Below are 54,021 nucleotides of genomic sequence, written 5' to 3'. Positions count from 1 at the left end.
AACCTCGACCACCATACCGCCCAAGGTATCCAGGAATTGATGCAAGAGCTGTCGACCCAGTCGCAGACGGCATTTCTGGTGGTGACCCACGACCTCAATCTGGCGCGCCAGATGGACCGCGTGCTGCGCCTTGAAGACGGGCGCCTGGTCGCAATCTGAGCTGCTTGCGCGGGGCGTGCTCGATACGCCCCTGATTCACTATTTCATTGGGTGTTCCCGTACATGTTCAGACCCTTGCCTTTGTTCATCGGCGCCCGCTACACCCGTGCCAAGCGCCGCAACCACTTCATCTCGTTCATCTCGCTGACTTCGATGATTGGCCTGGCGCTGGGCGTGATGGCGATGATCACGGTGCTGTCGGTGATGAACGGCTTCCAGCGTGAGATGAGCTCGCGGGTGCTGGGCCTGGTGCCGCATGCCGCGATCCTTGGCCAACAGCCGCTGGATGACTGGCGGCAGGTTGCCGCGCGCGCCGCAGCCAACCCGGCGGTGCTTGCCGCCGCGCCTATTACCGAGCTTGAAGGCATGTTCTCGTACAAGGGGATGATGCAGCCTATCCAGGTGTCGGGCATCGACCCGGCCGAGGAAGGCAAGGTGTCGATCGTCACCCGGCATATCGTTCAGGGCAGCCTGCAGAATCTGCTGCCGGGCGACTATGGTGTGGTAGTCGGCGAGCTGACCGCCCGGCGTTTTCGCCTTAATACGGGTGACAAGCTGACCTTCATCGTCCCCGAACTCAGCAATGAGCCCGGTGGCATTACCCCGCGCATGCACCGCCTGACGGTGGTCGGTATCTTCAAGGTGGGTGCCGAGCTTGACGGCTCGCAGGCCTACATTCACATCGCCGATGCGGCCGACATGCAGAGTTGGGCGCCGGGCCAGGTGCAAGGCGTGCGTTTGAAACTCCAGGACCTGTACGCCGCGCCGCAGGTGTCCAAGGCTATTGCCGCAGGCTTGGGGGAGGGCTACCGCGCCGATGACTGGTCGCACACCCAAGGCAGCCTGTTCAGCGCCATGAAAATGGAAAAGACCATGATTGGCCTGCTGTTGCTGATGATCATCGCCGTGGCGGCGTTCAACATCATCGCCACACTGGTGATGGTGGTGAACGACAAGGGCACCGACATCGCCATCCTGCGTACCATCGGCGCCACGCCTGCGCAGATTCTCGGCACGTTCATGGTTCAAGGCAGCCTGATCGGCATTGTCGGTACGTTGATTGGCGGCGTATTGGGTGTGGCCCTGGCGTTCAATGTGAGCACGGTGGTCGGCTGGGTGGAGCGGGTTACCGGCCAGCATGTCTTCACCTCCGACCTTTATTTCATCAGCAGCCTGCCGTCGGAGCTGCAATGGAGTGACGTCGGGCTGATCTGCACCGCCGGGCTGGTGATGAGCTTCCTGGCGACCATTTACCCTGCGTACCGCGCTTCGCAGGTGGAACCGGCGATGGCGCTGCGGTACGAGTAAAACGTAATCGCAGGAACAGCCTTCGACTGTGAGTGAGCGGCGCAAGGCCGCTCACGTCGGTTATATTCAGCCCTGCGCCGCCCTCATCGCAGGCTGGCGCCAGCTCCCACAGGGTCTGGGTCAACCCACATTATCGAGGCTGGACACATTCACTGTGGGAGCTGGCGACAGCCTGCGATGAGGCCCTCACAAACCTGCACACGACCATGGAATCTCCCACGCTGGCCAGTTGTTCGCACGACAGCAGCCCAGACATGGTGATGTTTTTCAGCCCAGTTCGATTACAAACCGCGTCCAGCCATCTGCATGTTCTGCACGGATTTTGCCGCCGTGTGCCTGCACGATCGAGCGGGTGATCGCAAGGCCCAGCCCGGCATGCTCGCTATTACCTTCCTGGCGCGCCGGGTCTGCTCGATAGAAGCGGTCGAACAGCCGCTCCAGCGCTTGGGGCGCGATGGCCGGGCCGGTGTTGGCTACACAAATGCAGGGCCCGCTCCCCACCGTTACGCGAATTTCGCCGCCGGCCGGGGAGAAGCGCAGGGCGTTGTCCAGCAGGTTGGACAACGCCCTGCGTAGCATGTGCCGGTCGCCCTCGAACTGCGCCGCGCCTTCGCGGCCCAGCCGCACCCCGGCGTCTTCGGCCAGTTGTCCGTAGTACTCAAGCAATGCATCGGCCTCCGCGGCCAGGTCCAGAGCCTGGCGGTTGGGCATCATCAGCCCGTGATCGGCCTTGGCCAGGTACAACATGTCGTTGACCAACTGGGCCATCCACTGCAGCTCCTCAAGGTTGCCATGCAGCGCCTCGCGGTAGTCTTCGAGGCTGCGCGGGCGGGTGAGGGTGACCTGGGTGTGGGTGAGCAAATTGGATAACGGCGTGCGCAACTCGTGGGCGATATCGGCGCTGAACGCCGACAAACGCTGGAACGCGTCGTCCAGGCGTTGCAGCATGGCATTCACGGTGCTGGCCAGCTCGGCCAGCTCTTCGGGCATTTTAGCTGCCGGTAGCCGGGTGGTCAGTGAACCTGCGTGGACACTCGCGGCAACCTTGCCCATCTGACGCAGCGGTTTCAGCCCGCGCCGCGCCGCCCAGGCGCCCAATAGCGCGGTTGCCAGGGCCGATAGCCCGACAGTGAGCCAGATCAGCCGCTGCATGCCTTGCAGAAAGTGCTGGTGGTGGGTGATGTCCAGAAACAGCGTCAGCTGGGCCGCGCCGCTGGGGGGGGCGGCCAGTGGCGTGCTCAGGCTCCGCCAGTTGCTCTGCTGGGCGTGCAGGGTGGCAAGGCCGGGCTGGCGCGGCTCGTCGGGCAGGCCGCTGCGGCTCTCGAACCACACGGCACCATCGCTCCCGCGCACCCGCAGCGCCAGGTCGGACTGATGGCTCAGTTCGCTGCGCATTGCCGGCACGCGAGCCTGCAACTGTTCAGGGTTTGTGACACCGTCCAGCAGGCTGCGCATCAGCGACAGCCGCCCGCCCAGTTGCTGTTGGTCCAGCTCGATGAAATGGCGGGCGCTGGCGTGGCTGAACAGCAGGCCGGCACCCAGCGACACGCTGGCGGTGCAGGCGGCGAACAGCAGCGCCAGGCGCCCGCCCAGGGATAGATGCCGCATCAGTCGCGGCGCTCTTCAAGCACATAACCCATGCCGCGCACGGTGTGGATGAGCTTGAGCGGGTGCGGGTCGTCGATTTTCAGGCGCAGGCGGCGGATCGCCACTTCGATCACGTTAGTGTCGCTGTCGAAATTCATGTCCCACACCTGCGAGGCAATCAGCGATTTTGGCAGCACCTCTCCCTGGCGGCGCAGCAGCAGTTCGAGCAAGGCGAACTCCTTGGCGGTGAGGTCGATGCGTGCGCCGGCCCGCTCGGCTCGGCGTCGCATCAGGTCCAGGCGCAGGTCGGCCAGCACCAGCAAGGTGTCATGGGTGCTGCCTACGCCGCGCCGCAACAGGGTGCGTACCCGTGCCAGCAGCTCGGAGAAGGCAAACGGCTTGACCAGGTAGTCGTCGGCGCCCAGCTCCAGGCCGTGCACGCGGTCTTCTACGGCATCGCGGGCGGTCAGAAACAGCACAGGGGTGCCGAGGCCGGCCTGACGCACAGCTTGCAGGATCTGCCAGCCGTTGCGCCCTGGCAGCATGACGTCGAGTATCAACAGGTCGTGGTCGCCGCTGAGCGCCAGGTGCTGGCCGGTGTCGCCATCGCTGGCAAGCTCGGTGGCAAAGCCCGCTTCGCTCAGGCCTTGGGCCAGGTACTGGCCAGTCTTGGCCTGGTCTTCGACGATCAGTAGCTTCATGGGCGATGCGGTTCCTGGTTTTCACGCCGTGGCGGTTACGCAAATTGTACGTGACGGCCCGGCCGCCCGGCCAAGCTGACAAAGTTGTAATCTTCCCGTCAGTCAGTTGCCAGCCGAGGGTGCCGACAATGGCGCCAACCTTGCTGCTTTATACGGAGTGCCCCATGAAACACCTGTTCTTCGCCGCCAGCCTCGCATTGCTGAGCCTGCCGACCCTGGCTGACAGTTTCACCTTCGGTGAACCGGCGCCGGCGGCCAAGGCCACCCGCACCGTCGAGGTGCTGCTCAAGGACATCGCCTTCGAGCCGAAAAGCCTCCAGGTAAAAGCCGGTGAGACCGTGCGCTTTGTGCTGATCAACCAAGGGCAGTTGCCCCACGAGTTCAACCTGGGCGACAAGGCTATGCATGCCGAGCATCAGAAAGAAATGGTGGCCATGCAGGGCAAGCTGTTCACCGGCGCCATGCAACATGAAGGCATGGACCATAGCCAGATGAACCACGCAGAAGGCCATGGCCATGCGGGTGGCAACACGGTGCTGGTGCAGCCCGGCCAGCGCGCCGAGCTGACCTGGACCTTCAGCAAGTCGGCGCCGATCGAGTTTGCCTGCAACGTGCCAGGCCACTATCAGGCGGGCATGGTCGGGCCGCTGACCATCGAGTGACAGGTGCTCCAAGGCGGCGGGCAAAACCGGTAGACTAGGCGCAATTACGAACTTTCAGGTCAGTTTCCATGCATCCCGCCGCCGAACACTCCCCGCTGGGCAAGTCCAGCGAATACATCGCCACCTACTCCCCAGAGCTGCTGTTCCCCATCCCACGCCTGGCCAAGTGGGCCGAGCTGGGTGTGAGCGGTGATGCGCTGCCGTGGCAGGGCGTGGACTTCTGGAACTGCTTCGAGCTGTCCTGGCTGCTGCCTTCGGGCAAGCCGGTGGTGGCCATTGGCGAGTTCGCGATCCCGTGCGATTCGCCGAACATCATCGAGTCGAAGTCGTTCAAGCTGTACCTCAACTCGCTGAACCAGACCGTGTTCGCAGACGTGGCGCAGCTACAGGCGTGCTTGGTTAAAGACTTGTCTGGCGCTGCCGGCAAGCCAGTTGCGGTCAAGGTCAGCACCTTGGCCCAGGTGCAAGCCGAAGGCGTAACAGCATTGCCGGGTGTGTGCATTGACGGCCTGGATGTGAGCATCAGCAACTATGAGCAGCCGCAGCCTGAGTTGCTGCGTTGCGCGGCAGAGGGCGTGGTGCAGGAAACGGTGCACAGCCATTTGCTCAAGTCCAACTGCCCGGTTACCGGGCAGCCCGATTGGGGCAGCGTGGTGGTTGACTACAAAGGCCCGGCGCTGGACCACGCCAGCCTGCTGACCTACCTGATCAGTTTCCGCCAGCATGCCGACTTCCATGAACAGTGCGTCGAGCGTATTTACCTGGACTTGAAAACCTTGCTGCAGCCCGAGCACCTGACCGTGTATGCACGCTATGTGCGCCGTGGTGGCCTGGACATCAACCCTTACCGCAGCACTGCCCCGATCAGCCCGCAGAACCTGCGCCTGGTGCGCCAGTAATACTGCACGGGTAACGCAAGCAGGGCCGCTGTGCGGCCCGTTGCGGCGGTTGGCCTCAGATGCCCATGCTGTGCAGCGCGTTGGCGATGTTGCGCAGGGTTGCGGTCAGGTCTGGGTGTTCGGCTTCAAAGCGCTCGACAGCCAGGTTGACGCCGTCGACCAGGTTGTTGTCGGGCGTTGCTTCCTCGAGCTTCAGCTGCGCCTCGATCTGCCGGGCTTCTTCGTGCAGTTCGGCCACTTCTTGCTCGGAAAGCGGAACGTTGCGGTCGAGTTGAACGCGCAGGTCGTTCAGGCGTTCTTGCAGTTCGCGGGCAGGCATAGTTGTTACTCCATCAATGACTTGGCAAGGCATGGACCTCAGCGAAGCGGCAAAGGTTCTTGTCTGCCTTCAAGCGTAATCCACCTGCCGATGCTTTGCATGACTGGCATCAATGGCTGTGTTTCAGGGTTTCTCGCCTTTTTGCCGGCGCAAGGCAATGTCGGCCAGGCAGCCGTCGAGCGCCTCCAGGTGGCCGATCACCGAATGCACGCCTAGCTCGAACAGCGCCAGTGTGGCCTTGCCACGGGCCAGTTCCTGCTCTTGTGCGCTCAGCGCCTGCCATTGGCTGGCGCCGAGCTGGCAGGACGGGCTGCACGCCGCAAGGCCAACCGTCCATAGCCCGGCATTGCGGCCCGACTGCAACAGTAAAGGTTCGTCACTAACCAGCACGCAGCCTTCGATGCGCTGGGTTTGCAGCGCCATCAGCGCGTGCCAGCAGGCGTCCGGGGCCGGCCATTTGCAACCGTTGATCGGGTGGCCGGGCAGCCAGTCGGGCAGCGCTGCGCTCAGGCGCTTGCCTTGGGCGGCGTTGATGTCGTCGAGCCAGATGCATGGCACCTGCCGTTGCTGCAAGCTGGCAAGGGCATCCAGGGCGCCAGGGGCGGGCAGGGTGGTGTTTGCGCCAGCCTGAAGCAGGCAACCGCGCAGGCCAAACAGCACGGCGGTAACAGCGGGTGCATCGTGCATGGCCATTTCCCTTAAATACAGCACAGGTTAGCCAGCAATTGTTACCACCCGGTGACTGCAACAGCTGTTCACAAAATGTTGAGTAAACGTGTGGGACGCTATCAAACAGCGAGCAAGCCATTATACTGGCGCCACTACCGCAGCGCCCCCTGGTGCTGCTGACCTGAATAGCGATGGAGAAACATCATATGCGTATGCGTAGGACCGGCGTGATCGAACGATTCACCCAGGCCTGTGTCTGCGCCAGCCTGTTGCTGGCACCTGTTGCTGCCACCCAGGCGGCTACCGAGGATGACCCGTGGGAGTCGGTCAACCGTCCGATCTTCAGGTTCAACGACATTCTGGACACCTATGCCCTCAAGCCGCTGGCCCAGGGCTACCAGGCGGTGACTCCGCAGTTCGTCGAAGATGGCATTCACAACGTCTTCCGTAACCTGGGCGATGTCACCAACCTGGCCAACGACGTGTTGCAGCTCAAGCCGCGTGCGGCGGGCGTGGACACCGCGCGGCTGATCGTCAACACCACCTTCGGTATCGGCGGGTTGTTCGATGTGGGCACGCGCATGGGCCTGCAGCGCAACGACGAAGACTTCGGCCAGACCCTCGGCTACTGGGGCGTGCCAAGCGGGCCGTACGTGGTCATCCCGCTGCTCGGCCCAAGCTCGGTGCGTGACGGCCTGGCCAAGTACCCAGACAGCTACACCAAGGCTTACCGCTACATCGACCATGTGCCTACGCGCAATTCCATCCTGGCGCTGGACGTCGTCGACACCCGTGCCAGCCTGCTGTCGGCTGAGAAGCTGATGCAGGGTGACAAGTACATCTTCATCCGCAATGCCTACCTGCAGAACCGCGAGTTCAAGGTCAAGGATGGCGAAGTCGAAGACGACTTCTGATCACATGATGCAATTGGGGCCGCAATGCGGCCCCAATTTTTTGTATCAACAGGTACTTCACTTCAGTTGCAGGATACGCAGGCCGAATTTCTGCGCACCGCCCCGTTGATCGGCAATCCACACCACCTCGGTGGTGGCTTCCAGGCCCGAGAGCGCCGAAAACGCGGAGTCGATTTTAACCTCCAGCTTGTCACCGACCTGGAACCGCTTGGGTGCTTCCACCTGCATGCCGCTGCTGGAGAGGTCGATGCAGGTAGCACTGATCACCTCGCCTGCATGCACCAGGCTCACATCGGTATCGATCCGCATGCGGATGTAATCACGCTTTTCGCTGTAGTCACGTTGAGACATGCCTGAATCCTTTCCTCAGGTTGCGCTGGTCAGCTTTCTTATAACGCTGTGTGATTTGCCCTGTAAAGTGCAGGGGAGTCTACCTTGCCGTGCTTGAAACGCCAGGCGGATGGGAGTACCGTCAGCGCCTTACAGGGCACCTCACTATCTGTCGGGCCGGTCTCCTCGTCCAACAGCTCAGATAGCGAGTGGCTAGAGAGCATTCCAGTAGCCGTCTGTCGGTTAACCGCAGCCGCTACGCCAACCAAATCTGGCGCCGTTCGCCCACATGCAGAAAACCAGTGCAACGCTGCTGATTATCGATGACGACGACGTGGTACGTGCCAGCCTCGCCGCCTATCTGGAAGACAGCGGCTTCAGCGTCCTCCAGGCCGGCAACGGCCAGCAGGGGCTCCAGGTCTTCGAAGCGCACCAGCCCGACCTCGTGATCTGCGATCTGCGCATGCCGCAGATGGGTGGTCTCGAGCTCATTCGCCGTGTCAGCGAAGTCGCCCCGCAATTACCGGTGATCGTGGTCTCCGGTGCCGGGGTCATGAGCGATGCGGTCGAGGCCTTGCGCCTGGGGGCTGCCGATTACCTGATCAAGCCGCTGGAAGACCTCGCTGTGCTCGAACACTCGGTGCGCCGCGCGCTTGATCGTTCGCGCCTGGTGCTCGAAAACCAGCGCTACCGCGACAAGCTCGAAGCCGCCAACCGCGAGCTCGAAGCCAGCCTGCACCTGCTTCAGGAAGACCAGAACGCCGGGCGCCAGGTGCAGATGAACATGCTCCCGGAGAGCCCGCGTACGCTGGGCGAGTACGCCTTCGAGCACCAGATCATCCCGTCGCTGTACCTGTCGGGTGACTTTGCCGATTACTTCCGGGTAGACGAACGGCGTATCGCGTTCTACCTGGCGGACGTGTCCGGCCACGGTGCGTCGTCGGCGTTTGTCACCGTGCTGCTGAAGTTCATGACCACCCGGCTGCTGTTCGAATTCAAGCGCAACGGCAAGATGCGCGATTTCAAGCCCTCGGAAGTGCTCAGCCACATCAACCGTGGGCTGATCAACTGCAAGCTGGGCAAGCATGTGACCATGGTCGGCGGTGTCATCGACGAAGACACCGGCCTGCTCACCTATAGCGTGGGCGGCCATCTGCCGCTGCCGGTGCTGTATACCCCAGACAGTGTGCGCTACCTCGAAGGGCGCGGCCTGCCGGTGGGGCTCTTCGATGAGGCCAGCTACCAGGACCACGTGCTGGAACTGCCCCCGCAGTTCAGCCTGACCCTGATGTCTGATGGCATTTTGGACCTTTTGCCGGGGCCCACACTCAAAGATAAGGAAGCGTCCTTGCCGGAAATCGTCAAGGCCGCGGGGGGTAGCCTGGAGGGGCTGCGCCAACGATTCGGATTAGCTACGCTTGGGGAGATGCCGGATGATATCGCCCTATTGGTGTTGAGCAGGAACCTTGAATGACTACTGGTAGAATCCAGTTCGCCGAACAGAGCGGCACCTTCGTTCTGAAATTTGTCGGTGAAGTGCGCCTGACCCTGTGTTCGGCGTTGGATGCGACGATCGAGAAAATCTTCACTGCGTTGAATTTCTCGGCCATCGTCATCGACCTGACCGAAACCGAGAGCATCGACAGCACCACGCTAGGCCTGCTGGCCAAGCTATCGATCCTTTCGCGGCAAAAGGTTGGCCTGCTGCCGACCGTGGTCACCACCAACCCGGACATCTCGCGGCTGTTGCAGTCGATGGGTTTTGATCAGGTGTTCAACATCGTCGATCGCCCGATCCCGTGCCCTGAGTGCCTGACCGACCTGCCGTCGCAGGATCAGGATGAAGCGGTGGTGCGTTCCAAGGTGCTTGAAGCGCACAAGATCCTGATGGGCCTGAACGACTCCAACCGTGAAGCCTTTCACGACCTGGTAAACGCGCTCGAAAGAACTTGAGGCTGTTGGAGCTGTGGGAGCGGGCTTGCCCCGCGATGGCGCCAGCAGGCCTGGTTCAGTTGCATGGTCTGACGCCATCGCGGGGCAAGCCCGCTCCCACGTTTCCGGCAGGCCGGCCCACCTCTCAATCCCGAACAAACTCGGTAGCCGGCGCCCCATCGGCATTGAGCTGAAACACCCGCTCCGGCCGCCCCTGCTCATCAAAAAACACCTGCCCCAGCCCCGCGCTGTTCCACAGCCGTTCACCCGCCTTGCGATGGCTGGGCACCCTTGGCACCACCTCCATCTGCCGCCGCTTGGTAAACCAGTTCAACGGCGAACGCGGCGAATACAGCCAGCGGTTCAGGCGGTCGAGCACATCCAGCAGGCGCCGTGGAAACTCGTTCTTGATGCCGCTGCTGGTCACCTGCCACAGGTGCGGGCTTTGCTGGCGGTGGCGAATCAATACCTCGTAGACGAACGAGTAATGCACATCACCCGATAGCACCACGTAATGCCCTGGCGTGCGCGAGTGCCGCAAAATGTTCAGCACCACTTGCGCGGCACCGCGGTGTGCCATCCAGTTTTCCGCATCCACCAGCAGCGGGTAACCCAGCGCACTGAACACCCGCTGCACAGCCTCGATCAGCTTGACCCCAAAGATTGGCGCCGGTGACACGATGACCGCCGACGGATGGTCAAGCAGCGCCTGCTGCAGCTCACACAACGCCTCCCAATCCATCAGTCCCGACGGCTTGCCCAGGCTGCTTTCGCTGCGCCAGCGCCGCGTGCGGGTGTCCAGCACCAGCAACGGTGGGTTGCTCGGCACGGTGTACTGCCAGCCCTGAAAGCGCAGCAGTTCGCCAAGCAGCGCGTCGTGAGCCTGCGCGCCGCGTGCAAACTGCTCCCGATACGCCGCTACCAGCCCGGCGCAGGCATCGGGGTCGTTGCCCCAGCCCTGGCACAGCAGATACCCCAGCAGCGCATTACCGATGATCCGTCGCGAAAACGGATGCCCATAGGCCGTTTGCTCCCACTGCGCCGACAGGTTCCAGTCGTCGGTGACGTCGTGGTCGTCGAAGATCATCAGGCAGGGCAGGTGGGCCATGACCCGCGCGACTTGCCCAAGCCCATCGCGAAAGCCCTCCACCAGCGGCAGCTCCTTGCGGTAGCGCGCTTGATCTTCATCATTGAGCCCGGCAGGCATGTGCATGCCCACCAGCGCCCACGGCTGCGGCGACCACACCAACAGGTACATCGCCATGATTTCGGCGAAGGTCACCAAATGGTTGTCGGCGTTACTCGACGAAAAGATCGGCTTGCGCTTGCCGCCGAAAAAGCGCTCGCGCAGCGTCTCGTTGCCTTCTTGCGCCGGCAACAGGTCGGCCCGGTGGTAATAGCTGGCCGGGTGGCCGTACAGCTCGGCGCCAGTGTTTACCAAGGCGCCGTCCAGCGCCTCGTCAAACAGCCCCAGGCGCTCGATCAGCTCATGGATGGCCCGCAGCGTGGGCCCGGCAACATCATCGGCGTAGACCTGGTCGCCGGTCATCAGCAACACCGCTGGCCGCTCGGCAGGCAACGGGCCCGCCGCCAGCAGTCGGTCGGCACACAGCAGGCCGTCGGCAGCGGCATGGTGCGGCTTGCGGCATGAGCCGTGCAGCAACTGGTCCATACGCGCCCGTAGCACAAAGCTGGGCCTGCTAGCGCCGGGGTAGAGCAGGTGCGGTGCCCAGTCGGCGATACCTTGGCCGTTTTCCAGAAGCAAGTCGTAGCTCAGTTGCACATCGCAGGGCAGTGGCTGGTCGAAGCGGATGTCCAGCAGGTGAATAAACGCATGCTGGCCTACCGCGAGGGTTTCGCAGTGCAGGGTAGGGGTGACGCCTGTGCAATCAAGCATGAATTCAAACGGCAACGCCTGCGAGCCCACTAGCCAGATCGCCAGGCGTTGTGGCTCCAGGCGGCGCAGCACAGGGCCTGCGAGCACGAGGGGGAGTGCAGTGGTGGGGGTCATCAGGGCGGGGCCTTAAGCAGGTGTGGCAGCGGCTAAGCGCGCCAGCAAACGAAAAACGGGCGGAGAATGCTCGGCATTCCCCGCCCGTCGATCAATCGCAATGTGTATCAGGCTTTTGCAGCCATCACCGCTTCGAGTTTTTCCTGGTCACGGGCGAACTGGCGGATGCCTTCCGCCAGCTTCTCGGTGGCCATGGCGTCCTCGTTCATCGCCCAGCGGAACTGAGCTTCGTTCAGTTGCTGCCTGGCCTCACCGCTATTGCCCGGCGTGAGGATGCGCGGCAGCTCGCCTTGGTCTTCAGACAACTGCTGCAACAGCTCTGGGCTGATGGTCAGGCGGTCGCAACCGGCCAATTGCTCGATTTGGCCAATGTTGCGGAAGCTCGCGCCCATGACCACCGTCTTGTAGCCATTGGTTTTGTAGTAGTCGTAGATGCGCGTAACCGACTGCACGCCCGGGTCATCGGCGCCGACATAATCAGTGCCCGTGCTCTTCTTGTACCAGTCGTAGATACGGCCCACGAACGGCGAGATCAGGAACACGCCAGCATCGGCGCACGCCTGCGCCTGGGCGAAGGAGAACAGCAGCGTGAGGTTGGTCTGGATGCCTTCCTTTTCCAGCTTCTCGGCCGCGCGAATACCTTCCCAGGTTGAAGCCAGCTTGATCAGCACGCGGTCACGGCCAACGCCGGCAGCCTCGTACAGCGCGATCAGTTGGCGGGCTTTGCTCAGCAACGCCGGCTCATCGAACGACAACCGCGCGTCTACCTCGGTGGAGATGCGCCCCGGAATCACCTTCAGAATGCCCGTGCCCACGGCTACCGAAAACTTGTCGCAGGCAAGGTCGACATTACCCTTGGCATCGCTTTTGACCTGCTTGAGCAGGTCGGCGTAACCGGTAATGGCAGCGGCCTTGAGCAGCAGCGACGGGTTAGTGGTAGCGTCCACCGGCTTGAGGCGGGTGATGGCGTCCAGATCGCCGGTATCGGCGACCACGGTGGTGAACTGCTTGAGTTGTTCCAGCTTGGAAGTCATGGCGTGCTCTGTCCTGTGCAATGGCTCGACATTACCCGAGCCCCGGCGGCCACTCAAGGCCTGCACAAAGTGATCGGGCAAGCCCCCGCGGGTGCATTCGCTCGTTTGCGCAAAGCATGAGCAGGCTCGCCCCGCGAAAGGCTGCGTTAAAGGCTAACCCTTCGAGTCAAAACCGCCCCCCAGGTTCCATCAACGCCCTTGCAGCAGCTCAGCCGCCTGGTCCAGCACCGCAAGCGGCGTGTCAGTCTTGTGAATATCCGCCGACAGCAACTGGCGGAACCGTCGCGCGCCCGGAAACCCTTGGCCCAGGCCAAGAATATGCCGAGTGACATGGTGCATGGCGCCGCCGCTTTCGATATGCGCAACGATATAAGGCCGCAGCTTGGCCAACGCCTCGGCGCGGCCGATGACGGGCGCTGTGCTACCAAACAACTGCTGGTCGACCTCGGCCAGCAGGTACGGGTTGTGGTACGCCTCACGCCCCAGCATCACCCCATCGAAGGTCTGCAGGTGGGTGCGGCATTCCTCGAGCGTCTTGATGCCGCCGTTGAGCACCAGCTCAAGGTCGGGGAAATCCGCTTTCAGTTGCGCGGCCACGTCATAGCGCAGCGGCGGAATCTCGCGGTTTTCCTTCGGCGAGAGCCCTTCCAGAATGGCGATGCGCGCATGCACGGTAAAGCTGCTGCAGCCCGCGTCGCGCACTCGGCCGACGAAATCGCACAGCTCGGCGTAGCTGTCGCGGCCATTGATGCCGATGCGGTGCTTGACCGTGACCTCGATGCCCACCGCGTCCTGCATGGCCTTGACGCAATCGGCCACCAGCGCCGGATGCCCCATCAGGCAGGCGCCGATCATGTTGTTCTGCACCCGGTCGCTGGGGCAGCCAACGTTGAGGTTGACCTCGTCGTAACCCGCTTGCTCGGCAAGCTTGGCGCAGGCTGCCAGGTCGGCTGGGACACTGCCGCCTAGTTGCAGGGCTAGCGGGTGCTCGGAGACGTCGTGGCGCAGGAAACGTTGGGCGTCGTTATGCAGCAGGGCGCCGGTGGTGACCATTTCGGTGTAGAGCAGGGCGTTTTTTGATAGTAGGCGCAGGAAGAAGCGGCAGTGGCGGTCGGTCCAGTCCATCATCGGTGCAACGCTGAAGCGGCGGGATGGCGCAGGGCGCGTGGAGCCTGGTATTAAGCTTGGTTTTGCTGTGATTTCGTTCAACGTGTTTCGCACCGATTTTCGGGGGTTTTGGGGCGTTTTTACCAAGCGCTTGGTACAATGTACCAATCGACTAACGACGTGTACCAATTTCCTATGGCAACGATCAGACCGCGCAAGAAAGCCGATGGCACCATCAGCTACACCGCTCAGATTCGCATCAACCGCGACAAGGTCACAGTCTACCAAGAGAGCCAGACGTTCGCCCGTAAACAGGCCGCCGTAGCCTGGGCGAAGCGACGAGAGACTGAGCTGGCAGAACCTGGTGCGATCGAGCGTGCCAGTCGTGTGGGGCACAAGGTCAAGGACATGATCGACCGCTACCTGGTCGAGGCCGAAAAAGCCCGGCCGCTCGGAGAAACCAAGCGACGCACCCTGGAAGCCATCAAGCGAAGCCCGCTTGGTGAACGGGTCGATTCCGATATTTCCCAGCAGGTGCTCGTGGACTATGCGCTTTGGCGTATGAGCCCCGAGGGAGGAGGGATCAAGCCCCAGACGGCTGGCAACGACATGGCGCACCTGGGCTCGGTTCTATCGTTGGCTAGGGCGGCTTGGGGTTATGAGATCAATCCCCAGGCGATGGCTGATGCACGATTGGTCTTGAAGCAGTTTGGGTACAACCTCAAGAGCCGCGAGCGGGATCGGCGCCCGACACTGGATGAGCTCGACCTGGTGCTCGAACACTTCTTCGAGATGCTGCAGCGCAGGCCGACAGTCATCCACATGCCCAAGGTTGTCGCTTTTGCCATCTACTCGACGCGGCGGATGGATGAAATCACCCGCATTCGATGGGAAGACTTGGATGAGCACCGGCAGGCGGTGAAGGTCCGCGACATGAAAAACCCCGGCCAGAAGATCGGCAATGACGTTTGGTGCCATTTGCCAGATGAGGCCTGGCAGATCGTGCACAGTATGCCGCGCGAGTGCCCGGAGATCTTCCCCTACAACACCGACTCAGTTGGTACCGCCTGGGCGAAGGCGTGCAGGTTGAAGGGTATTGAGGATCTGCACTTCCACGATCTACGCCACGAGGGCGTGAGCCGGTTGTTCGAAATGGACTGGGATATCCCGAGGGTATCAAGTGTTTCAGGTCATCGTGACTGGAATTCGTTGCGGCGATACACACATTTGAGAGGGCGTGGAGATCGATATGCGGAGTGGAGTTGGTTTGAGCGGATCATCCAAGCTCCCGTCACGCTGGGCGCTCGGGCTGGGCAACCGGCTGGGAAAGCGCAAAGTCACTTTCGACAATCGCCATGATCTGCTCTGCCCTAAACGTCTAATTGGATCTAAGCATGTTGGGCAGCAGAGGCCGCTTTCGACCCCATAGCTGCCCTACTTTCAAGGCAGCAATCGGCCAGAAGCGGACATTTGATGCGCCCAATAATGAGAGCGCGAGTTAGATAACAGTCTTTGGCGGGCCGTAGGCGGCCATTCAACTCCCGGGCTGAAGATCTGACCCATGCTCCTGCGAAGCGGGCATTTATGCCTGCTTTTACGCAAAATTTACGGAAGACCGAGGTTGAGCATAGGATACTGCACGGCTCTCATTTCGTAGGCTAACCGTATGTCTCTCGCAGCAATGCGGCTTGTCGGCTTCATCTTGGGCGTTTTCCTGATCACTCTGGCAGTAACCATGGTTATTCCCATGGTTACGTTGGTAGTGTATGAGCGAGTCGATGAGCTCGGCGCCTTTCTGTGGTCGAGCCTGATTACGTTGGTCTGTGGGCTGGCGCTTATTGGGCGCAGGCATCCAGAAACATCCCAGCTGCGCCCAAGGGATATGTATTTCTTGACAACGGCGAGCTGGGTTGTGGTTTGCGCCTTTGCAGCTCTACCGATGGTGTTCATCCACCACATCAGTTACACCGACGCGTTTTTTGAAACGATGTCAGGGATCACAACGACAGGCTCGACCGTCCTCACTGGCTTGGATACCGCATCTCCCGGCCTTCTGATATGGCGCTCCATGCTTCACTGGTTGGGAGGCATAGGCTTCATCGGCATGGCTGTCGCTATCCTTCCGATGTTGCGAGTCGGTGGCATGCGCCTGTTCCAGACAGAGTCTTCTGACTGGTCGGAGAAAGTTACGCCGCGATCCCATGTGGCAGCCAAATACATCCTTGCACTCTACCTGGGACTCACGGGTGCTGGAGCACTAGCACTCTGGTTCGCTGGAATGACACCGTTCGAAGCGATCAACCACGCAATGTCGTTGATTTCTACGGGTGGATTCTCAACGTCGGATACCTCACTCGGGCATTGGACGCAGCCTGCGATTCATTGGGTTGCAGTGGTCGTCATGATCTTGGGTAGCCTGCCCTTCACCTTATACGTCGCGACATTGCGCGGTAATCGGCGTGCGTTACTGATGGATCACCAAGTACGCGGGTTTCTCGGGTTCTTGACTGTCACTTCGCTGGCTGTGGGTACGTGGTTATGCTTTCACAGCGAATACGACTGGTGGGACGCCGTTCGGATCGTGGCGGTCAACGTGACTTCCGTCGTGACGACCACCGGAATTGCGGTCGGTGACTACACACTGTGGGGGAGTTTTGCCGTTCTGTTGTTCTTCTACCTAACCTTTGTCGGAGGGTGTTCAGGCTCGACGGCTGGCGGTCTTAAAATCTTCCGCTTCCAAGTGGCTGCCGTCCTGCTCGTCAGTAACTTGAAGCAACTGATTCATCCACGCGCGGTCATTCAGAAAAAATACAATGGACACCCCATTGACGAGGAGATCGTGCGTTCGCTTTTGACTTTCTCGTTTTTCTTCACCATCACCATTGCCCTGATTGCGCTAGGACTGGCGCTGATCGGGCTGGACTGGACGACTGCTCTGAGTGGTGCCGCCACTGCTGTGTGCAACGTTGGGCCAGGCGTGGGCACAATTATCGGACCTGCCGGCAACTTCTCATCATTACCTGATGCAGCAAAGTGGCTGCTGACCGTTGGTATGCTCCTGGGACGGCTGGAAATCCTGACGGTGCTAGTGATGGTAACCCCGGTGTTCTGGAGGTATTAGCTGCCCACTGCAAAGGGCAGCTATGGGTCGATAGCGGTCGCTTGCGAATGACCGCTATCGACCCATAGCAGACCTTCGTCATGTGCTGCATACGGTCATAGGGAGGTTTAATACAAAAATGAGTTTAAATGAGCTTACGCTGAGAGATAATCGTCGACTGACTCAACAGTGCAATAACCGAACTCAAAGGCTGCCATTAGCGCTGCATGTACGTGGGCGGCAGGTACAGCCACTCCGCGAAATGTCAGATCCAGCGTGGTGCAGGCGTCATGCAGCACAGTGACCGTATACCCCATGTCTACGGCAGCGCGAACTACGGCATCAATGCACATGTGGCTCATCGCACCTATGACCACGATTTCATCGACGTTAGCGGCTTCCAACTGCTGCTTCAGATCAGTTTCCCTGAAGGCATTAATGTGTTTTTTTACGATTACAGATTCATTACCTTGTGGAGCTACATCGGGTTGGATTTCCGCACCAGCCGACCCCTTTGCAAAGATTGGAGCGCCTTCAGCGGACTCATGCCGTACGTGAAAAACAGGAAATCCCGTATCACGGGCGTGGCTGATCACCCGGATTGCATTCTCGACAATGGTGTCAACGCCGGTCAAAGGCAGCTTGCCAGTGGGTAGGTATTCGTTTTGCAGGTCAACTACAACGAGGGCTCGCTTCATGAAGAATCTCCAGTCAAATTATCAATGAACTGATGTAGAAGGCCGAGATTTCGTGGGCAGGTAATCCAGCGTCATCTACGGCCCAATTGATTAGTACCCCATCGAAGTGCCGTCTTCCGGAATATCGACTTGGCTTTCGATACCGTGCTTCGTGATGTAGGTACGCAACTGCTCACGGGACAGGGACATATGGTTGATTGCGTCCATGTGCACGGCGACAATTTTCGCGTCTTTGGCAGTTTTTGAGGCGCGCAATACATCTTCCTCGCCCATGATGATTGAACCCTTGTACCCGGTCATCATTGCCTTGCCGGCATTAAGTACGATGATTTGTGGATGATATTTTTCGATGGTCTGATCCACCTCTTTACGCCAGACAGTATCGCCAGCGAGGTAAAGGGTCTTGTAGCCTGGCGCTTCGAAAACCACACCCATGGCCTCTCCTAGCGGCTTAGCGAGTGCGGGCACCGCATACATTTCATCTGTGCCATGTTGACCACCAGTTTTGGTAATTTTGACTCCGCCGAATTCAGCTTCATTAGTCAACACGCGCACATTTTTGAAACCTTGGGAGCGAATTAGCTGCGCGTCTTCTTCATGCTGAGCGAACAGAGGGATGTCCTTAGGTAGTGCTTTCTGCGCAGCATCATCCCAGTGGTCGAGATGCGTATGAGTGACGATGACAGCGTCGACACCAGAGATCACTTTTTCCGGCGACTCGATGAGGTCAACCAGTGGATTGCGCAGGTTGCTACGGTAGGTATTTTCAAATCCCGGATATGCGCCCTTTTTTGCAAGCATCGGGTCTATCAAAAATGTCGTCCCGCCATAGGTGATTTTTGCCGTTGCGTTACGCACTTGCTCAAAAGCCACTTTATGAGATGCGTCAGGCGCTGCGGAGGCGGCTGTAGCTGCGAAGGCCGGCGAAGTGACAGCGATGCTGATGGCAAAAGCCAGAGCTCTATATTTCATCAAATTAATCCTGTTGATTCATTAAGGACACCATTTTTGCCTAACGCTGGCGTGTCAAACAGTGGCCTGAATGACATATTCCGATATAATTGGGCCAAATGATGGGCATTATCGGTGGAAGCTGATGGTGGTCGGCGCGCCCTTTCCATCCGTGACAACGCGATCAGCGTGTGCGGTCGTCCATAACTCCTGTGTGCGATAGGCTTGAGCGATACAGGGTGAATCTGAGGCTGACAGATGCAATCCATACGTGTTGCTGTTCTAGCGTTCAATGGCGTAAGCCTGTTCCATCTATCTGTGCCGGGCGTCGTGCTAGGTGCAGCGCGAGCCGCGCCTGATGAGCCTCTTTACGAGATCAATTACTGTGCTGAGGTGCCGGGACTGGTGAGCAGTGACCAAGGCATCGCGCTGGCGGTAACCCACGGCCTGGAACTGATGGAGGGGTCTGATGTAATTGTCATTCCAGCGTGGGGCGATCAATCGGTCACTGCATCTGCACAGCTAATGAGGGCGCTGCAGGTCGCCAATTCCAAAGGCAAGCTGATAGTAGGGTTATGCTTGGGCGCATTTGTGCTCGGCGATGCCGGACTACTTGATGGGAAAGAGGCAACGACTCACTGGATGGCCCGTGACGAGTTTGCGCGACGTTTCCCTGAGGTTCATTTTCGGCCTGAGGTGCTCTATGTAGGTGATGGCAATATAATGACCTCCGCCGGAACCGTGGCGGCAATCGATTGTTGCCTACATCTCATACGCCAGCGGCTCGGTGCTGATGTGGCGAATCGCACCGCTAAGATGCTGGTGACACCGCCGCATAGGCAGGGAGGCCAAGCTCAGTACGTAGAGCATCCTGTGCCGCAGCTACCTAGCGAGACTCATTTCTCTGATGTACTAGCGTGGGCTCGCATCAATCTGGCCGATGATTTGTCGCTCGACGTCATGGCAGACATGGCGAAAACGAGTAGGCGCACCTTTACTCGTCGGTTTAAGGAGACCACCGGCACTACCGTGTCCAAATGGTTGAGCGCTGAACGCGTTGCCAGAGCGCAGGAGTTATTAGAAAAGACTGACCTACCGATTGAATGCATCGCGAGTGAAGTAGGTTTTGGAACGCCCCTATCTTTAAGAAAACAATTTGGCGCTCATCTGGGCACATCGCCATCTGATTATCGGAAGATGTTTTGTCTCGGAATGAAGCCAAAAACTGACTAAGTGGCCACCATATTCCTAAGTGAATCTCGCCCAGTTTTGTCGGCAGTTAGTGTCCTCACGCAGCTTACTGAGCCCCCTAGTGATCAATGGCGCGGGCGGCCGATTGCAGGCCAAAGCCAGAGGCCGCTATGGGTCGATAGCGGTCGCTTGCGAATGACCGCTATCGACCCATAGCTGCCTTTCGCGAAGGTCAGATATCGGCCATAAGGCCACGCGCAAGTGGCTAGGTCGTTTGTCGGCATCAGCCCAAATACTTATGCCGCTGTAGCGTAGATGCTTCAAGGGGCTGCCCGAAGCGTCTTGTTCAACTGTGCGCACTCTTTACGCGCAGCATCCCGTTGCTGATCCAAGTAAAGAGCAAGATCGGCAATGTGGATGCCTCGCGCGCTTTTCTGGCTTGATTCCAGTCGGGTGATGGGGAGGTTGATCTGGCCGGCCAGAACCTTCCGCTGAAACATATCCGGCGTTAGGTGGGTGAAGTAGTCAGTGCATACACGATCAATCGAGATGATTGCCACGCCGTTGTACTGTGCCATCAGCATAAATGCCGTGTTCATGCCAGGCCCTCCTGCCGTTGCAGCTGCGGTTCACCACTCACAAATTCTTGATGAAGGGCTGCGGTGGCCTGGTGTTGTTCCCCTAGCCACTCGTTTTGGACTCGGTTTCGGCCCAAGGCATAGGCTTGGTCCTGCAGCAAGGATGTGTCATCTGGCCCGCCAGAGTCGGTTAGTTGCAATAAGTCGCAATGCCATTTCGTGATCGCCGCCATGTCATCGGGGTGGATCTTGGAATTGAGGTCGGGCTTGTCGAGGCTGCGGCGAGGCGCTGCACCGCCGCAGGGGACGCCGGAGAGCAGGATGTTGCTGTCGGGCTTACAGCCCTCGGCGTTGACCTGGCGGTGGCGCTCGGTCTCGGTTATCAAGCCCAGCACCGTCGCGGGCGGTACTGCCATGCCGTAGTCATTCAGGGCCACGGCATCGTATTGGTTGGCGGCAGCCGCGGTGGCGAGGGCTTTCAGTTTGATGAGGTCCATGTTCATGCCGTAGTCCTCCGGCTGAAGATGAAGCCAGCTGCCTGGCGGATCTTCGAGCACTGGTCGTGGTTGCCCTTCACGCGGGCCTTGTTGCAGACATCGCAAATGGATGACATCGCAGGGCGTGTCATGGGTTGCACGCCTTGGCGCGTCCGTGTGGTCGGGGTGTAGGTCTGTGCACTAGTCACAGCGAATACCTCTCGTGGGCGCGGCGTGCATTTGGGCTCAGGGCCAGGTGCTGGTAGCCGGTGTAGTTGTTAACACTCGGTAACGTGCCTCTCGCGGCGTTAACGGGTGTTGGCAGGTGCAGCTGGATCAGGGCGGCGACGAGCGCGCAGGCCAAGATAAGGCAGACCATCTGCCAGGTGCGGGTGGGGTTATGCACGTTTGCGCTCCCTCTTGATCTGCATGGCGACCTGCTTACTCGCCAGCTCGAACAGTTCGGCGAAGGACACTGGCGCGATCGACTGCTCGCCGTTGCGCACGGCGTCCAGGCGATTGCGATACAGCCCGGCCGGGCCGAGCCAGGCGACGGCGTTGTGCTCGGCGTTCGACACAGGGCAGTCGTGAGCTTCTGGGACGGGGCCTTCGTGGTGTCGCCTGCACTTCCTGCAGTGATATTGACCGCCAGCGTCGCCCTCACTCATGTACCAATCATGGCGATGCGTGCTCATGCGTGGCATTGGCTTGGTCATGCTGCAACCCCCGTGGTTGCAGCGCTGGCCGGCGTGGTGCGCAGTTGGGCGTGGATGCGTTTGGCAAGCTCGTCAACCGCTTCAGCCTGGGCGCCTGCTCGTGCAGCTTGGAGCTCCGATTTCAGCGCGGTGAGAGTGCGCTGGGCAAGGCGTAGGGTGTCGGCAGCGCCAACCAGCTTGTCGTGGTCGGCCCTGGTCGCCGCGAGCCCGGTGTAGGACATGATCCGCGCTTCTAGCTCGGCGATGCAGGCCTTGAGGCCTGCAATTTTGGCTTGGCGGGCGTCCAGCTGCTCTGCGCAATTCCGCTGGACGTCTTCAAGCTCTGTGCGCAGCGCTTGCTGATCTCGTTTCGCTTCCTGCAGCTGCAGTTTCAGCGTGTGCTGGTGAGCGAGCTTGCCGTCTGCAAAGCCCCGTTCGTAGGCGAGATGGCGCGCTTTCGCGAAGAGGTACGGCATGACGATGAGTGTAAGCAGCCAGAGGATGCCGGCGGCGAGTGCGTACTGGTGCGGTTGCATGTGCTGTGCTCCAAAAATGCCCGACGCCGGGGTAAGTGAGAGCCGGTGGCGGGCTGGCTGCCCCTGATTGCCGGGGCGGTCTGTTTCAAGCGGTTCGCTTGGCCTGATCAACTTGTCGGTCGAGGTAGTCAGCAAGGTTGTGCAGATAAACCACGTGCTGTGCTTTCCCCGACGGGGTGATCTTGCTCAGTTGAAGATCGATGCGGCCCTTATTGATTAATGTCTTGAAGTACCGGTCAGAGCCGAGGTGAGGGAAATAGCGCTCTCTCACTTCCGTCAGGGTCAGGTGGATGCTGGGCCACTCGCGGTGGAGTTGATCTAGCGTGCTCATACGTACTCCCCGAGCCCCTCGTGGCCGGGCCAGAGCTTCGCGCGCACGGCGGCGGCGAGGTGCTCTTTGTTGGCACCGGTAACGGCGGCGCAGACTTCGCCTTCGTCATTAGTTACCACCACGCCCAGTGGGAGGGCGCGGTTCACGGTGGTGATGACGTAGGCGATCTGGCCGGTGTGCAGCACTTCGTTAACGCTGTCCTGCGCTTCCATGAGTGCCATCGCTTCTTCGGACTGAGTCCCAGAATCGGCTCGACCGTTGGCCAGGTCCTGCAGGAACTCGCGAAGGGATTGCCACTTGGTCGCCAGCGAGCGGGGCAGGGTCATCGAGCTGACCAGCTCGCCCATTCCCACCTTGATGTAGTGAGTGGTGTCGTCGTTCTCGACGGTGATCTGTGCGTCCAGAGATGCCTCGGGACGACGCAGGGTGCACTTGGTGGTGCCGCCGATTTCTACCGTGCGCTCAAGGCCCATGACGCGGCTGAGCGGTATGTTGAACTCGCTCATGCGACACCCCCAGCTGCTGGGATGGCTTGGGCGTTGCCGTTAGCAGTGGCAACGATGTACAGGCCTGTGCGGTATTGGAAGGCTGCCACGAGAGCGGGGCGGTTACAGGTCATGGGGTGCAAATAGATCTTGCACGGTGGGTTGTGCTGTGCGGTTTGCATGTCTTGGCCCTTCGGTGAGAGAGGTGAAGCCGAGACAAAATTAGTATCACTGATTTAAACTGTCAACAGTGTTGCTGATATTTGTGATGCATGGAGGTAATAAAAAACCCGCCTGTGGCGGGTTTGGTGGGTTCAGAGGTCGACTATTTTTCGACGAGCCCTGCCGCAGATTGTCCATTCTTCGTCAAGTCGGATGATGCGTTCGGGCCAATCTGGATTGGTCGCATAGAGGTAGAACTCGCTGCCTTCCATTCTCAGTTGCTTCAGCGTTACGCCCTGATCGCGAGTACGCTTCGCTACCACGAAGTCGCCCGTTTCCCATTGCATATCCGGGTCAACGACCACCTTTTCACCTGGTTTGAAGTCAGGTTCCATGCTGAGCCCTTCGACTCTGAGGATAAAGGAGCGCGGTCCGGCAGGCCCTCCAGCTTCTACCCATTCCTCTGCATCTGATGGCTGGAAGTGTTCGATAGCTTCGCAAAATGCCCCAGCTTTAACGTATCCGATCACTGGAAGAAGTCGTCCGGCAGGCCCAATCGTGGTGGTATTCGAAACAGCTCGGCTCGCGTCGTCGAGGTAATGCGCCTGGACCAGTCGCGGGCTTACTTCCTCGGGAGTGAACGACAAGGCCCGGCTCAGCGAAACCAATGCGGTGATGTTCAATGGGATTTTGCCGTTCATGTACTGGCTGACCACGCTTTGGCTGGACCATCCGCACTCATGCGCAACTCGATCCTGGTTGAGCGAGGGGTCTTTTGCCTTTCGGTCTCTATAAATCGCCTTGAGGCGAGCTGCTTCTTCAGCTTGGTACGGGGGTCTGGTAGTCATGTCTGCCAGACTATAAGCGTCCCTTATTTCGATCAAAGAGTGGTGCTTATTTTTTTCTTGTGCAGAAAAAGAAGTGATACTAATATTCACGCACTAACCCATTGAGGACATTGGGATGGAAAGCGAGTTTGGTATGCCTTTGCGAGATTTCGCGAAGGACAGGAGTCAGCCTGGTTTGGCTGAAATGCTTGGGGTCACCCAAAGCGCGGTCTCGCAAATGCTGAATTCATCGCGCGATATCCGTGTGCGCTTTGACGAAGCCGGCGAGTGCCAGGCAGTTGAAATTCGCCCCATTGGGCGGCGCCGAAAGGCAACGCAGTAAGAACGCTGAGCCGGGACTCTCACCTCCCAGCTCAGCTATGACAGTACAACGCACCATCACTCTCGTCGTCCGGCGTCCTCTCTCACAAGTAAGGCCGGACGACTATTACCACATGCCATGCCCGCACAGCACGCAAGGCACAGCACACAGGTCGTGGTCGTAGGATAGGTCTTGCCTGACCCTATGACTAGGCCGTAAACCGAGGATTTACGGTTATGAGCAGGATTGATCTTTTGCCGGGCGCAGGCCCGGTGCTCACCCTTCGTCAGGCGCTCTATCGCGCAGGTCGCGACTATCACGGTGGAATCACCAAGCTTGCCTTCGACATGGGGCTTGAAGTCGACACGCTGCAGAAGAAGCTCCATCACAACGAAGAGCGCCGCTGGCCGACACCTGACGAACTCGAAGAAATCATCCAGTTGACCGGCGATCCGCGCCTGCTGGATGCGTTGGTGCGCCCAGCAACTGCAGTGTGGTACCGACCTGACGCGGTGCCGGCCACCAACGAAGCGCTTCGGGCTGTAGCAAAGCTTCTCGAAGAGTCCGGCGAGTTCGTGGGCAGTCTCCATGAAGGCGCTGCTGACAAAGTTTGGACCGCTTCCGAGGTGTTGATCCTCGAGCAGCGCGGTATGGACGTCATCCGCCAGGTGCTGGCGATCATGGCGGGCGCGCGCGAATCGATGGAGGACGAAGCCCATGGCTGATGCAGTCGATTTTGCCAACGACCACGCCGAGTATTTCCTGCAGCTGTCGCTCCAACGGCTTGCGCGGCTACCTGATAAGCCCAGCGCGCAGTTCTGCGAAGACTGCGATGAACCGATCCCGCTGGCACGCCAGCAATCGGTCGCTGGTTGCGAAACCTGCGTCGATTGCCAGGGGCTTCGGGAGCGCCGCCGATGAGCGGGCGCCCAACCCCTACTACAGCTGATTGGGCGCGGCGTTACATTGAAACCTTCGGTCTGGCTCTGGTTCCCATTGAGCCCGGACAGAAGGGGCCGAAGGGGAACGGCTGGAACAAGCCTGGCGGTTACTTCACCGCGGCCGCCGATGCTGAGACCTTCTGGGCGAAGCGTCCGAGCCATAACCTTGGGGTTGTGCTTGGGCCTAGCCGCGTCTGCTCGCTGGATGTTGACGATCTGCAATGCACCCGTCAGATCTTCAGTGAACTGCTCGGCATGGACCTGGACGCCCTCGCAGATGCGTACCCGACGTCCGTGGGCAACCCAGCGCGTTTTCGCGTGATGTTCCGGGTACCCGATGGTGTCGATTTGACCTGGCATCCGCTGAACTGGCCGAGCCAAGCGGATCCTGACGGCTCGATCCACAAGGCGCTTATGGCGCAGGTGAAGACGGCACGGGATGCCGGCGATGCCGCCCGTGAGGCAGCGTTGAAGATGGCCGCAGAGCCATTCAAGAAGATCCCCGTTTTCGAGCTTCGCGCCGGCCTGGTGCAAGACGTGCTGCCGCCTTCGATCCATCCCGGTACCGGGCAACCGTATAGCTGGCGTACACCACCATCAGCAGACGGGCTTCCCGAGTTGCCTGCGCAGCTGCTTGCGATCTGGCAGGGCTGGGACGAGTTCAAGCCAAAGGCTGAGGCCGTTTGCCCCTGGCTGCCACGCACGGCACCTGCTCCCCGGCCTGCTCCAGCGAAGCCTCAGTTGGCAGCGGTGCGCAATGGGCGCGACTTGCCCGAAGTGATTCCGCTGTTCAACCAGGCACATGACCTGGCGGCGCTGATCGAGGCCCACGGATATGAGCGGCGGGGCGATAAGTGGCTTTGCCCGCAAAGTAGCAGCGGGCTGGCGGGCGTCAGCATCATCGACGGCAAGCTTTTCTCCCACCACAGTTCCGACCCCTTGGCCAACGGGCACAAGAACGATGCGTTCGATGTGTTCTGCATCCTGGAGCACAGCGGTAACCAGAAGGCCGCCATCAAGGCTGCCGCTCAGATCCTCGGCATTGATGCGAAGTCACGCCCACCGGCACCGCCGCCGCTAGGTGAGCTTCCCCGCGCCCCATCGGTCACCGAGCAGGCCGACCAAAGCGAGGCGGGTGTTGCTCCTGAAACACCTGCGAACGCTGAGCCCAGCTCGGCCGGCTCCTCGGCAAACGGGGGGGAGGGGGAAGAAGGTCTGGTACTGAAAAGTGCCAAGCGCCGCTTCGCCCTGGTCGAAGGCACCACGAACGTGTGGGACATGAACAAAGGGCAGTCGATGAAGCGAGCAGGCTTTGAAGCCTTGGTCGGCAAGCCGCTTGCAAAGCAGTGGATGGAGAGCACGGACAAGAAGCTGATCTCGGCCGAACAAGTCAAAGCGCTCGAGCAGGCCCGCAAGATGTCGAGCAAGAAGGGTGGGGCGTTGAACCTCGACCCACTCGACCGCTATGTGTACATCGACGGCACGAAGGAGGCCTGGGACAGGGAGAAGAAGCGGCGCCTGCCCGAGGGTAGCGTCAAGATGGCCTTGGGTGATGCATACCAGCTTTGGCTGAACAGTCCCAACCGCCGCGTGGTGGATGTCGACCACATCGTGTTTGACCCGACTATGACGAAGGACCCAGCGGTTTACATCAACACCTTCGAGGGCCTGCCGCTTGAGCCGGTGCGTGATGACGCCGCGTGCGAGAACCTGCGCTGGCTGATTTCGTTCTTGTGCAACCACGACGCGGTGGCATTGGACTGGCTGATCAAGTGGCTCGCGTACCCACTGCAGCACATGGGCGCCAAGATGGACACAGCGGTCCTGTTCCATTCGACGATGGAGGGCTCGGGTAAAAGCCTGCTGTTCGCCGACGTCATGGGCGAGCTGTACGGCCGGTATAGCGCCACGGTCGGCCAGACCCAACTCGAAGGCAGTTTCAACGCCTGGCAGAGCGGCAAGCTGTGGGCGGTTTTCGAAGAAGTAGTCAGCCGTGACCAGCGTTACAACCAGGTGGGCAAGATCAAACACATGATCACCGGCAAGACCACGCGCATGGAGTCGAAATTCATCAATGGCTGGGAAGAGGCCAACCACATGAACTCGGTGTTCCTGAGCAACGAGATCATGCCGTGGCCGATCAGCGAGAGCGACCGACGCATGTTGGTGATGTGGCCGCTGGAGACGTTGCCGCCCGAACGGCAGAAAGCGATAGCTCGGGAGCTGGCCAACGGTGGCGTCGCAGCCCTGTATGGGTGGCTGCTCGACATCGAGCTGGGCGAGTTCGATCAACGTACCCGTCCGCCTGAGACAGAGGCTCGCCAGCGCTTGGTCGAGCTGAGCCGCACAGCCTGGCAGACCTTTTTCTATCTTTGGCGCGCCGGCGAGCTGGGGCACGGCCTCTGGGGCTGCTGCCTGAGTTCGGACATCTATGCAATGTTCCTGGAGTGGTGTCACCACAACAAGGAGAACACCATGAGCCAGACCAAATTCTCGCTGATGTTCAGCGCGAAGGTTGAGAAGACGAGGGCTATCCCCTGGACTGATGGTAATAACCGCCGTTTCGCGGCGTTCTTCTTTCCGAGTGATGGCGATCCTTCCCTACCCCCATCCGCTGTGGCGGCCGAGCTGGGCAAGAATGTCGTCGAGTGGCGCGCCAGAGCGAAGCTTGCTGGCTGGAGCGTGGACGCCTGGGACCACATCAAGAGGTTGGCAGCATGATTCCGTCCGTAAGTGTGTTGGGTGTGTTGGGTATGTGTTGGGTTGTTTTTGGCTACCCAACACAGGTTCGGGTCCCGGATTCCGTGGCGTTGCGTGCAAGTGTGTTGGGTGTGTTGGGTTTGTGCACGCGCGCGCGCATGCGCGTTTTTTTTAACAGCGATTCCGGGTGGGTGAAAAATCTCTATGCGACGCTCAATAAACCCAACACACCCAACACACTCAACACATGCCCATCTAATCCATTGATTTCATTGGGTTCGAGCTGTGTTGGGTTTGTGTTGGGTTGGCTGATTCTGTGTTGGGTAGTGATTTTTGGGGGTGGGCGATGACGATGGACACGGGAATACGCCTTCAACTCCTGGTGCAACTGGCCCAGCACCAGCAGGACATGGCGGCACTGATTGATCCGGCTGAGCGCCTGCGCCTGGTTGGCGAACTGATGAGCCACTGGGGCGAGCAGCGTGGGCAGTATGGGTTGGGTGCCAGCCTTGGCAGCCAGATGGGCACGATCATGGAATGGAAGGGATCGGCGCCGCGCACCGGGGCATCGGGCGCCCGCATTCTGATCGCGGGGGCAGGGCTCGACCACGCCGCTGCCGAAGTGGATGCAGCGGTCGCCGAGTTGGCCCGCAGAAATGATCGAGGGGTAACCCTGGCCAAGCTGGCCGAGCTGCGCTATCTGCATCGGGTCACGGTTCGGGAGCAGATGCGCGAGGTCGGGCTGGCCGAGCACGCCGACCGGACCTACAGGAACTGGGTAAAAGCGCTGCATTTGCAGGTGCTGGCCATCCTGGCGGCGCGCTCCGGTCGGGTTCGGCAACAGACCGTTCGTCGGGTAAGAATGCAACTTGCGTGCAACATTGATGCTACATAGCGACCACATTGTGACGCACCGAAAATTGCCTCTTTTCGGTTTTTCCGGTGGCATGTAAAAAGGCGCCACGATATCAAAGGTGCGCTTAAGCGCTTCCCCCACAAGCACTGTGCTGTGCAGCCGCTCCGACCTGTCGGTGCATCGAGAACCCTGCCTCCTGGCGGGGTTTTCTTTTTCCGGCGCCGTGCTTTGCCAACGAGGCTTACATGAATAGCGAGCAACAAGCATTAGCCGAACTGCCGATCTGGATGGTGATCGTCTTGTCCCTGGTCGGCGGTGTGTCGGGCGAGATGTGGCGTGCGGACAAAGCGGGCATGAGTGGCTGGGGATTGATTCGCCGTTTGGCTCTACGGTCTGGTGCCTGCGTCACTTGCGGGCTGTCGACCAACATGCTGCTGTACGCCCTCGGGGTTTCGGTATGGGCGGCGGCAGCGGTCGGCTGCCTGACCGCAATGGCCGGCGCCGACGTGGCGATCAACCTGTACGAGCGCTGGGCCGCCAAGCGCCTGGGCCTCGAGCAGGTCCCGCCCCAGGCAGGCGAGCCGGGTCAGTGACCCGCCCGGAATCCTGGGAGGGGCGGGGGACCCTGGCGATATGGCTGGGGTACGGGACCGGGAACCCGCGGCTTTTTGTTAGCGGCAGGTTTTCCCACGTTGGTTGACATTGGTTGACAGGTTTACACCCCGAGTTGACAGAGGTTTACATGACATTCCTCACTCGAACCGAGTACGCGAAAAGCAAGGGCTGGTCGCGGCAGTACGTAGGCAAGTTGGTCCTACAGGGGCGCTTGATTCTTTCCGCGGACGGTTTGGTTGATGTCGACGCGAGCGAAGAATACTTAGCGATGACAAGCGAACCTGGTAGACGCAACTCGAATGTACAAGCGGCCCCAATTGCCGCAGCGGCGCCTTCCCAACGAGCGCCGGACATTCAATACCCTGTCGTCCATCCGGGCTATCAGCAGTCCAAAGCCCGGCTCGCACTGGCGCAGGCGGAGCTGACAGAGACCAACTTGCGCAAGGCCAACGGCGCGCTGGTAGAAGTGGACGTCGTGGATCAAGCAGCGTTTTCGGCTGGCAGGATGATTCGCGATCAAGTCCTCGCCCTCCCGGCGCAGTTGGCGCCCGAAATTTCGACCATCTCTGATCCGTGGCAAATCGAGCGAATCCTTGCCAGCGCATTGCGGCGGGTTCTGGACGACGCTGCCTCCATGTCCGCTGCCGAATTCGAGCAGGCCATCCACTCACAGAGCTGAACCTATGCAGTTTCCATACGCAGACGGGGCGGCGGTCCACCATGCTGCGTATATGCGAGGCCTGAAACCTGATCCTGAACTCTGGGTCGATGAGTGGGCCGACGGTTACATGCGAATCCCGCGTGATACCGGTGCCGCAGAGCCTGGAAAATACCGCACGGCGCGCACGCCGTATGCCCGCGAACCCATGCGATGCCTGTCCCCAGCCCACCCGTCTAAGCGGGTGGTCACGATGGTTGCGTCGCAGTTGATGAAAACGCAGATCGCCCTTAACTGGATCGGCGCGCTGATCCACATGGCACCGTCCAACATCTTGACGCTGTTGCCCAGCCTGGGGCTGGCGAAGCGGGTGTCTTCCAGGATCGGCAAGACGCTCACCGCGATTCCAGAGTTGAAGTCGCGTGTGGCGGCATCTCGTTCCAGAGATGCCCGCAACACGATGGATACCAAGGAATTCGAGGGTGGTACGTTGTACGCCACCACGGCAGGCTCGGCCGCCAACCTTGCCGAGCTCTCGGCAAGGTATGTCTATGGCGACGAAATTGATCGTTGGGATGTGGATGTTGACCAAGAGGGCGACCCCATCAAGTTGGCAGAGGCTCGGGGCAGTACCTTCGGCCGCAATGCCAAGTTCTATTTCTCCAGTTCACCCACGATCAAAGGCGCGTCGCGTATTGCCGACCTCTTCGAGATGAGTGATCAGCGGTACTACTACGTTCCGTGTCCGAACTGTGGGCATATGCAACGCTTGGAATGGGAGCGCCTGATGTACTCGGCCGACTTCAGTACCGTGCACTATCAGTGTTCTGGGCCTGAATGCGACGTGCTGATCGAGGAGCACCAGAAGGGCGAGATGCTGGCCAATGGGGAGTGGCGTTCCCATTCTACGGGCGATGGCGAAACGGTGGGCTTTCACCTCAACGCGCTTTACGCGCCGCTTGGCTGGCACTCCTGGGCCATGCTGGCCCGTGAGTTTGAAGAAGCCAAGCGCGCTGCAGATCGCGGTGAGTTGGAGCCGATGCAGGTGTTCTACAACACCCGCTTGGCCGAGGTTTGGGATAGCGCGATCGAGCAGACCAAGGCTGAAGTGCTGCAGGCTCGCGCGCTGCAGGAAGACTACGTGCTCGGTACCTTGCCCGTTGGAGCGCTGGCGCTCACGGCTTCCGTCGACGTGCAGGCCAACCGCCTGGAGCTGATGGTCATGGCCTGGGGCGCTGGCATGGAGCGCTGGGTCGTCGATCATCAGGTTATCCCTGGCGATCCGGCCGACGAGCGCACTTGGGCGCTGCTCGATGACCGCCTCAAGATCCGCTACCGGCACCCTTGCGGCGTCAGCCTGGCGATCCTGGCCACCGGCATCGACTCCGGTGGCCACCACACCCACGAGGTTTACCAGTTCACCCGTGTGCGCCGCTGGCGCAACGTGTTTGCGCTCAAGGGCGCGAGCAAGCCGGGCAGGCCTGTGATCGCCCAGCGCCCCTCGCAGGTGGATGTCACCTGGAAGGGGCAGACCGAACGCAACGGCGCTGAGCTGTGGATCGTCGGTACCGACACGGCGAAAGACTGGATCTACAACCGCTACAGCTTCGAGCAAGGTCCTGGTGCGCTGCACTTCGCCAAGGATCTGCCGGACGAGTTCTTCCAGCAGTGCGTGGCCGAACGCAAGGTCGCCCGCTACGTGAAGGGCTACAAGCGGATCGAGTGGGTCAAGAGCAAGGCTGAGCGCAACGAGGCGCTGGACCTCATGGTGTACAACCTGGCCATGGCCAACTTCCTTGGCCTTCACCGCTACGGTGAGCACGACTGGGACAAGCTGCGGCAAGCGCTCGCGCAGGCCAGCCTGTTCGACCAGAGCGAACCGCCGCCAGCCCGGCCCCAGGCCCGAGAGCCGGATGACGACGACCAGGACGAAGAAGCGACGTCGCCAGCACCTGCGCCGGCGCCGGTCAGGCGCAGTGATCCGCCACCGCCGGCCCCAAGGGCCGCACCCCAACCCCCGCAACGCCGCAGCTCCACCAGCGGTTACCTGAAGAGACGCTGACATGGCTTACACAAAAGCAGACCTCGCCACCGTCGAGCGTGCGATCGCGCGTGGTGAAAAGATCGTTCGCTACTCGGACCGTACTGTCGAGTATCGAACGGTCGACGAACTGATCCAGGCGCGCAACTTGATCCAGTCCGAGCTGGTGAAGGCCGCCGGGCCGCGCTCGCGCGTGACTCGCCTCTATCACGGGGGCAAGGGACTGTGAGCGCACGTTATATGTCCCTTGGCCGTTCGGGCATCCTGGTGCCCGAGCGGATCAAGGCCAGCTACGAAGGCGCCGCCGAGGGGCGGCGATCATCGGGGTGGGATGCGCCGGACACCGGCGTAAACAGCCTGATCATGCCGGCCTTGCGCAATCTACGTTCTCGCTCCCGCAGCGCGGTGCGCAATGACCCATACGCGGCCAACGTCATCGACAAGCGTGTCAGCAACCTGATCGGCACCGGCATCACGCCGCATCCGCAGCTGGTCGACAAAGAGGTGCGCAAGGCCATGCAGGTGCTGTGGGAGGACTGGGTCGATGAAGCCGATGCCGATCAGCTCACCGACTTCTACGGTCTGCAGGCGCTGGTGGCGCGCACGGTGGAGCAGTCCGGCGAATGCTTCATCCGCCTGCGTCCACGCCGGCTGGAGGATGGCTATGCCGTTCCGCTGCAACTGCAGTGCCTGGCGCCGGAGTTCGTTCCCCATGACAAGTTCGAGGTGACCCGCTTCGGTAACGTCATTCGCGCCGGGATCGAGTTCAATGCCATGGGCCGGCGTGTGGCGTACTGGTGCTATCGGGTCCACCCCAGCGACAAGTCCTCGCTGAATGTCGGCTACAACCAGCTGGTACGGGTCCCCGCCGAGCAGATGCTGCACGTCTTCGAGCCGCTGGAGCCGGGGCAGCTGCGCGGTGTGCCACGCCTGGCACCTGTTTTGAAGCGCCTGCGCAGCCTGGACAACTTCGACGATGCTGTGCTGTTCCGGCAGGAAGTGGCCAACCTGTTCGCAGGCTTCGTTCGCAAGCCCGCGCCGGATGGCCCGCCGCAGTTGGATATCACCGGGTCACCCGTCAACCTCGACCGGGACGGTTTCACCCCCATGGTGGGGCTGGAGCCCGGCACGGTGCAGGAGCTCGGCGCAGGGGAGGAGATCGAATTCTCCGACCCGCCAGACGCCGGCAACAACTACCGCGACTTCATGCGGCAGCAGCTCATGGCCGCAGCAGCTGGCACCGGCTTGCCCTACGAGCTGATGACCGGTGACATGCAAGGCGTCAACGACCGCGCCATCCGCGTGGTGCTTACCGAGTTCCGGCGCAGGCTGGAACAGCTTCAATTCCAGGTCTACGTCCACCAGCTGTGCCGCCCGGTGCGGCAAGCCTGGTTGGACATGGCGGTATTGGCCGGCGCGGTCGACCTGCCTGACTACTCGCTACGTCGCCGCGAATACCAGCGTACGCGCTGGGTGCCACAAGGCTGGGCTTATATCCACCCCGTTCAGGACGTCCAGTCCAGGCAGATGGAAATCGCTGCCGGCTTTACCACGCGCAGCGAGACCTGTTTGCGCAACGGCACTGACGCCGAGGTGGTGGACGAAGAAAACGCCGCAGATCTCGCCAGGGCGACGCACCTGGGAATCAAGTACAGCACGTTGTCGGCGGTCGACGACGACCCCGACGAGAAGGAGAAACCATGACCCCATTGAAGCCAGTCCGCGTCTTCAATAAGGCGCCGACGCCACCGCAGGAAAATGAACAGCACTGGTACCGCATCAGTGCCGCGACCAAGGCCGAAGGCGCAGCTGAAGCCGAGCCAAGCCCGATCGAGATCTACATCTATGGCGAGATCGGTGGCTGGGGCATCACCGCCAACCAGTTCCTCCGTGATTTGAAAGCGGTCGACGACGGTGTGTCGCCGGTGCAGGTGGCCTTCAACACCAACGGTGGCGACCTGTTCGAGGGCGTTGCCATCCATAACGCACTGAACCGGCTGGGCGAGCGCTGCACTGCCCGCATCGACGCCTTGGCGGCCAGCGCGGGCAGCGTTGCGGTGTGCGGCGCTCACCGGGTGGTGATGGCATCGAACGCAATCCTGATGATTCACAACCCCTATACCTGGATCGAGGGCGACGCCGATGAGCTGCGCCGGGTGGCCGATGTGCTCGATCAGGCGTTCGAGGTGATCATCGCGGCCTACAAGGCCAAGTCGCCTGATATTGACGAAGCCGAGCTGCGGCGGCTGGTCAACGATGAAAGCTGGCTCACCGCCGAGGAGGCGCTCGCGCTCGGGCTGGTGGATGAGATCGGCAGCGGCGTGCAGGTGCGGGCGTGTCTGGGTAATGGCGCGGCTATGGCCCGGTACCAGAAAACCCCGCAGCCGTTGCTCGACCAACTGGCCAGCAAGCCTCCGGCCGATGACCAGGTGAAGCCGCCGGCGCCGACCAAACCTGACGTCAGCGACTCCACGGCGTTGGCTCTGATGATCACCCAGGACTGCACCAAGGCCGGCATCGGCAACCTGGCCGAGACGCTGATTGCGTCGACCAAGTTGGTCGACAAGGCCACGGTGCAGGCTGCGCTGGCGACTGCCAAAGGTATTCACGATCTGTGTGTCGCGGCGCGGTTGCCCGAGCTGACCAAAGAATACGTGGCCGCAGGCCTGGACGCTGACGCAGTTCGGGCGCGGCTGTTCGAGAAGCTGGTCAGTTCCGGCAAAGGCTTCGAAATCAACAACAGCCTGCCCCCGGCCGATGACGACCAGGAGAAGGTCAAGGCGCAGTTGCCGAACCCATCCAGCATTTGGGCCGCCCGCCGGCAGGCCGCCAACAAAGGAGCACGACCATGAGCAGCATCCAACACGAACCGGTCCACGCCGGTGAGTTCTTGCTTTCCGAGGGGGCAGGGAAGATCTCCCGCGAAGCCATCAACATCGCTGCTGGCCCGGCCCTGGTTGCTGGGCAGGTGTTGGGGCGACTCACCGCGAGTGGCGAATTCACTGCCTACAGCCCCGCGGCGGAGGACGGTAGCGAAAACGCCGTATGCATCCTCTTCGCCCCCCTCGGCGAGTCGGATACCACCCGTCGCGGTCGCGCCGTGGTGCGTCTGGCAGAGGTCAGCGAAGCCCTGCTGACCGGCATCGATGCCGACGCGGAAAAAGCCTTGGCCGCGCACTTCATCATCCTGCGCTGACCTGACCTTCTGTTCCCCCCAACCCCGCCCTGTGCGGGGTTCTTACTTTCTGGAGTACCCCATGGCTGAGATTGCCATTTTTCAAGACGATGCCTTCAGCGTTGCAGCCCTGACTGCGGCTATCAACGAGCAGGAATATGTGCCGGGCCGCCTGGCGGCGCTCGGGCTGTTCCGTGAAGAGGGCGTTCCAACCCTGACCGTCCAGATCGAAAAGGATGGCGACATTCTCGCGCTGGTACCGTCGGGCGAGCGCGGCACCTCTGGCCTGGTGGTCGGTGGCAGCAAGCGGCAGCTGATTCCGTTCAACACCATTCACCTGCCGCAGCGCTTCGCGATCAAGGCCGATGAGATCCAGGGCATTCGTGCGTTCGGTGCTTTGACGGAGTTGCAGGCCGTTCAGGCCGTGGTTAACAAGCGACTGAGCAAGGCGCGCAGCCAGTTGGATGCCACCCACGAATTTCACCGTATGGGTGCGCTCAACGGCAAGGTGCTCGATGCCGATGGCGCCACGGTGCTGCTGGACATCTACAAGGTGTTTGGCGTGTCCCAGCAGAAGCTGGCCATGGGCCTCAACGATCAAGAGTCGAACGTCCAGGCCCAGTGCGTGGACGCGCTGGACATGCAGGAGGATGCCCTCGGCAACGTCACCACCACCGGCTCCCGTGCTTTCTGTGGCAAGACGTTCTGGAAGAAGCTGATCGCCCACAAGTCGATTGTCGATACCTACAAGGGCAGCCAGCAGGCCGCATCCCTGCGGGGCGACGGTCGCGAGTCGTTCGACTTCGGCGGCATCAGCTGGGAGCGCTACCGCGGCAAGGTCGGCGGCAACGCCTATGTTGCCGACGATGAAGCACGTCTGGTGCCCGAGGGCGTTTCGGACCTGTTCCTCTCGATCTACGCACCGGCGGATTACATCGAGACGGTCAATACCGAGGGTCTGCCGTACTACAGCAAGATCGAAGAGATGCCATTCGGCAAAGGCATCGACGGTGAGGCACAGTCCAACCCGCTGCACATCTGCACCCGTCCCCGTGCCGTCATCCGCCTGACGCTCTGATCATGGCCTTCCGGGACCTGATCGACGAAGTGGACGACACGGTGTTCGATGTCCTGGGCGATCGCGCTCTGATCGAGGGGCGTGAGGTGCTGGGGATGTTCTCTGCGCCGTGGCTGCAGCCGAAGCTCGGCCGCATCACCACGGCCCTGCGCGAGCCGCACCTGGTTATCCGTGTGAAGGACAACGCCGGCGTTGAAACCCGCCAGCGGGTAGAAATCGACTTGGCGAAAGAAGACGGCGGAGGCACCTACACGATCGCCAGTGTTGAACCAGGCGGGGACGGTCTGGTGGCCTTGGTGCTGAGGAAAGCGGCATGAGCGTCGGGAGTTACAGCAAAGTCTCTGCCACCACCGGGATGATCACACTGCAGGCCATTCCGCAGCAGGTGGCTGGGTTCGAGGAGTTTGCTGCGCTCGCGCCCAAGGCAATCGCCAAGGCCCAGCGTCGTGCCATCAACAAGACGTTGCGCTGGCTGCGCACCCACGTCGGTCGCGCGGTCGCCCTGCAGGAGCGCATCGCTGTGGCTTCGGTGCGGCAGCGCCTGCGGGCCTACCCGGTAGGCAGCAATGGCCAGGGCAAGCTTTGGTTTGGTCTGGACCCGATCGCCGCCAGCCGTGCTGGTCGGGCACGGCAAACCCGCACCGGTGTCTCTGTTGCTGGCCGGCGTTACCAGGGGGCGTTTTTCAAGAATGTTTATGGCGGGCGGCCCGATATCTGGATCCGCACGGCCAGCAAGCATTTCAAGGAAAGCGACTACCCAGGCAGCGACGTGTCGGGTGGCGGTGGGCCTAGCTCGGGATGGATCGCCGAGAACGGCAGTCGCTTCCCGCTGGCTAAGGCCATGATTTCCCTGGACGACGTAAAGCCCCATTTCGAGTCGTGGACTGCAAAGGCCCACCAGCGTCTGCTGGTGGTCATGAAGCAAGAACTCAACTACGAGCTGCAGAAACTGCTGGGGAGGGTGGGTAGTGGACGAGGATGACGATCCAATACCGCTTGATGGTTTGTATGCGGCGATCGAGCGGCACATCGCCGAAACGATTCCCGCGCTGCGTTACGTCGGCACGATGCCTGATCGCTTGGATCGTGTCGACCCACCGGCCGTGGTGATAGAGCTGGCCGAATGGGAGCCTGGTCCCGATCAGGGCACAGGCGAAATCGGCATCGATGTTCGCTTTGAGGCACGGGTGATTGTGGCGGGTGAGGAGCCGCATAGCCTGCGGATGGCGGCCTTCACTGCAGCGCAACTGACCGTTCTGCTGCGCATGCAAACCTGGGGCGTGCCAGCTGAACCGGCCAAATTCGTGCGGGCGGCACAGGACTGGACCCGCCCTGAACTGGATGGTTATGCCGTCTGGGTGGTGGAGTGGACACAGGTCATCTACATCGGGGTCGAGGAGTGGCCCTGGCCTGAACCACGGGAGGGCTCAGCATGAGCTATGTCTCTGCGCAACATGACCGCATGCTGGCCGACACGGTGCTGCCGTGTGTGGTTGTTGCAGTCGACCTAGGCGCTGCGCGTGTCCGGGTTTCGGACGGCGGCGACTGGACCAGCGCTTGGGTGCGCTGGCATGCGCAGGCCGCCGGCAAGGCTCGTCACTGGCGTATTCCCAGCATCGGCGAGCAGGGCGTGCTGATCAGCCCGAGCGGTAACCCCGCGCAGGGCACCTTTATGCCGGGCTTGTACGGGGATGCAGGCGCACCGCCCGACAATCGCGACCACGTCGAGGTGTGGCGCTTCGATGATGGTGGGGAGCTGGTGTACGACTGGCAGGCCAAGAGCTACACCATCAAGCTCCCCACTGGCACCGTGACGATTGAGGTCGGCAGTAGCAAGGTGGTGATAACCGACGACGCGATCACCGCCGAGTCCAGCAGCATCACGGCCAAGGCGCAAAGCGTCACGGTGCAGGCCTCAACCCTGGTGGGCCAGGCCGACACGATTACCCTGACGGGGCAGGTCACCATCAACGGCCCCCTAACGGTGACCGGCGATATCAATGGCGGTGGCCGAATCATCGACACCGCTGGTAACACGGCAAACCACAAACACTGACCAGCCCGCCTAGTGCGGGCTTTTTTACGGCTGGAGGGTTTATGGCCAAGGCAGAGAAAGACCCCGGCGAGGCCCTGGTGCCTGTGGAGCCGGTGGGGGAGACGATTACCTTCGTCGACCAAACCTATGATCGTCGCAAGCTGTTCCTGCCCAACTGGGTAGAACTTGAGGTCGTGCGCGGCGTCGTCGAGGTGCGCCGCGACAACACGCTAGCCGTCGACTACATGCGCAACCGTCCCGACTTCGTCGAACAAGGGGCCTGAACATGATCGGTATGGACCGCCGGACGGGTCAGCCAGTCAGCGGCGTGGCGCACTTGCGGCAGTCCATCGAGGACATCCTGGGTACTGCCGTTGGTAGTCGCCGGATGCGCCCGGAGTACGGCAGCAACTTGCGCCGCTACGTCGACTTGCCGGTCAACGAGGGGTGGAAGAGCGCCGTTCAGGCTGAAGTTGCCCGCGCCCTTGGACGCTGGGAACCACGGTTGAAGCTTGAGCGGGTGCGGGTGGTGGCAGTCCTCGGTGGTCAAGTCAGCCTGCAGTTGTCTGGTCAGTACCTGGGCGACGACGCCGTCGTGGAGGTGAGCGTATGAGCACAGTGGATCTTGCCCAGCTGCCGGTACCGCAGGTGCTGGAAAGCCTGGACTTTGAAGGGGTGTACGACGACGAACTGCAGCGCTTTCGCGACTACATGGGTGACAACTGGGACGCGCTGCTTGAAAGCGACCCGATCACCAAGCTGCTGGAGCTGGGTGCATTTCGCAAGCTGCAGAACCGTGGCCGGGTGAACGACGCAGCCAAGTCGTTGCTGCTGGCATTCGCCCGCGGCGCCGATCTGGACCACCTGGCGGCCAACGTCAACCTGGAACGTCTGGTCGTGCAAGCCGAGGACCTGGATGCAGTGCCGCCGGTGGCGGAAGTGCTGGAGGCCGACGATGCGCTGCGCGAGCGGGTGCAATTGGTGTACGAGGGCCTGACCACGGCGGGGCCGCGTAACAGCTACATCCTGCACGCACGCAATGCCTCGGGTTTGGTCGCAGACGCCACGGCAGAAAGCCCGGCCCCGGCCGAGGTGGTCGTGACGGTGCTGGCCTTGGATGGAAACGGGGAGGCCTCGCCCGAGCTGCTCGCCACTGTTGACAGGCGTCTGAGCGATGACGATGTGAGGCCGCTGGGTGATCGGCTGACGGTTCAGTCGGCCGAGATCCTGCCGTACCGCATCGAAGCTTTGGTCTACATGGTCGGTACCGGGCCTGAAAACGAGGCCATTCAGGCCGAGTGTCGGCGTCGCTTGAACGCCTGGGTCAACCCACGCCGCCGGCTCGGCGTCGCTGTAGTGCGATCGGGCATTGATGCCCAGTTGCACATCACCGGCGTCGAGCGTGTCGAGCTGGTGGGATGGCAGAACATCACGCCCACTAAGGCACAGGCGGCCTGGTGCGAGGGTGTGACAGTGACGCGGGGTAGCTGACATGACGAGCCTGCTACCGCTGAACAGCACCCAGCTTGAGCGGGCCGTCGAGTACGCCACGGACGAAGTGACCGACGTGCCCTTGCGCACCTTGTACAGCCCGGACACTTGCCCGGCGCACCTGCTGTACCAACTGGCCTGGGCTTGGTCGGTAGACCGCTGGGACGACACCTGGTCGGAAACCGTCAAGCGTTCCGTCATTCGTTCGGCGTTCTTCGTCCATGCCTACAAGGGGACGATCGGCGCGCTGCGCCGGGTGGTCGAGCCTTTCGGCTATCTGATCGAAATCAACGAGTGGTGGGAGCTGCAGCCTCCCGGTCCACGGGGCACCTTCGCACTGAAGGTCGGTGTCTCGAACGGCGGGATCAGCGAGGACACCTACCAAGAGCTGTCCCGGTTGATTAATGACGCCCGGCCCGTCAGCCGGCACATGCTCGGCTTGGACATCAGCCTTGAGACCCGCGTGCCGGCTTACCAAGTCGCGCCCAGCTTCGACGGCGAAGTGATCGAGGTGTACCCGTGGGAGGCGTCGGACATCGATGTCAGCGTGGGCGCCTACGAACTGATGACCGACCACACAATTGACCTACTGGAAATTTATCTGAATGGCTAACTCAACCACGCAATTCGGTGGGTTCCTGACCAATGTCGGCGTGGCCCAGCAGGCTAACAGCGCCGCGCTGGGCTTGCCTTGGAATATCACACACATGCTTATCGGGGATGCCGGTGGCGAGCCGGGAGTGGCCCCTGATCCCACGCCAAAGCCTACCCAGGCCGGGCTTGTGCGGCAGGTGCACCGGGCACCGCTCAACGCGCTGTTTCAGTCGCCAGCCGACCCCTCAGTGCTGGTCGCCGAGCTGGTGCTACCGCCGGAGATTGGAGGGTGGTGGGTCCGCGAGCTGGGCCTGGAGGATGCCGCCGGCAACCTGGTGGCCGTGGCAAAGCCGCCACCCAGTTACAAGCCGTTGCTGGTGCAGGGGTCAGGGCGGACCCAGACCATTCGCATGCATGTGGTGTTCGGCAACGTGGCCAACATCACCCTCAAGATCGACCCGAGCATCGTCTTGGCCACCCGTGACTACGTCGACAAGGCCAGCGAAGCTGCTGAGCTGTACGGACGTAACCAGCTCAAAGCCCACGTCGAAGCTGCAGACCCGCATACGCAGTACCTCCGCCGAGCAGACGTGGCCAAGTCTGCCGGGCCCCTGGCATGGCTTGGCGTTGCAACGGGCAGCGCTGACGCCCTGGTACTCAAGCTGCAGAGCACAGAGGCGGTGCTAACCGCCCTCTCTGCGGGCCAGCGTTTCCAGTTCCAGGCGGGGGAAACGAACACGGGTGCTGTTACCGCCAAGATCGGAGCCCTTGCGCCGGTAGCAGTGAAGAAGGTGGGCGTTGGCGGCTTGGTCGACTTGGCCCCTGGCGACCTGCGTGCCGGCGTCTTGTATGACCTGAACTACGACGGTGCCGCCTTCCAATTGGGAGGTGGCGCCGCCAGCGGTCCCACTGGCGTGGAGAGTGGCACCTATCGTTCGGTGAAGGTCGATGCCTATGGCCGGGTCGTATCGGGAAGCAATCCGACCACGCTCGCGGGGTACGGCATTACTGATGCCTTTCCTGCAAGCAAGATTGTTTACTCGCCGAACCCGCCTACAGCTGATGATGGCGTAGTGGGCACCTTGTGGCTGCAGTACGAGGTGCCTTGATGAATTTTCATGTGAAGGTTGAAGGTGGATATGCCGCGGGCGTGATGCCGAGCGTGAAGCTTGCAGACGGATGGCGCGAGGGCGAGGAGCTTTTCGTCTTGACAGCTGACGGCTGGAGAACGGTTTGGCGTCGACAAGTGGTGTTCATCAATACGCTGGATCGGGCAGGCGCAAGCATATTCGAGCTTATGGGGAGCCCCACCAGAAAACGCCACTATGTGTTCATTAACCGTGCCACGCTGTATGGCGGTACCTCGGGTTTTGCGTTGCGCACGGGGGTGTTTCCCGCCGGATCAACGTTGACCATCATCAATGAGGGTGCAATCCGTGGCGCTGGTGGTGCCGGCGCATATCCTGCGGCAGCAGGGCCGGGCAAGGGGGCTCTGCTGCTTGAGTGCGACACTGCCCTGGATAACCGAGCTGGCCTCGTTTACGGAGGCGGCGGCGGCGGTGGGTGGCGCTACCTGTCGCAGACGCTCTATGCGGGTGGTGGTGGAGGTGCAGGTCGGCCGGGTGGCGCAGCAGGCGGGATGTATCAGAACAGCACCTACACCTTTACTCGGCCGGGCGCCGGTACCGACGACGTCGGTGGTGCAGGCGGCCGCTACAGCTCTGGACACCAAGGTGGTGCTGGTGGAGCTCCCGGGGAAGCCGGCGTTACCGTTACGTCGGTCGCAGGTGCAGGCGGGTATGCAATTGATAGGGCCGGGCATGTGCTCTCGATCATCGCCGGTGGCGAGGCAGAAAGACTGAAAGGGGTCATCGTATGAGTTTTAAGGTTCTATCCGTAGACGCCGGCTCGCAAACCATGGTCATCGACTGGGGCGCGACCATCCTCAATCACTACATACCTCAGCAAGTCCTCGGCGATTCGACCCTGGATGCCGCTGGCGTGTCGGCAATTATCGAAACGCTACGCCCCGCGGTTGTTGAGCCGGTTGAAATCCCCGAGGTTCTTGCTGGGTTAGTGCAGGGAGTTGCGGCAGAGGAGCCAGAGCGTCAGTGGCGCGATGCTGAGCTGCTGGCAGTGACCTGGCTGCGAGACCGGCACCGCGACCAACTGGATATCGGCGCCGAAACCACGCTGACAGCCGAGCAGTTCACTGAGTTGCTGCTGTACATGCAGCAGCTGCGCGACTGGCCGCAGGCTGAGGCCTTCCCGCTCATCGAGCAGCGCCCCGTGGCGCCGCCCTGGGTTACAGAACAGACCCCATAACGCCCCGCACTGACGGGGCGTTTTCATTCCTGCTGCACCCATTGGCCTCGCTCTGCGGGGCCTTTTCACATCTGGAGATTGTATGAGCGGATTCTTTCACGGCGTCACCGTGACCAACATTGACACCGGCGCGCGTAGCATCGCGCTGCCGTCGTCCTCGATCATAGGTCTGGTCGATACCTTCACCGAAGGCCCTGAGACCGCGGCCAAGGCCAACGACCTGGTGCTGATCACCAGCGAGCGCGAGGCGGTTGCAGCGTTCGGGCAGAACTCGGCGATCACCAAAGCCTGCCGCGCCATCTACACCCGCGCCAAGGCAGTCATTGTTGCCTGTGGTGTGGCCAAGGTCGACAACGCGCCCGAGCAGACGTCGGCGATCATCGGCGGCCAGTTGGCCAGCGGCAAGCGCACCGGCCTGCAGGCGCTGCTCGATGGCAAGAGCCGGTTCAACGCCCAGCCGCGGTTGCTCATTGCCCCGAAGCACAGCTCGACCCAGGCGGTCGGCACAGCCATGGTGGCTTTGGCTGACAAGCTGCGCGGCATCGCCATCATCGATGGCCCGAACACCACCGACGAGGCGGCCATCGCCTATGCAGGCGAGTTCGGTGCCAAGCGTGCCTACATGGTCGATCCGGGCGTGCAGATGTGGGATACGGATGCCAGCGCAACGATCAACGCCCCCAGCTCGGCCTGGGTTGCTGGCCTGTTCGCCTGGACCGACAAGGAGTACGGGTTCTGGGCGTCGCCGTCAAACAAGGAGTTCGTGGGCATCACTGGTACTACTCGCCCGATAGAGTTCCTTGATGGCGACGAGACCTGCCGGGCCAACCTGCTGAACAACGCCAACGTAACCACCATTATCCGCGACGACGGCTACCGCCTGTGGGGCAACCGCACTCTGTCCAGCGATCCGAAGTGGGCGTTCGTTACCCGTGTGCGGACCATGGACATCGTCATGGACGCGATCCTCTACGGCCACAAATGGGCGGTTGACCGCTCGATCACTGCCACCTACGTCAACGACGTGACCGAAGGGCTGCAGGCCTTCATGCGCGACCTGAAGAATCAGGGCGCAATTATCAACTTCGAGGTGTTCGCCGACGAGACGTTGAATACCGCCAGCCAGCTGGAGCAGGGCAAGGTGTATTGGAACATCCGCTTCACCGACGTGCCCCCAGCTGAGAACCCCAACTTCCGCGTTGAAGTCACCAACCAGTGGTTGACCGAAGTCCTCGACTCTGCCGCTTAAGGAGCGCATCGCATGGCAATGATTCCCCAGACCCTGGCCAACCTGAACCTCTTCGTAGACGGCGTGAGCTTCCAGGGTGATGTGCCCAGCCTGACCCTGCCCAAGCTCACCCTCAAGATGGAAGAGCACCGCGGTGGTGGCATGGACCTGCCGGTCGAACTGGACCAAGGCATGGAAAAGCAGGAAGCCGCCTTCACCACCACCGGCGTGCGCCGCGAAGCGATGAAGTTCTTCGGCCTGGCTGACGGTACCGCCTTCAACGGCACCTTCCGGGGGGCGTTCAAGGGCTTGAAGGGCGCCATCACTCCTGTGGTGGTCACCCTGCGCGGCACCCTCAAGGAAGTCGACATGGGCGACTGGAAGCCCGGCGACAAGGCCGAGATCAAGTACAGCGTCGGCGTGACCTACTACAAGCTCGAAGTCGATGGCCGTCTGATCTACGAGATCGACGCCCTGGGCATGAAGCGTGTGATCGATGGTGTCGATCAACTGGCTGCTCAGCGCGCCGCCCTGGGCTTGTAACTCTTCCTCTCATCAAACGGACACAGCACCATGACCAAGAAAACTCCCGCCTTCCTGACCGTCGAAGCCGATCGTGTCACTGTGCGCTTGAGCAAACCGACCGAACTCAACGGCGTGCAGATGGATCACCTGAGCCTTCGTGCGCCCACCGTGCGCGATATCCGTGCGGCACAGACCACCACCGTGGGGGACGACGAGCAGCGCGAGCTGAACCTGTTCGCGTCGCTCGCCGAGGTCGGTGTGAAAGACCTCGAAGGCCTGACGCTGAAGGACTACACCCGCGTTCAGGCCGGCTACTTTCGTCTGGTCCAAGACGACGAGCTTTGACCCCCAGACCCAGAAGCGGCTAGCCAAGCGGCTGGCCGTAGAGCTGGGTTTCTCGGCGGCAGAGATCTCAACCATGTCCTGGACGGACACCGTCTGGTGGCTCACGGACTGAGCCTGCAGGAGGGTAGCGCATGGCACGTCTGGCGATAGCGCTGGAAATCGGCGGCGCCGTAGCAGCATCACTGGATGCTGCTTTCGGTACCGCCAAAGGGCATATCAAAAAGCTCGAGGATGCAGGCAAGAACGCCAAGGTGTTGAAGAACACCATCGGCGAGACGATCAAACTCAGGGATGAGTGGAAGAAAGCCCATGACAGTGGCTCGGCTGCAGCATCGGGGCTGCTTCGCCGGCTTGAGGGTAACCTTGATGCCCTCAAAAAACAGGGCGTCGAGGTCGGGCGCCTGGCTCGGGAGTACCAGCGGCTCGGCCGGGAAGCCAAAGCGGCGGACCTGAAGCAGAAAGGCCGGCAGCAGATCGAAGCGGGCAAGGCATCGCTCAAGTCGAACATCGGCGCTGCTGCGGTGGGCGCTGGCATGGTGGCGATTCCGACGAAGATCAGCGCGGATTACCAGGCGATCATCCGTGATATCGCGATCAAGGCTGGCATCGCGAACAAGCCCGAAGAAGCCCAGTTGACCCGGACGGTCATCGACACTGCCCAAGACACGGGGATGTCGCGCAATGATGTGGCCGACCTGGTCAACCAGCTCGTCGGCGCCGGCATGGAGCTGGACAAGGCGCTTTCGTATGCGCCGGTGGCGGCCAAGTTTGCCGTGGGGCAGGGCGCCAGTGGCGTCGATACCGCGTCGATGATTCAGGCGCTGCAGCAGAACGCCAAAATCACCGACCCGCGCGTGATGCAGCAGGCGCTGGAGGCTATCGCCTACCAGGGCCAGGCGGGAAGCTTTGAGGCCAGTGACATGGCGCGCTGGTTCCCCCAGTTGTTGGCATCGATGGAGAAGACCGGCAGCACTGGGCTTGATGCAGTGACGTCGCTCGGCTCGATGCTGCAGGTGCAGATGAAGACTGCGGGCAGCTCGGACGAAGCGGCGAACAACTTCAAAAACTGGGTCGAGAAGATCGGCTCGGGTGACATCGTCAAAGCCTACAAGGATGCGGGCATTGACTATCAAGCGTCACTGAACACGGGCATCCAGAAAGGGATGTCTACGATTGAGTCATCAATGGCGCTGGCGTTGAAGTACGTTGAGGCTACGGACCCGGCCAAGGCCAAGAAGATCAAAGACGGCCAGGCGTCCATCAGCAAGGAAGCTGACCCGGAGAAAGCCAAGGCCGCCCTTGATGCGTTGGAGAAGTCGCTGCGCACCGGCGACCTCTTCGCGGACATGCAGGTTAAAGCGGCCCTCACGGCCTATTCGCAGAACCGTGAGCTGTATGCCCAGCTCAAGAATGACTCGACCAAAGCCACAGGGATACTCGACCAGAACCTGACTGAGCGTCGTGAGACGTCGGCGCAGATCTGGCGTGAAACGCTGCAGGCGGTCGACGACTCGATGCGCAGCATTGGCGATGCCATCCGCCCCTTCACTGATCGACTGGCCCAAGGCATCACCAGCGTCGCGAACGCATTCACCAAGCTTTCTGACGGCTCGCAGACGCTGGTCGCCGGAGCAGTAGCTGTCGCTGCTGCGTTTGTCGCGATCAAGACGGCGTTCAGCGCCTTCAAGATTGGCAAGGGCATGCTCAATGTGGCGCGCGGTGGTTTGCTTGGCGCTGCGAAAGACAAGGATGAGGTGCAGAAAGTCTTCGTGACGAACTCCGAAGACGGTGAGGGCGGTGGCGACGAGGACGAAAGCGGACGCAACAAAGTCATCAGCATGTTCCAGAAAAGCGTGCGCGCGGCCACTGGCAAAGGCGACGGTTATGAGACAGAGGGCGAAGAGAAGGCCGGCGGGCTGGACCCCGTGGACATTGGCCTCGATCTGCTGGACCTGTTCCGCACCGAGAAAGAGAAGGATGGTGAGGATGGCGGCTCGGCTGAGCCGCAAAAGGTCTTTGTCGTGAATGCCAGCGACTTTGGAGGCATGGGTGGTGGCGAGTCGCGCGGACGTCGCCGCCGTCGCGGTGGGCGCCGATCGCGGGGGGCGGGTGGCTCTGGCAGTTCGACGTCGAGGCCCAGGGCCCGCCCGCCGGTCCCCGCACCAGCGCCGGTACCGGCACCCGCCTCTCGACTCTCTCGTATCGGAACGACCGCGACGTCTCTACTCGGCAGGGCAGAAACGCTTGCGCCGGCGCTGGCTGAGACCGGCCTGATGGGCAAGGCGTCTGGCCTGGTCTCAAAGCTTGCGAAGAAGCTGCCTGGCGGCAACGTCCTGGACTTTGGGATGAAAGTGTACGACACGGCGACGACTGCGGAGACGCAGAACGAGAAGGCTGAGGGCTACGGTCGAGCAGCGGGCGGTTTGGCTGGATCAATGGCCGGCGCATCGGCGGGGGCAGCCATTGGTTCGGTTGTGCCGGTTGTCGGTAGTGCTATCGGCAGTTTGATCGGCGCGGTGCTGGGAGGTATGGGGGGTGAAGAATTGGGCGGTTTCCTCGGGCTCAAGCTGTTCGGTGAGGATGAGGCTCCCGCCAAAACCGAGAAAGCGCCTGAGCCTGGGGATGTGGCTCGCTCAATCGCGGCTGCAGCTCCGGCGCCGACCGCCCCGGTGGTCGCCCAGGCGCTTGAGCAGGCCAAACCTAAAGGTGATCCGCCTAGGGTCGACCAGCAGTTCTCCTACATGCCCAACATGCCGATCACGGTCCAAGGCGACGTCAAGGATCCGCAGCAGGTCTTCAGCACACTTGAGGCACTGATCCGCCGAAGCTGGGAGAGCTGGTCGCAGGAGGGGCTGTCTCGGCAGGCGGCAGGGCAGTTGTTCGACGAACCCCATCTTTAAGGAGGTGCCATGGCCTACATGGAGTCCATGCAGTCGACGCTAGCGGAGTTGATTGCGGCGGGGGAGGCTGGCCGCTCCAGCCTCGACGGCATGCTCGGGCCGCTCAACGGTGCCGTCAGCGACATGAGTGGCGCGGCCGCTGAGCTGGAAGGGCTACCCGTTATTGGTCCGGCTATCGGCGGCAAGCTGCAGCGGACGATGCGGGCGATCAGTGCCGCGCAGTCTGTTGTCGGGCGGGTCGCCTCGACCTACAGCCAGGTGGTGACCGGGGCGTCGGCGGTGCAGGAGCGGTTGGGGGCATTGCGGGAGCAGGCCAGCAAGGCCGCGGCGGCGATCAACCGTATCGCAGGCGGCCTCAGCCCGGCCCTAGGTGACATTTTTCCGACCAGTGCTGCAGGTGCAACGCCTGCGGCCGAGGCGGTGCAGCCGTTCCCGCACCTGCTGATCATGCAGCCGCTCGATGCCAAGGCCCAGCCGTACTACTTCAACCTGAACACTGCGGCGTTCGATGAGCTGAGGCGGCAGACGTCGGCACGTTGGGCGGCGCAGGAGCGACTGACCCGCGACATCGCGCAACAGGGTGTGGGCCACGGCGAGGACAAACTGTCGCTCAAGGGCGCGATCTATCCAGGCTTCAAGGGTGGGTTGAAGCAGTTGGACACGCTTAGGACGATCATCCGCCAGCTGCAGCCGATGACGCTGATCACCGGTTACGGCGATGTGCTCGGCACCTGGTGCTTGACCAGCATCGACGAAGAGCAGAGTGCCCTGCTGGCTGGGGGCATCCCGCGTAAACAAGGGTTCTCACTGGAGTTCGTGAAGTATGGCGAAGACATGCAGAACGTCTGACGGGGACCTGCTCGACACCGTGTGTTACCAGCACTACGGGCACCTTAATGGCACCGTCGAGTTGGTGATGGATGCGAATCAGGGCCTGTCGGACGAGCCGCAACCCTACCGGGCTGGGGTCATCATCCACTTGCCGGATCTACCGGCACCGTCGATTGAGACGGTGCTGTTGTGGGGCTGACCCCATCACCCACAAGCCCCGCCCAGTGCGGGGCTTCTTCATTCTGGAGACCGTATGCGGCCTACGTTTCGCATCGTCGCGGATGGCAGGGACATCACGACGTTGATCAATGACCGGTTGCTGTTGCTGCGGACAACCGACAAGCCGGGGATGGACTCCGACGAGTTCGAGCTGCGCATCGATGACCGGGACGCCGCAGTGGCTTTGCCCGCGCGTGGCCACGGTATCGAGGTTTACATGGGCTATTCCGGCAGCGCCTTGGCGCGCCTGGGCCGCTACACGGTCGACGAGATCGAGGTTTCAGGTCCGCCCAGGACGATTGTCATCCGGGGCAAGGCCAGCGACATGCGCGGCACAGGCAAGACGACGCGTAGCGGCAGCTGGGAAAACGTGCCGCTAGCGCAGATCGTGCGCGACGTCGCTGCCCGCAACGGATGGCAGCCGGCTTGCCCGGTACAGACGAAGGTTGAACGGGTCGACCAGCGCAACGAATCGGACTTCAACTTCATCACGCGGCTGGCCAAGCAGTACGACTGCACAGCGAAGGTGGCCGACGGCAAGCTGCTGGTGATGCCACGCGAGGCCAGCGTGAGTGCCAGCGGCAAGGCCTTTGGCGCGATCAAGATCACCCCCGCCGATGTGAGCCGCTGGCAATTCCGCCTCGGCGATCGTAGCGCGCAGAAGGCGGTGAAGACTCAGCACCAGGACAAGAAGACCGGCAAGTTGAAGGTGGTCGAGCTCGACAACGAAGACGCCCCCAGTAACCTTCCGGCGGTGCACACCGACCGACACATTTATCCCGACAAGACTGCGGCAGAGCAGGCCGCCAAGGCCAAGCTGGCCGCGTTCAACCGAACCACTGCCGGTGTTCGCCTGCAGATGGCGGGGCGCTCAGACCTGTTCGCTGAACGGGTGATTAACGCACAAGGCTTCAAGATCGGCCTGGACGGCGAGTACCTAGTCGATAGCGTCGAGCAGACGTTCGACGCCTCGGGCTGGACGACGGCGGTGGAGTGCAACGGCGGCAAAAAGGGCAAGGCGAAAGCCAAGGGCAAGAAAAAGAAAACAGACAAACCACTGAAGGTGGTCGACGTGAAACCGGCCTGAGCGGCCAATACAGGAGATTCAAGATGACTGTCACCCTCAAACAGCTGCAGCAGATCCTCCCCAACGCCGGCGCACAAGCCGGCGTTTTTCTTCCTGCCCTCAACGTGGCCATGGTGAAGTGGGGCATTGTCACCCCGCTGCGTAAGCGAGCCTTCCTCGCTCAGGTGGGGCATGAGTCCGGCCAATTGCGTTACGTCCGTGAGCTGGGCAACGACCAGTATTTGGCCAAGTATGACACCGGCAAACTGGCAGCGCGGCTGGGCAACACGCCCGAGGCCGACGGCGACGGCCAGAAATACCGCGGCCGGGGGCTGATTCAGGTCACCGGTTACGCCAACTACCAGCGCTGCGGCGAGGCCCTGGGCCTCGACCTGCTGGCCCACCCTGAGCTGCTGGAGCAGCCCGAGCATGCTGCTGATTCGGCCGGGTGGTTTTGGCACCAAGCGAGCCTCAACTCGCTCGCGGACAAAGGCCCTTCGGCGTTCGAGACCATCACCCGCCGCATCAATGGTGGGCTCAACGGGCTCGACGACCGGCTGGCGATCTACAAGCGTGCTGAGCAGGTGCTGCTTTGATTTCGCTCGGGGCGCGGTGGGCGTTGCTTGCCCTGGTGCTTGGCTTGGCAGTGGGCGCCCGCCTGGCTTGGGTGTGGCAGGCCAACGAGCTGGCCACACAAGCGGCCGAATACGAGCAGCAGCTTGCGCAAAAAGACTCGGCGTACAGCAGTGAGCGTGAAGCTGCGGCTGGTGCCGCCCTCGATCAGTTGGCGCTGCAACAGGATGCCCGGCGTGACCTGGAAGACCGCCTGCAGCAGCAAAATCAAAATCACTGGAAGGAGATGAACGATGCTCAACAAGCTCAGGCTCGCCTGCGCGACCGGCTTGCTACTGCTGATGTGCGGTTGTCAGTCCTGGTCGACGCCGGAACCATTGCCGCCCAGGGTTGTGGCGGTAGGGTGCGAGAAGCCGCCGGCGCCGGAAGCGTGGTGGCTGGAGCCATACGCACCCAACTTGACCCAGCGCATGCTCGAAGAATTATCGCCATCACCGACGAAGGCGATCAAGGAATGATCGCGCTCAAGGCCTGTCAGGCCTACGTACGCGAAGTCACGAAGTAGTAAAGAGGCGAGCCGGGAGGATGCGTCAACATCCAGCCCGGCCCACCGAACCCGCAGACCCTTCCTGCAAGTCCAGCCGCGGCCTCTGCCTTGTGCACAAAGCGCGGCGAGCCTAAAACCTGTCTATCCATACAGTAAAGACTTGCAAACTATGACCTCTCCTATCGTTCCCTGGATGGGTGGCAAACGCCGCCTGGCCGACCGCTTGATCCCTCTCTTTCCCCCTCACGAATGCTATGTCGAAGTATTCGCCGGCGGTGCCGCGTTGTACTTCATGCGCCCCCAGCCTGCGCCGGTGGAGGTGCTCAACGACCTCAACGGCGACCTGGTCACGCTCTACCGGGTGGTGCAGAACCACCTGGAGGAGTTCGTCCGCCAGTTCAAATGGGCGCTGAGCTCGCGCCAGATCTTCGAGTGGCAGAAGATGACCCGCCCCGAGACGCTTACGGACATACAGCGCGCCGCCCGTTTCTTCTACCTGCAGCAGCACGCCTTCGGTGGCAAGGTCACCGGGCAGACGTTCGGTACCGCCACTACTGGGCCGGCCATCAACCTGCTGCGCATCGAGGAGAACCTGTCATCGGCATGGCAGCGTCTAGCCGGCACCTATGTCGAAAACCTTCCCTGGCTCACCTGTGCTGAGCGCTATGATCGAGCCCACACGTTTTTCTACATGGATCCGCCGTACTGGCAGACCGCCGGCTACGGCGTCGACTTCCCGTTCGAGGAGTACGAGCGCATGGCCGACTTCATGCGCCGCTGCAAGGGTAGGGTGATGGTCAGCATCAACGACCACCCTGATATCCGGCGGGCCTTCGACGGCTTCCACTTCGAGTGCCTAGATATTCGCTACACCACGGCCAACCAGCGGCACGGCAAGGCCGACGTCACCAGCGAGTTGGTAATCATGAATTGGGAGCATGAAGGCCTCGGTCAGCTATTCTGATCTTGGGCTGCCGCTCGTTCCTGATGGTGCCCGGTAGTCGAAGCGGGCGTTGATGAGTGGGGTCGAATTTGTGAAGCGAACAATCCAAGGAATGGTTGAGGCGGGGGAGCCGCTGATGCGTGAAGCAATCTCAGCTCTGCGCCAGTACCACGAGGCGCAGACAGCTGGTGCGCCGCCTGAGCAAGTCGAACGCCTACGTTTGATGGCCGAGTCGGCCTATCAGGCTGTGAGCGACTATCAATTGTACGCGCTGGGTCATCAGCCGCTCACGCGTCACTGAGCATGCTGGATCAGTTTAGGCCCTTGCCTTCGAACGTTTCCGACGGAATTTCCGGAGGGTACCCGTCAAAGGCTTCGACCGGTTCTCTCCGGTTGAGTGCGATCCACCCAGCCTGGGCATGCCGCAGCCAATCCATTCCCGCGCAAGATCTGGCTGCAGTGGGGCAAAAATGGGGCAATCCACACGCCATTTGATGCCAACCTATGCCAAACAGTGACGCAGATGCAGGAATGTAAGAAGGCCCTCAAGCCCTGATGTCAGGGGCTTGATGGCCTTTCGACGTTGATACTCCAGCACAATCAGGATGTGCTTCGGTTTTAGGGCGACGATCCGCTTTCGACCCATGGCGGACATTCTGGGCATAGCCTTAGATCGAGCGTTGGTTCACACGAGCAGATAGCTGCTCGGCGTTTTCCTTGCGCTCCGAATACCGATCCACCAGGAAGTCCTGGCGGTCACGCAGCAGCATGGTGAACTTCACCAGTTCTTCCATGACATCCACCATACGATCGTAATACGGCGAAGGCTTCATTCGCCCTGCGTCGTCGAACTCCAGGTAGGCCTTGGGTACCGAAGACTGGTTCGGGATGGTGAACATCCGCATCCAGCGGCCAAGCACCCTCAGTTGATTGACCACGTTGAACGACTGCGAGCCGCCACATACCTGCATGACCGCCAGCGTCTTGCCTTGTGTAGGGCGAAGCGCTCCCAGTGCTAGGGGGACCCAGTCGATCTGTGCCTTGAAAACCGCAGACATCGCGCCATGCCGCTCTGGCGAGCACCAGACCTGGCCTTCCGACCACTGCACCAGATCACGCAATTCCTGCACCTTCGGGTGCTCGACAGGTACATCGTCAGGCAGCGGCAGGCCTGATGGATTGAACACCCGCGTCTCGGCACCGAAGTGCTCCAGCAGGCGTGCGGCTTCTTCCACCAGCAAGCGACTGAAGGAGCGTTCGCGGGTTGATCCGTACAGCAGCAGGATGCGTGGTTTGTGTTCGCTTGAACGGGTTGCCGCGGGCGGCACATCGAACAGCGCGAGGTCGAGATTATGCAGTTGCTCGGACATGTTTCCTCCTGCTCAGAGCGTACCGATGCGATCCAGCTCATGCTTGAGCTGCTCGCGGTCAAGGTGATCGAAAGGCAGTGCGAAGAAGGCCTGGCAGCGAGCCTCGATGTGGGCCAGCGTGGCGCGGAATGCTGCGTCGACCGACGCCTCGTCAGCCACGACATCGGACGGATCCTCCAGCCCCCAGTGCGACTTCAGTGCAGGGCCGAAATACACCGGGCAAGCTTCGCCGGCAGCCTTGTCGCACACGGTGATGACGATATCAGGAGGGCAGCCCTCGAACGCGTCATTGCCCTTGCTGCTCAGCCCATCGGTCGAGATGCCGGCATGCTGCAAGGTGGTCAGGCTGCGAGGCAACACTTGGCCCTTCGGAAAACTGCCGGAACTGACGGCTTCAAATCCGTGAGGCGCCAGGTGATTGAACATGGCCTCGGAAAGGATGCTGCGGCAACTGTTGGCCGTGCACATGAACAGGACTCGCATTGGGGCTCCTCCGCTTCGTGGCGGATGTCAGAGGCTCAGGCGCAATGCCAGGGCCGAAAGGGTGATCAACAGAACCGGCAGCGTCAGCAGGATGCCGACCTTGAAGTAGTAACCCCAGGTGATGTGCATGCCTTTGCGCTCCAGCACGTGCAGCCAGAGCAGCGTGGCGAGGCTGCCGATAGGGGTGATTTTCGGGCCGAGGTCGCAGCCGATGACGTTGGCGTAGATCATCGCCTCACGCACCAGCCCTTGCGCCTCGCTGGCCTCGATAGACAAGGCGCCGATCAGCACGCTTGGCATGTTGTTCATGACTGAGGACAACAATGCAGCAATCAACCCGGTGCCGATGGTGGCACTCCACAGCCCTTGCTGAGCAAGACGGTTCAGCAGGTGGGTGAGCATCTCGGTGAGGCCGGCATTTTTCAGCCCGTAGACCACCAAGTACATGCCAAGAGAGAAGATCACCACCTGCCAGGGCGCTTCGCGCAGTACCCGGCG

The 54,021-nt window shown here is 61.3% G+C and carries 66 protein-coding genes (1 of these 66 only partly in view); 45 read left to right on the top strand and 21 right to left on the bottom strand.

The annotated features are described in order from the left end of the window. Both lolD and HU720_RS03295 read left to right on the top strand, forming a co-directional pair. Positions 1 to 159: the 3' portion of a lipoprotein-releasing ABC transporter ATP-binding protein LolD gene (gene lolD, locus HU720_RS03300; RefSeq protein WP_186517212.1), read on the top strand. It extends 525 nt beyond the left edge of the window; the window shows 159 of its 684 coding nt (coding positions 526-684); its start codon lies beyond the left edge, outside the window; it ends in the stop codon at positions 157 to 159. 63 nt (positions 160 to 222) lie between these two features. Further along, the gene (locus tag HU720_RS03295) at positions 223 to 1,467 is read left to right on the top strand and encodes a lipoprotein-releasing ABC transporter permease subunit (RefSeq protein WP_186517210.1); all 1,245 of its coding nucleotides are present in this window, start codon (positions 223 to 225) and stop codon (positions 1,465 to 1,467) included. 267 nt (positions 1,468 to 1,734) lie between these two features. On the opposite strand, the gene HU720_RS03290 is transcribed toward HU720_RS03295, so the two are convergent. Together HU720_RS03290 and HU720_RS03285 are read right to left on the bottom strand one after the other, a co-directional pair. Next, on the bottom strand, positions 1,735 to 3,078 hold the full coding sequence (locus HU720_RS03290; RefSeq protein WP_202883572.1) for a heavy metal sensor histidine kinase: 1,344 nt from the start codon (positions 3,076 to 3,078) through the stop codon (positions 1,735 to 1,737). Then, a complete protein-coding gene (locus HU720_RS03285; RefSeq protein WP_186517206.1) occupies positions 3,075 to 3,755 on the bottom strand; it encodes a heavy metal response regulator transcription factor in 681 nt (226 codons plus the stop codon). Before HU720_RS03285 ends, HU720_RS03290 begins: the two co-directional genes overlap by 4 nt. A 164-nt stretch (positions 3,756 to 3,919) precedes the next feature. Between HU720_RS03285 and HU720_RS03280 the strand changes: the two genes are divergently transcribed. Next, on the top strand, positions 3,920 to 4,417 hold the full coding sequence (locus tag HU720_RS03280) for a cupredoxin family protein (RefSeq protein WP_186517204.1): 498 nt from the start codon (positions 3,920 to 3,922) through the stop codon (positions 4,415 to 4,417). Between the two features lie 68 nt (positions 4,418 to 4,485). Continuing rightward, positions 4,486 to 5,316 carry an NADPH-dependent 7-cyano-7-deazaguanine reductase QueF gene (gene queF / locus HU720_RS03275; protein ID WP_186517202.1) on the top strand — a complete coding sequence of 277 codons (831 nt, stop codon included), beginning with the start codon at positions 4,486 to 4,488 and terminating at the stop codon, positions 5,314 to 5,316. Between the two features lie 55 nt (positions 5,317 to 5,371). Here queF and HU720_RS03270 read toward each other — a convergent pair whose 3' ends face one another. Further along, positions 5,372 to 5,635, bottom strand: coding sequence for a DUF4404 family protein (locus HU720_RS03270; protein ID WP_186517200.1), 264 nt, complete (start codon positions 5,633 to 5,635; stop codon positions 5,372 to 5,374). 123 nt (positions 5,636 to 5,758) lie between these two features. Continuing rightward, positions 5,759 to 6,322, bottom strand: coding sequence for a phosphonoacetaldehyde phosphonohydrolase-related protein (locus HU720_RS03265; protein ID WP_186517198.1), 564 nt, complete (start codon positions 6,320 to 6,322; stop codon positions 5,759 to 5,761). A gap of 188 nt (positions 6,323 to 6,510) precedes the next feature. On the opposite strand from HU720_RS03265, the gene HU720_RS03260 reads away from it, so the two are divergent. Further along, positions 6,511 to 7,218, top strand: a complete 708-nt coding sequence (locus HU720_RS03260) for a VacJ family lipoprotein (RefSeq protein ID WP_186517196.1) — start codon at positions 6,511 to 6,513, stop codon at positions 7,216 to 7,218. Between the two features lie 57 nt (positions 7,219 to 7,275). On the opposite strand, the gene HU720_RS03255 is transcribed toward HU720_RS03260, so the two are convergent. Then, positions 7,276 to 7,569: a PilZ domain-containing protein gene (locus HU720_RS03255; RefSeq protein WP_186517194.1), complete on the bottom strand. Its 294-nt coding sequence runs from the start codon at positions 7,567 to 7,569 to the stop codon at positions 7,276 to 7,278. Between the two features lie 268 nt (positions 7,570 to 7,837). Here HU720_RS03255 and rssB point away from each other — a divergent pair, with 268 nt between their 5' ends. Next, entirely contained in the window at positions 7,838 to 9,022 is a 1,185-nt protein-coding gene (gene rssB, locus HU720_RS03250) for a two-component system response regulator RssB (protein WP_186517192.1), read from the top strand. Next, positions 9,019 to 9,501, top strand: coding sequence for an anti-sigma factor antagonist RssC (rssC, locus tag HU720_RS03245; RefSeq protein ID WP_186517190.1), 483 nt, complete (start codon positions 9,019 to 9,021; stop codon positions 9,499 to 9,501). Before rssB ends, rssC begins: the two co-directional genes overlap by 4 nt. Before the next feature lie 124 nt (positions 9,502 to 9,625). Here rssC and HU720_RS03240 read toward each other — a convergent pair whose 3' ends face one another. The 3 genes from HU720_RS03240 to dusA form a co-directional block, all read right to left on the bottom strand. Continuing rightward, positions 9,626 to 11,491 (bottom strand): alkaline phosphatase D family protein, encoded by a 1,866-nt coding sequence (locus HU720_RS03240; protein WP_186517188.1) that lies wholly within the window; start codon positions 11,489 to 11,491, stop codon positions 9,626 to 9,628. A 107-nt stretch (positions 11,492 to 11,598) separates the two neighbouring features. Further along, positions 11,599 to 12,525, bottom strand: coding sequence for a transaldolase (tal, locus tag HU720_RS03235; RefSeq protein ID WP_186517186.1), 927 nt, complete (start codon positions 12,523 to 12,525; stop codon positions 11,599 to 11,601). A 189-nt stretch (positions 12,526 to 12,714) separates the two neighbouring features. After that, positions 12,715 to 13,704, bottom strand: a complete 990-nt coding sequence (dusA, locus tag HU720_RS03230; RefSeq protein WP_346656551.1) for a tRNA dihydrouridine(20/20a) synthase DusA — start codon at positions 13,702 to 13,704, stop codon at positions 12,715 to 12,717. Positions 13,705 to 13,827: 123 nt separating this feature from the next. Here dusA and HU720_RS03225 point away from each other — a divergent pair, with 123 nt between their 5' ends. Beyond that, positions 13,828 to 14,991 (top strand): site-specific integrase, encoded by a 1,164-nt coding sequence (locus HU720_RS03225; RefSeq protein WP_186517312.1) that lies wholly within the window; start codon positions 13,828 to 13,830, stop codon positions 14,989 to 14,991. A gap of 307 nt (positions 14,992 to 15,298) precedes the next feature. Continuing rightward, positions 15,299 to 16,753, top strand: coding sequence for a TrkH family potassium uptake protein (locus HU720_RS03220; RefSeq protein ID WP_186517184.1), 1,455 nt, complete (start codon positions 15,299 to 15,301; stop codon positions 16,751 to 16,753). A 134-nt stretch (positions 16,754 to 16,887) separates the two neighbouring features. Here the strand turns inward: HU720_RS03220 and HU720_RS03215 are convergent, their stop codons facing one another. After that, on the bottom strand, positions 16,888 to 17,430 hold the full coding sequence (locus HU720_RS03215) for a cysteine hydrolase family protein (protein ID WP_186517182.1): 543 nt from the start codon (positions 17,428 to 17,430) through the stop codon (positions 16,888 to 16,890). Between the two features lie 90 nt (positions 17,431 to 17,520). After that, a complete protein-coding gene (locus HU720_RS03210) occupies positions 17,521 to 18,402 on the bottom strand; it encodes an MBL fold metallo-hydrolase (RefSeq protein WP_186517180.1) in 882 nt (293 codons plus the stop codon). A 237-nt stretch (positions 18,403 to 18,639) separates the two neighbouring features. Here HU720_RS03210 and HU720_RS03205 point away from each other — a divergent pair, with 237 nt between their 5' ends. Then, positions 18,640 to 19,614: a helix-turn-helix domain-containing protein gene (locus HU720_RS03205; protein ID WP_186517178.1), complete on the top strand. Its 975-nt coding sequence runs from the start codon at positions 18,640 to 18,642 to the stop codon at positions 19,612 to 19,614. A 278-nt stretch (positions 19,615 to 19,892) separates the two neighbouring features. On the opposite strand, the gene HU720_RS03200 is transcribed toward HU720_RS03205, so the two are convergent. From HU720_RS03200 to HU720_RS03165, 8 genes are all read right to left on the bottom strand, one after another. Next, entirely contained in the window at positions 19,893 to 20,171 is a 279-nt protein-coding gene (locus tag HU720_RS03200; RefSeq protein ID WP_186517177.1) for a pyocin activator PrtN family protein, read from the bottom strand. After that, entirely contained in the window at positions 20,168 to 20,653 is a 486-nt protein-coding gene (locus tag HU720_RS03195; RefSeq protein WP_186517176.1) for a hypothetical protein, read from the bottom strand. Before HU720_RS03195 ends, HU720_RS03200 begins: the two co-directional genes overlap by 4 nt. Before the next feature lie 178 nt (positions 20,654 to 20,831). Next, entirely contained in the window at positions 20,832 to 21,032 is a 201-nt protein-coding gene (locus HU720_RS03190; protein ID WP_186517175.1) for a hypothetical protein, read from the bottom strand. Next, entirely contained in the window at positions 21,025 to 21,204 is a 180-nt protein-coding gene (locus HU720_RS03185) for a hypothetical protein (RefSeq protein WP_186517174.1), read from the bottom strand. The genes HU720_RS03190 and HU720_RS03185 overlap by 8 nt, the downstream gene beginning before the upstream one ends. Before the next feature lie 134 nt (positions 21,205 to 21,338). After that, positions 21,339 to 21,857, bottom strand: a complete 519-nt coding sequence (locus HU720_RS03180; RefSeq protein WP_186517173.1) for a hypothetical protein — start codon at positions 21,855 to 21,857, stop codon at positions 21,339 to 21,341. An 85-nt stretch (positions 21,858 to 21,942) separates the two neighbouring features. Next, on the bottom strand, positions 21,943 to 22,188 hold the full coding sequence (locus HU720_RS03175) for a pyocin activator PrtN family protein (RefSeq protein WP_186517172.1): 246 nt from the start codon (positions 22,186 to 22,188) through the stop codon (positions 21,943 to 21,945). Then, positions 22,185 to 22,694 (bottom strand): hypothetical protein, encoded by a 510-nt coding sequence (locus HU720_RS03170; RefSeq protein WP_186517170.1) that lies wholly within the window; start codon positions 22,692 to 22,694, stop codon positions 22,185 to 22,187. Before HU720_RS03170 ends, HU720_RS03175 begins: the two co-directional genes overlap by 4 nt. A 293-nt stretch (positions 22,695 to 22,987) precedes the next feature. After that, entirely contained in the window at positions 22,988 to 23,773 is a 786-nt protein-coding gene (locus tag HU720_RS03165; RefSeq protein ID WP_346656550.1) for an XRE family transcriptional regulator, read from the bottom strand. Positions 23,774 to 23,798: 25 nt separating this feature from the next. Here HU720_RS03165 and HU720_RS03160 point away from each other — a divergent pair, with 25 nt between their 5' ends. The 35 genes from HU720_RS03160 to HU720_RS02990 all read left to right on the top strand — a co-directional run bounded on the left by HU720_RS03160 (position 23,799) and on the right by HU720_RS02990 (position 51,971). Further along, complete coding sequence (locus HU720_RS03160; protein ID WP_186517168.1) at positions 23,799 to 24,005, top strand: Cro/CI family transcriptional regulator; 207 nt, start codon at positions 23,799 to 23,801, stop codon at positions 24,003 to 24,005. A 215-nt stretch (positions 24,006 to 24,220) separates the two neighbouring features. Next, positions 24,221 to 24,709, top strand: coding sequence for a phage regulatory CII family protein (locus HU720_RS03155; RefSeq protein ID WP_186517166.1), 489 nt, complete (start codon positions 24,221 to 24,223; stop codon positions 24,707 to 24,709). After that, on the top strand, positions 24,702 to 24,905 hold the full coding sequence (locus tag HU720_RS03150) for a TraR/DksA C4-type zinc finger protein (RefSeq protein ID WP_186517164.1): 204 nt from the start codon (positions 24,702 to 24,704) through the stop codon (positions 24,903 to 24,905). The genes HU720_RS03155 and HU720_RS03150 overlap by 8 nt, the downstream gene beginning before the upstream one ends. Beyond that, positions 24,902 to 27,646 (top strand): bifunctional DNA primase/polymerase, encoded by a 2,745-nt coding sequence (locus tag HU720_RS03145; RefSeq protein WP_186517162.1) that lies wholly within the window; start codon positions 24,902 to 24,904, stop codon positions 27,644 to 27,646. Before HU720_RS03150 ends, HU720_RS03145 begins: the two co-directional genes overlap by 4 nt. 325 nt (positions 27,647 to 27,971) lie before the next feature. After that, positions 27,972 to 28,520: a hypothetical protein gene (locus tag HU720_RS03140; RefSeq protein ID WP_186517160.1), complete on the top strand. Its 549-nt coding sequence runs from the start codon at positions 27,972 to 27,974 to the stop codon at positions 28,518 to 28,520. Positions 28,521 to 28,726: 206 nt separating this feature from the next. Continuing rightward, positions 28,727 to 29,074, top strand: coding sequence for a phage holin family protein (locus HU720_RS03135; RefSeq protein WP_186517158.1), 348 nt, complete (start codon positions 28,727 to 28,729; stop codon positions 29,072 to 29,074). A gap of 149 nt (positions 29,075 to 29,223) precedes the next feature. Then, positions 29,224 to 29,775, top strand: coding sequence for a hypothetical protein (locus tag HU720_RS03130; RefSeq protein ID WP_186517156.1), 552 nt, complete (start codon positions 29,224 to 29,226; stop codon positions 29,773 to 29,775). A gap of 4 nt (positions 29,776 to 29,779) precedes the next feature. Further along, positions 29,780 to 31,816, top strand: a complete 2,037-nt coding sequence (locus HU720_RS03125; RefSeq protein ID WP_186517155.1) for a phage terminase large subunit family protein — start codon at positions 29,780 to 29,782, stop codon at positions 31,814 to 31,816. A 1-nt stretch (position 31,817) separates the two neighbouring features. Next, a complete protein-coding gene (locus HU720_RS03120; RefSeq protein ID WP_186517154.1) occupies positions 31,818 to 32,024 on the top strand; it encodes a hypothetical protein in 207 nt (68 codons plus the stop codon). Further along, on the top strand, positions 32,021 to 33,499 hold the full coding sequence (locus tag HU720_RS03115; RefSeq protein WP_186517153.1) for a phage portal protein: 1,479 nt from the start codon (positions 32,021 to 32,023) through the stop codon (positions 33,497 to 33,499). The genes HU720_RS03120 and HU720_RS03115 overlap by 4 nt, the downstream gene beginning before the upstream one ends. Further along, the gene (locus HU720_RS03110; RefSeq protein ID WP_186517152.1) at positions 33,496 to 34,647 is read left to right on the top strand and encodes a head maturation protease, ClpP-related; all 1,152 of its coding nucleotides are present in this window, start codon (positions 33,496 to 33,498) and stop codon (positions 34,645 to 34,647) included. The genes HU720_RS03115 and HU720_RS03110 overlap by 4 nt, the downstream gene beginning before the upstream one ends. Further along, entirely contained in the window at positions 34,644 to 34,991 is a 348-nt protein-coding gene (locus HU720_RS03105; protein ID WP_186517150.1) for a head decoration protein, read from the top strand. Before HU720_RS03110 ends, HU720_RS03105 begins: the two co-directional genes overlap by 4 nt. A 61-nt stretch (positions 34,992 to 35,052) precedes the next feature. Further along, complete coding sequence (locus tag HU720_RS03100) at positions 35,053 to 36,048, top strand: major capsid protein (protein ID WP_186517148.1); 996 nt, start codon at positions 35,053 to 35,055, stop codon at positions 36,046 to 36,048. 2 nt (positions 36,049 to 36,050) lie between these two features. Beyond that, entirely contained in the window at positions 36,051 to 36,365 is a 315-nt protein-coding gene (locus HU720_RS03095) for a hypothetical protein (protein WP_186517145.1), read from the top strand. Then, positions 36,362 to 37,030, top strand: coding sequence for a hypothetical protein (locus HU720_RS03090; protein WP_186517143.1), 669 nt, complete (start codon positions 36,362 to 36,364; stop codon positions 37,028 to 37,030). The genes HU720_RS03095 and HU720_RS03090 overlap by 4 nt, the downstream gene beginning before the upstream one ends. Next, on the top strand, positions 37,017 to 37,484 hold the full coding sequence (locus HU720_RS03085) for a hypothetical protein (protein ID WP_186517141.1): 468 nt from the start codon (positions 37,017 to 37,019) through the stop codon (positions 37,482 to 37,484). Before HU720_RS03090 ends, HU720_RS03085 begins: the two co-directional genes overlap by 14 nt. Next, complete coding sequence (locus tag HU720_RS03080) at positions 37,481 to 38,104, top strand: phage baseplate assembly protein V (RefSeq protein ID WP_186517139.1); 624 nt, start codon at positions 37,481 to 37,483, stop codon at positions 38,102 to 38,104. The genes HU720_RS03085 and HU720_RS03080 overlap by 4 nt, the downstream gene beginning before the upstream one ends. 41 nt (positions 38,105 to 38,145) lie before the next feature. Further along, a complete protein-coding gene (locus HU720_RS03075) occupies positions 38,146 to 38,367 on the top strand; it encodes a hypothetical protein (RefSeq protein WP_186517137.1) in 222 nt (73 codons plus the stop codon). Positions 38,368 to 38,369: 2 nt separating this feature from the next. After that, on the top strand, positions 38,370 to 38,696 hold the full coding sequence (locus HU720_RS03070; RefSeq protein WP_186517135.1) for a GPW/gp25 family protein: 327 nt from the start codon (positions 38,370 to 38,372) through the stop codon (positions 38,694 to 38,696). Next, positions 38,693 to 39,574 (top strand): baseplate J/gp47 family protein, encoded by an 882-nt coding sequence (locus tag HU720_RS03065; RefSeq protein ID WP_186517133.1) that lies wholly within the window; start codon positions 38,693 to 38,695, stop codon positions 39,572 to 39,574. The genes HU720_RS03070 and HU720_RS03065 overlap by 4 nt, the downstream gene beginning before the upstream one ends. A gap of 1 nt (position 39,575) precedes the next feature. Then, positions 39,576 to 40,187 (top strand): phage tail protein I, encoded by a 612-nt coding sequence (locus HU720_RS03060; RefSeq protein ID WP_186517132.1) that lies wholly within the window; start codon positions 39,576 to 39,578, stop codon positions 40,185 to 40,187. Beyond that, on the top strand, positions 40,180 to 41,277 hold the full coding sequence (locus HU720_RS24190) for a phage tail protein (RefSeq protein ID WP_238337603.1): 1,098 nt from the start codon (positions 40,180 to 40,182) through the stop codon (positions 41,275 to 41,277). Before HU720_RS03060 ends, HU720_RS24190 begins: the two co-directional genes overlap by 8 nt. Beyond that, on the top strand, positions 41,277 to 42,047 hold the full coding sequence (locus tag HU720_RS03050; RefSeq protein WP_186517131.1) for a hypothetical protein: 771 nt from the start codon (positions 41,277 to 41,279) through the stop codon (positions 42,045 to 42,047). The genes HU720_RS24190 and HU720_RS03050 overlap by 1 nt, the downstream gene beginning before the upstream one ends. Then, entirely contained in the window at positions 42,044 to 42,493 is a 450-nt protein-coding gene (locus HU720_RS03045) for a phage tail assembly chaperone (RefSeq protein ID WP_238337602.1), read from the top strand. Before HU720_RS03050 ends, HU720_RS03045 begins: the two co-directional genes overlap by 4 nt. 82 nt (positions 42,494 to 42,575) lie before the next feature. Beyond that, positions 42,576 to 43,742: a phage tail sheath family protein gene (locus HU720_RS03040; protein WP_186517130.1), complete on the top strand. Its 1,167-nt coding sequence runs from the start codon at positions 42,576 to 42,578 to the stop codon at positions 43,740 to 43,742. Between the two features lie 12 nt (positions 43,743 to 43,754). Further along, entirely contained in the window at positions 43,755 to 44,264 is a 510-nt protein-coding gene (locus HU720_RS03035; protein WP_186517129.1) for a phage major tail tube protein, read from the top strand. 30 nt (positions 44,265 to 44,294) lie between these two features. After that, complete coding sequence (locus tag HU720_RS03030; protein WP_186517128.1) at positions 44,295 to 44,591, top strand: phage tail assembly protein; 297 nt, start codon at positions 44,295 to 44,297, stop codon at positions 44,589 to 44,591. A gap of 131 nt (positions 44,592 to 44,722) precedes the next feature. Then, positions 44,723 to 47,491, top strand: a complete 2,769-nt coding sequence (locus HU720_RS03025; RefSeq protein WP_186517126.1) for a phage tail tape measure protein — start codon at positions 44,723 to 44,725, stop codon at positions 47,489 to 47,491. Between the two features lie 9 nt (positions 47,492 to 47,500). After that, positions 47,501 to 48,340 (top strand): phage tail protein, encoded by an 840-nt coding sequence (locus HU720_RS03020; RefSeq protein ID WP_186517124.1) that lies wholly within the window; start codon positions 47,501 to 47,503, stop codon positions 48,338 to 48,340. Further along, positions 48,315 to 48,521 carry a tail protein X gene (locus tag HU720_RS03015; protein ID WP_186517122.1) on the top strand — a complete coding sequence of 69 codons (207 nt, stop codon included), beginning with the start codon at positions 48,315 to 48,317 and terminating at the stop codon, positions 48,519 to 48,521. The genes HU720_RS03020 and HU720_RS03015 overlap by 26 nt, the downstream gene beginning before the upstream one ends. Before the next feature lie 54 nt (positions 48,522 to 48,575). After that, complete coding sequence (locus tag HU720_RS03010; RefSeq protein WP_186517120.1) at positions 48,576 to 49,628, top strand: contractile injection system protein, VgrG/Pvc8 family; 1,053 nt, start codon at positions 48,576 to 48,578, stop codon at positions 49,626 to 49,628. A 23-nt stretch (positions 49,629 to 49,651) separates the two neighbouring features. Beyond that, a complete protein-coding gene (locus HU720_RS03005; protein ID WP_186517119.1) occupies positions 49,652 to 50,203 on the top strand; it encodes a glycoside hydrolase family 19 protein in 552 nt (183 codons plus the stop codon). Further along, positions 50,203 to 50,745: a lysis system i-spanin subunit Rz gene (locus tag HU720_RS03000; protein WP_186517306.1), complete on the top strand. Its 543-nt coding sequence runs from the start codon at positions 50,203 to 50,205 to the stop codon at positions 50,743 to 50,745. The genes HU720_RS03005 and HU720_RS03000 overlap by 1 nt, the downstream gene beginning before the upstream one ends. Positions 50,746 to 50,896: 151 nt before the next feature. Next, on the top strand, positions 50,897 to 51,691 hold the full coding sequence (locus HU720_RS02995) for a DNA adenine methylase (RefSeq protein WP_186517118.1): 795 nt from the start codon (positions 50,897 to 50,899) through the stop codon (positions 51,689 to 51,691). A gap of 52 nt (positions 51,692 to 51,743) precedes the next feature. Further along, positions 51,744 to 51,971 (top strand): hypothetical protein, encoded by a 228-nt coding sequence (locus HU720_RS02990; RefSeq protein WP_186517117.1) that lies wholly within the window; start codon positions 51,744 to 51,746, stop codon positions 51,969 to 51,971. A 367-nt stretch (positions 51,972 to 52,338) separates the two neighbouring features. On the opposite strand, the gene arsH is transcribed toward HU720_RS02990, so the two are convergent. The 3 genes from arsH to HU720_RS02975 all read right to left on the bottom strand — a co-directional run. Beyond that, entirely contained in the window at positions 52,339 to 53,040 is a 702-nt protein-coding gene (arsH, locus tag HU720_RS02985) for an arsenical resistance protein ArsH (protein WP_186517116.1), read from the bottom strand. A gap of 12 nt (positions 53,041 to 53,052) precedes the next feature. Beyond that, positions 53,053 to 53,523, bottom strand: a complete 471-nt coding sequence (locus HU720_RS02980; RefSeq protein ID WP_186517115.1) for an arsenate reductase ArsC — start codon at positions 53,521 to 53,523, stop codon at positions 53,053 to 53,055. A gap of 27 nt (positions 53,524 to 53,550) precedes the next feature. Beyond that, positions 53,551 to 54,021: ArsB/NhaD family transporter (locus tag HU720_RS02975; RefSeq protein WP_272968627.1), on the bottom strand; the 471-nt coding region annotated here is incomplete at its 5' end.

The sequence above is a fragment of the Pseudomonas sp. SWRI51 genome (assembly GCF_014268825.1).
Taxonomy (GTDB): domain Bacteria; phylum Pseudomonadota; class Gammaproteobacteria; order Pseudomonadales; family Pseudomonadaceae; genus Aquipseudomonas; species Aquipseudomonas farsensis.
Note: the sequence above shows the minus strand (reverse complement) of the source record. Positions and strands in the feature narration are given on the sequence as shown.

Excerpts from the sequence above, each read along its gene's own strand:
- HU720_RS03295 (WP_186517210.1), top strand. The coding sequence starts at position 223 with ATGTTCAGACCCTTGCCTTTGTTCATCGGCGCCCGCTACACCCGTGCC.
- HU720_RS03285 (WP_186517206.1), bottom strand. The coding sequence starts at position 3,755 with ATGAAGCTACTGATCGTCGAAGACCAGGCCAAGACTGGCCAGTACCTG.
- HU720_RS03280 (WP_186517204.1), top strand. The coding sequence starts at position 3,920 with ATGAAACACCTGTTCTTCGCCGCCAGCCTCGCATTGCTGAGCCTGCCG.
- queF (WP_186517202.1), top strand. The coding sequence starts at position 4,486 with ATGCATCCCGCCGCCGAACACTCCCCGCTGGGCAAGTCCAGCGAATAC.
- HU720_RS03270 (WP_186517200.1), bottom strand. The coding sequence starts at position 5,635 with ATGCCTGCCCGCGAACTGCAAGAACGCCTGAACGACCTGCGCGTTCAA.
- HU720_RS03265 (WP_186517198.1), bottom strand. The coding sequence starts at position 6,322 with ATGCACGATGCACCCGCTGTTACCGCCGTGCTGTTTGGCCTGCGCGGT.
- HU720_RS03260 (WP_186517196.1), top strand. The coding sequence starts at position 6,511 with ATGCGTATGCGTAGGACCGGCGTGATCGAACGATTCACCCAGGCCTGT.
- HU720_RS03255 (WP_186517194.1), bottom strand. The coding sequence starts at position 7,569 with ATGTCTCAACGTGACTACAGCGAAAAGCGTGATTACATCCGCATGCGG.
- rssB (WP_186517192.1), top strand. The coding sequence starts at position 7,838 with ATGCAGAAAACCAGTGCAACGCTGCTGATTATCGATGACGACGACGTG.
- rssC (WP_186517190.1), top strand. The coding sequence starts at position 9,019 with ATGACTACTGGTAGAATCCAGTTCGCCGAACAGAGCGGCACCTTCGTT.
- HU720_RS03240 (WP_186517188.1), bottom strand. The coding sequence starts at position 11,491 with ATGACCCCCACCACTGCACTCCCCCTCGTGCTCGCAGGCCCTGTGCTG.
- tal (WP_186517186.1), bottom strand. The coding sequence starts at position 12,525 with ATGACTTCCAAGCTGGAACAACTCAAGCAGTTCACCACCGTGGTCGCC.
- HU720_RS03225 (WP_186517312.1), top strand. The coding sequence starts at position 13,828 with ATGGCAACGATCAGACCGCGCAAGAAAGCCGATGGCACCATCAGCTAC.
- HU720_RS03220 (WP_186517184.1), top strand. The coding sequence starts at position 15,299 with ATGTCTCTCGCAGCAATGCGGCTTGTCGGCTTCATCTTGGGCGTTTTC.
- HU720_RS03215 (WP_186517182.1), bottom strand. The coding sequence starts at position 17,430 with ATGAAGCGAGCCCTCGTTGTAGTTGACCTGCAAAACGAATACCTACCC.
- HU720_RS03210 (WP_186517180.1), bottom strand. The coding sequence starts at position 18,402 with ATGAAATATAGAGCTCTGGCTTTTGCCATCAGCATCGCTGTCACTTCG.
- HU720_RS03205 (WP_186517178.1), top strand. The coding sequence starts at position 18,640 with ATGCAATCCATACGTGTTGCTGTTCTAGCGTTCAATGGCGTAAGCCTG.
- HU720_RS03200 (WP_186517177.1), bottom strand. The coding sequence starts at position 20,171 with ATGAACACGGCATTTATGCTGATGGCACAGTACAACGGCGTGGCAATC.
- HU720_RS03195 (WP_186517176.1), bottom strand. The coding sequence starts at position 20,653 with ATGAACATGGACCTCATCAAACTGAAAGCCCTCGCCACCGCGGCTGCC.
- HU720_RS03180 (WP_186517173.1), bottom strand. The coding sequence starts at position 21,857 with ATGCAACCGCACCAGTACGCACTCGCCGCCGGCATCCTCTGGCTGCTT.
- HU720_RS03175 (WP_186517172.1), bottom strand. The coding sequence starts at position 22,188 with ATGAGCACGCTAGATCAACTCCACCGCGAGTGGCCCAGCATCCACCTG.
- HU720_RS03170 (WP_186517170.1), bottom strand. The coding sequence starts at position 22,694 with ATGAGCGAGTTCAACATACCGCTCAGCCGCGTCATGGGCCTTGAGCGC.
- HU720_RS03160 (WP_186517168.1), top strand. The coding sequence starts at position 23,799 with ATGGAAAGCGAGTTTGGTATGCCTTTGCGAGATTTCGCGAAGGACAGG.
- HU720_RS03155 (WP_186517166.1), top strand. The coding sequence starts at position 24,221 with ATGAGCAGGATTGATCTTTTGCCGGGCGCAGGCCCGGTGCTCACCCTT.
- HU720_RS03150 (WP_186517164.1), top strand. The coding sequence starts at position 24,702 with ATGGCTGATGCAGTCGATTTTGCCAACGACCACGCCGAGTATTTCCTG.
- HU720_RS03145 (WP_186517162.1), top strand. The coding sequence starts at position 24,902 with ATGAGCGGGCGCCCAACCCCTACTACAGCTGATTGGGCGCGGCGTTAC.
- HU720_RS03140 (WP_186517160.1), top strand. The coding sequence starts at position 27,972 with ATGACGATGGACACGGGAATACGCCTTCAACTCCTGGTGCAACTGGCC.
- HU720_RS03135 (WP_186517158.1), top strand. The coding sequence starts at position 28,727 with ATGAATAGCGAGCAACAAGCATTAGCCGAACTGCCGATCTGGATGGTG.
- HU720_RS03130 (WP_186517156.1), top strand. The coding sequence starts at position 29,224 with ATGACATTCCTCACTCGAACCGAGTACGCGAAAAGCAAGGGCTGGTCG.
- HU720_RS03125 (WP_186517155.1), top strand. The coding sequence starts at position 29,780 with ATGCAGTTTCCATACGCAGACGGGGCGGCGGTCCACCATGCTGCGTAT.
- HU720_RS03120 (WP_186517154.1), top strand. The coding sequence starts at position 31,818 with ATGGCTTACACAAAAGCAGACCTCGCCACCGTCGAGCGTGCGATCGCG.
- HU720_RS03110 (WP_186517152.1), top strand. The coding sequence starts at position 33,496 with ATGACCCCATTGAAGCCAGTCCGCGTCTTCAATAAGGCGCCGACGCCA.
- HU720_RS03105 (WP_186517150.1), top strand. The coding sequence starts at position 34,644 with ATGAGCAGCATCCAACACGAACCGGTCCACGCCGGTGAGTTCTTGCTT.
- HU720_RS03100 (WP_186517148.1), top strand. The coding sequence starts at position 35,053 with ATGGCTGAGATTGCCATTTTTCAAGACGATGCCTTCAGCGTTGCAGCC.
- HU720_RS03095 (WP_186517145.1), top strand. The coding sequence starts at position 36,051 with ATGGCCTTCCGGGACCTGATCGACGAAGTGGACGACACGGTGTTCGAT.
- HU720_RS03090 (WP_186517143.1), top strand. The coding sequence starts at position 36,362 with ATGAGCGTCGGGAGTTACAGCAAAGTCTCTGCCACCACCGGGATGATC.
- HU720_RS03080 (WP_186517139.1), top strand. The coding sequence starts at position 37,481 with ATGAGCTATGTCTCTGCGCAACATGACCGCATGCTGGCCGACACGGTG.
- HU720_RS03075 (WP_186517137.1), top strand. The coding sequence starts at position 38,146 with ATGGCCAAGGCAGAGAAAGACCCCGGCGAGGCCCTGGTGCCTGTGGAG.
- HU720_RS03070 (WP_186517135.1), top strand. The coding sequence starts at position 38,370 with ATGATCGGTATGGACCGCCGGACGGGTCAGCCAGTCAGCGGCGTGGCG.
- HU720_RS03065 (WP_186517133.1), top strand. The coding sequence starts at position 38,693 with ATGAGCACAGTGGATCTTGCCCAGCTGCCGGTACCGCAGGTGCTGGAA.
- HU720_RS03060 (WP_186517132.1), top strand. The coding sequence starts at position 39,576 with ATGACGAGCCTGCTACCGCTGAACAGCACCCAGCTTGAGCGGGCCGTC.
- HU720_RS24190 (WP_238337603.1), top strand. The coding sequence starts at position 40,180 with ATGGCTAACTCAACCACGCAATTCGGTGGGTTCCTGACCAATGTCGGC.
- HU720_RS03050 (WP_186517131.1), top strand. The coding sequence starts at position 41,277 with ATGAATTTTCATGTGAAGGTTGAAGGTGGATATGCCGCGGGCGTGATG.
- HU720_RS03045 (WP_238337602.1), top strand. The coding sequence starts at position 42,044 with ATGAGTTTTAAGGTTCTATCCGTAGACGCCGGCTCGCAAACCATGGTC.
- HU720_RS03040 (WP_186517130.1), top strand. The coding sequence starts at position 42,576 with ATGAGCGGATTCTTTCACGGCGTCACCGTGACCAACATTGACACCGGC.
- HU720_RS03035 (WP_186517129.1), top strand. The coding sequence starts at position 43,755 with ATGGCAATGATTCCCCAGACCCTGGCCAACCTGAACCTCTTCGTAGAC.
- HU720_RS03030 (WP_186517128.1), top strand. The coding sequence starts at position 44,295 with ATGACCAAGAAAACTCCCGCCTTCCTGACCGTCGAAGCCGATCGTGTC.
- HU720_RS03025 (WP_186517126.1), top strand. The coding sequence starts at position 44,723 with ATGGCACGTCTGGCGATAGCGCTGGAAATCGGCGGCGCCGTAGCAGCA.
- HU720_RS03020 (WP_186517124.1), top strand. The coding sequence starts at position 47,501 with ATGGCCTACATGGAGTCCATGCAGTCGACGCTAGCGGAGTTGATTGCG.
- HU720_RS03015 (WP_186517122.1), top strand. The coding sequence starts at position 48,315 with ATGGCGAAGACATGCAGAACGTCTGACGGGGACCTGCTCGACACCGTG.
- HU720_RS03010 (WP_186517120.1), top strand. The coding sequence starts at position 48,576 with ATGCGGCCTACGTTTCGCATCGTCGCGGATGGCAGGGACATCACGACG.
- HU720_RS03005 (WP_186517119.1), top strand. The coding sequence starts at position 49,652 with ATGACTGTCACCCTCAAACAGCTGCAGCAGATCCTCCCCAACGCCGGC.
- HU720_RS02995 (WP_186517118.1), top strand. The coding sequence starts at position 50,897 with ATGACCTCTCCTATCGTTCCCTGGATGGGTGGCAAACGCCGCCTGGCC.
- HU720_RS02990 (WP_186517117.1), top strand. The coding sequence starts at position 51,744 with ATGAGTGGGGTCGAATTTGTGAAGCGAACAATCCAAGGAATGGTTGAG.
- arsH (WP_186517116.1), bottom strand. The coding sequence starts at position 53,040 with ATGTCCGAGCAACTGCATAATCTCGACCTCGCGCTGTTCGATGTGCCG.
- HU720_RS02980 (WP_186517115.1), bottom strand. The coding sequence starts at position 53,523 with ATGCGAGTCCTGTTCATGTGCACGGCCAACAGTTGCCGCAGCATCCTT.